This is a genomic window from Microcystis sp. M53602_WE12 (assembly GCF_030065455.1).
GTDB lineage: Bacteria > Cyanobacteriota > Cyanobacteriia > Cyanobacteriales > Microcystaceae > Microcystis > Microcystis aeruginosa.
Map to the genome: position 1 here is coordinate 1 of NZ_JASJFB010000052.1, position 45,397 is coordinate 45,397.

Annotated in this window: 21 protein-coding genes and 2 pseudogenes; 16 read left to right on the plus strand and 7 right to left on the minus strand. The window is 39.4% G+C overall.

Annotated features, from left to right (window positions below; all coding sequences use genetic code 11):
* Positions 1 to 75: 75 nt before the first annotated feature.
* From PX482_RS02275 to PX482_RS02290, 4 genes and pseudogenes are all read right to left on the minus strand, one after another.
* A pseudogene (locus PX482_RS02275) lies at positions 76 to 198 on the minus strand (helix-turn-helix domain-containing protein); the annotation flags it as partial.
* Positions 199 to 309: 111 nt separating this feature from the next.
* Positions 310 to 3,408, minus strand: coding sequence for an efflux RND transporter permease subunit (locus PX482_RS02280; protein ID WP_002761896.1), 3,099 nt, complete (start codon positions 3,406 to 3,408; stop codon positions 310 to 312).
* Between the two features lie 382 nt (positions 3,409 to 3,790).
* Positions 3,791 to 5,317: an efflux RND transporter periplasmic adaptor subunit gene (locus tag PX482_RS02285; RefSeq protein WP_223213057.1), complete on the minus strand. Its 1,527-nt coding sequence runs from the start codon at positions 5,315 to 5,317 to the stop codon at positions 3,791 to 3,793.
* Between the two features lie 85 nt (positions 5,318 to 5,402).
* Entirely contained in the window at positions 5,403 to 6,377 is a 975-nt protein-coding gene (locus tag PX482_RS02290; protein ID WP_002761899.1) for a hypothetical protein, read from the minus strand.
* Positions 6,378 to 6,791: 414 nt separating this feature from the next.
* Between PX482_RS02290 and PX482_RS02295 the strand changes: the two genes are divergently transcribed.
* A complete protein-coding gene (locus PX482_RS02295) occupies positions 6,792 to 7,040 on the plus strand; it encodes a hypothetical protein (protein ID WP_288024099.1) in 249 nt (82 codons plus the stop codon).
* A 723-nt stretch (positions 7,041 to 7,763) separates the two neighbouring features.
* On the plus strand, positions 7,764 to 8,666 hold the full coding sequence (locus PX482_RS02300; protein WP_288024096.1) for a helix-turn-helix domain-containing protein: 903 nt from the start codon (positions 7,764 to 7,766) through the stop codon (positions 8,664 to 8,666).
* Positions 8,667 to 8,766: 100 nt separating this feature from the next.
* Here PX482_RS02300 and PX482_RS02305 read toward each other — a convergent pair whose 3' ends face one another.
* Positions 8,767 to 9,285 (minus strand): hypothetical protein, encoded by a 519-nt coding sequence (locus PX482_RS02305; protein ID WP_002761905.1) that lies wholly within the window; start codon positions 9,283 to 9,285, stop codon positions 8,767 to 8,769.
* A gap of 285 nt (positions 9,286 to 9,570) precedes the next feature.
* On the opposite strand from PX482_RS02305, the gene PX482_RS02310 reads away from it, so the two are divergent.
* The 14 genes from PX482_RS02310 to PX482_RS02375 all read left to right on the plus strand — a co-directional run bounded on the left by PX482_RS02310 (position 9,571) and on the right by PX482_RS02375 (position 43,470).
* Positions 9,571 to 9,834 (plus strand): acyl carrier protein, encoded by a 264-nt coding sequence (locus PX482_RS02310; RefSeq protein ID WP_002761907.1) that lies wholly within the window; start codon positions 9,571 to 9,573, stop codon positions 9,832 to 9,834.
* A 62-nt stretch (positions 9,835 to 9,896) separates the two neighbouring features.
* The gene (locus PX482_RS02315) at positions 9,897 to 11,693 is read left to right on the plus strand and encodes an NAD(P)/FAD-dependent oxidoreductase (RefSeq protein ID WP_002761909.1); all 1,797 of its coding nucleotides are present in this window, start codon (positions 9,897 to 9,899) and stop codon (positions 11,691 to 11,693) included.
* A gap of 113 nt (positions 11,694 to 11,806) precedes the next feature.
* The gene (locus PX482_RS02320; RefSeq protein ID WP_288093928.1) at positions 11,807 to 16,540 is read left to right on the plus strand and encodes a type I polyketide synthase; all 4,734 of its coding nucleotides are present in this window, start codon (positions 11,807 to 11,809) and stop codon (positions 16,538 to 16,540) included.
* A 197-nt stretch (positions 16,541 to 16,737) separates the two neighbouring features.
* Complete coding sequence (locus PX482_RS02325) at positions 16,738 to 21,561, plus strand: type I polyketide synthase (RefSeq protein ID WP_002761913.1); 4,824 nt, start codon at positions 16,738 to 16,740, stop codon at positions 21,559 to 21,561.
* Positions 21,562 to 21,778: 217 nt separating this feature from the next.
* Positions 21,779 to 24,703: an amino acid adenylation domain-containing protein gene (locus tag PX482_RS02330; protein WP_288093927.1), complete on the plus strand. Its 2,925-nt coding sequence runs from the start codon at positions 21,779 to 21,781 to the stop codon at positions 24,701 to 24,703.
* 398 nt (positions 24,704 to 25,101) lie between these two features.
* The gene (locus PX482_RS02335; protein ID WP_288093926.1) at positions 25,102 to 28,923 is read left to right on the plus strand and encodes a beta-ketoacyl synthase N-terminal-like domain-containing protein; all 3,822 of its coding nucleotides are present in this window, start codon (positions 25,102 to 25,104) and stop codon (positions 28,921 to 28,923) included.
* A gap of 56 nt (positions 28,924 to 28,979) precedes the next feature.
* Positions 28,980 to 29,699 (plus strand): Rossmann-fold NAD(P)-binding domain-containing protein, encoded by a 720-nt coding sequence (locus tag PX482_RS02340; protein ID WP_287109102.1) that lies wholly within the window; start codon positions 28,980 to 28,982, stop codon positions 29,697 to 29,699.
* Positions 29,700 to 29,869: 170 nt separating this feature from the next.
* Positions 29,870 to 31,627, plus strand: coding sequence for an SDR family NAD(P)-dependent oxidoreductase (locus PX482_RS02345; RefSeq protein WP_288086608.1), 1,758 nt, complete (start codon positions 29,870 to 29,872; stop codon positions 31,625 to 31,627).
* Positions 31,628 to 31,672: 45 nt separating this feature from the next.
* Positions 31,673 to 36,676 (plus strand): short-chain dehydrogenase, encoded by a 5,004-nt coding sequence (locus PX482_RS02350; RefSeq protein ID WP_288122023.1) that lies wholly within the window; start codon positions 31,673 to 31,675, stop codon positions 36,674 to 36,676.
* A gap of 145 nt (positions 36,677 to 36,821) precedes the next feature.
* On the plus strand, positions 36,822 to 38,396 hold the full coding sequence (locus PX482_RS02355) for a PfaD family polyunsaturated fatty acid/polyketide biosynthesis protein (RefSeq protein WP_052277695.1): 1,575 nt from the start codon (positions 36,822 to 36,824) through the stop codon (positions 38,394 to 38,396).
* Positions 38,397 to 38,431: 35 nt separating this feature from the next.
* The gene (locus PX482_RS02360; protein ID WP_288093924.1) at positions 38,432 to 39,604 is read left to right on the plus strand and encodes an MFS transporter; all 1,173 of its coding nucleotides are present in this window, start codon (positions 38,432 to 38,434) and stop codon (positions 39,602 to 39,604) included.
* A gap of 64 nt (positions 39,605 to 39,668) precedes the next feature.
* Positions 39,669 to 40,946: an NAD(P)/FAD-dependent oxidoreductase gene (locus PX482_RS02365; protein WP_288093922.1), complete on the plus strand. Its 1,278-nt coding sequence runs from the start codon at positions 39,669 to 39,671 to the stop codon at positions 40,944 to 40,946.
* Positions 40,947 to 41,145: 199 nt separating this feature from the next.
* On the plus strand, positions 41,146 to 41,910 hold the full coding sequence (locus PX482_RS02370; protein WP_052277696.1) for a hypothetical protein: 765 nt from the start codon (positions 41,146 to 41,148) through the stop codon (positions 41,908 to 41,910).
* 684 nt (positions 41,911 to 42,594) lie between these two features.
* A complete protein-coding gene (locus tag PX482_RS02375; protein ID WP_288093921.1) occupies positions 42,595 to 43,470 on the plus strand; it encodes a PEP-CTERM sorting domain-containing protein in 876 nt (291 codons plus the stop codon).
* A gap of 490 nt (positions 43,471 to 43,960) precedes the next feature.
* Here the strand turns inward: PX482_RS02375 and PX482_RS02380 are convergent.
* Positions 43,961 to 44,141, minus strand: a pseudogene (locus PX482_RS02380) (DUF4277 domain-containing protein); the annotation flags it as partial.
* 140 nt (positions 44,142 to 44,281) lie between these two features.
* On the minus strand, positions 44,282 to 45,175 hold the full coding sequence (locus tag PX482_RS02385) for an ABC transporter ATP-binding protein (protein WP_002789959.1): 894 nt from the start codon (positions 45,173 to 45,175) through the stop codon (positions 44,282 to 44,284).
* Between the last annotated feature and the right edge of the window lie 222 nt (positions 45,176 to 45,397).

A 45,397-nucleotide genomic window follows, 5' to 3' on the forward strand; every position in this document is an offset into this window, starting at 1 on the left:
CTCTAGATAAAAAACAATTGACAAAAATCGCTAAATGCCTTTCTCTATAAGGGTTCCATCCCTTATAACCCCCGTCCATTGCATAACACAAACCGAAGAGCCTTTATTGTAAACCAATCTTACACAGCCCAAAGTGCGCCGCAATAGCGACTCTTGTTCGGGTGTGGGGTAAAATCGAAACGAATAGGCTTTTTCCATGTCTCACATTCTAGCATATATTTCGTAAATGTTCTAATATTTAACAGTAAAGCCGTCGTAGAACGACGGGGTTTCAGACCCAAATTTTCGATGACTGCGATAATCATACCGTTACTGCGGTTTAGCACTCTGTGTAAGGTTTTTACGACCTAAGAGTAGATATACGGAAGGAACAAAATATAACGCTATTAAAGTGGCGCCACCTAACCCACCAACAATACTAATCGCAAGAGGTGGCCAAAAACCACTGGGATCAAATAATAAAGGGATAAACCCGATAATCGTGGTTAAGGTGGTTGCTACCACATGACGAGTAGCTCGCATAACCACATTTCGAGTTGCTCGACGTGAACCAAGGCTGGCTTGAGCATCATGACGCAAAGCGTCAAGAATTACGATTGAATCATTAACACAGATTCCTAACAGTCCAATGATCCCTAAAATCGCTGTAAACCCAAAAGGATAATTAAACAAGGCCAATGATCCTAAGCCTAGTCCTAAGGATAAAATCGCAACAAGAATAATAATACTTGCCATACGGAAAGAATTAAAAGTGAGGACTAAACTGGCCACCATAACGATCGCTAAAACCCCAAGAGTTGCAATCAAATTACTTAAAGCATCCTGACGTTCTCCTTGTTCTCCGCCAAAATCCCATGAATAACCATAGGGTAACTGAAAATTACTCATTTCTAATCGTTTTTCAAACTCAGAGAGTACTTGTTCCGGTAATACACCAGCCGGAATAAAACCCTGTATGGTATTCATCCTTTGGCCATTACGACGTGAAATAGCAACAATATCGGGGACAATTTCCACATTTCCCACCGCTGATAAGGGAACAATTGTCGATGAAGTTGCAGAATTTCCTGAAGATAAGAGGTTTAATGAGCTAATTTCAGCTAGATTGCTCCGTTGACTATTAGAAGTCCGAACTCTCACAGGTAGTTCTTTTGTTCCTTCTAAAATCGAGCCTCCGACTGTTCCCTCTAAACTGGTGTCTAATTGACGAGCAACGGCTCTTTTATCTAACCCTGCTAAACGTAGCTTTTCTTCATTAAGATTGACAGCTAATTTGGGCAAACTTTCGCTTAAAGTGGCGCGAGTATGGATAATATCAGGGGTTTTAGCTAATTCGGCGCGAACTTGATCGCCTAAAGCCTGTAATTGGGCTAAATCTGACCCATATAAGCGTAATTCAATCGGTGCATCAAAAGGAGGACCCTGTTCTAATTGTCGGACAATAATTTGCGCTTGGGGAAAGGCTTGATCTAATTCTTGCTGTAAGGTGCGAATTAACGCACCCGACTTGACGTTTTTCTGAAGTTGAACAATTCCTTGAGCATAATTAGGAGATTGTTCTCGATTTTGTAAGACATTGTAGTAAAAAGAGGGCGCACTTTTCCCAATAAACCATTGAACGTCTTGAATTTCAGGATGCTGTAAGATTAACTTTCGGGCTTGCATCACTTGAGACTGGGTTTCGGGTAAAGACGCACTGATGGGTAATTCAAAGGTTAAATGAAATTGTTCGCGATCGGTGGGGGGAAAAAACTGTTGTTGTAGGGTAGGAAAGCTCATAAAACCCCATAAGGGAAGAATAAGAATAAGGGCGATCGCTAATAAGGGACGTTGAAAAGTGCGATCTAAACTCCACTTATAAAGATAGGTTAAACGAGAATGGGTAAATCCGCTTTGCCACCAATATCCATTTGTGGGGGTTGGTTGCCAATGATGTAATCTTCCCGCTAAGGCAGGAATCACGGTGACAGATAGAATAAACGAGCTAATTAGGGCTAAAATTACGGTTACTCCAATCGTTCCCGTAAATTCTCCAGTTGCTCCTGAAGCGGTAGCAATGGGCAAAAAAGCGATAACACTGGTAAAGGTAGAAGCGAGTAAGGGAATAAAAATATGATGTACGGTAGTAGCAACGGCTTTGAGCGGTGATATACCTTCTTCTTCTTTTAAAGCCATTTGCACCTCATCAACCACAATAATCGCATTATCAATTAATAATCCCAAAGCGATAATTAACCCTGTCACCGAAATTTGATGTAGGGGAATGCCTAACACCTTCATACTGCCAAAAACCATCAAAACTGATAAAGGAAGGGATGTTCCCACGATTAAAGATGATTTCCAGCCCATGATCACAAAGGTGATCCCAAAAACTAAGACAGCCCCCATGATCAGGTTTGATAAAACCGAGTCCAGTTGTTGCTGCACATAACGACTTTGATTAAAGATAATGTGTAGGCCAATTCCTTGAGGAAGGTTTTTTTCAAATCTTTCTAACTTAGCCTTGGCGACTGTCATCCAAGAATCTAAGCGTCTATCAGATTCCACAAAAGCAGTAATTGCGATCGCCCGTTTTCCCTTAATCATCGCGACTTCTCTGGGCGGATCTTCAATTCCTTTACTAATATTTGCAATATCACCTAATCGCACTACTTGACTAGACGAACCTGATTTAATTGATAAACGATTTAAACGGTCTAAAGAATCTAATTCTCCTTCAATTTCCAGCAATAAGTTACTTTGTTCGCTTCGTAATTGGCCGGCAGCAACTTTGGCATCACTTTCTAAGATTTGTTGAGATAGGGACTGTATGGTTAATCCTAAATGGGTTAATTGTTGGGGAGCAACTTCAACTCGAATTTCCTCCGTAGGATTGCCAAATAATTCAACTTTTTCTGTTCCTTCAATTAACCGTAAATCATCTTCTAATTCTTGCGCCCAACGGCTCAAAATGCCATAATTCGGAGGGCTTGATAATTGCCAAGTTAAAGCAACAATTAAGGCGTTGGCTTTGGGTTTTGATTCTTCAAATTCAGGGAGAGAAGTTCCCGATGGTAATTGAGAAACAGCATCATTGACTTTATCACGAATTTGTGACCAAACGGGATCAACATCGGTAATTTGGTCATTTAATTCAATGGTAATGCTGGAGAAGCCAAGCTGAGAGGTAGAATCAATATTTTGAATTTCTTCGACTTCTAGTAAAGCTTGTTCTAATTTATCAGTAACTAGCGTTTCTACTCGTTCAGGGGTTGCGCCTGGAAATTGGGTGTTAATGACCGCAAAACGAGGGGTTAATTCGGGATCTTCCATACGAGGTAAACTGAAAAAGGAAGATAAGCCCCAAACGGCGATCGCCAAAATAGTTAAAACTAATAATCGGACGTTTTTATAAAAGATGGAAGACATAGGAGAATGATGAATTAAGAATTGAGAATTATGAAGTTCGGGGGAGAAAGTAATAAGTAATAAGTAGGGTTTGCGGCAAAAAGTTTTTCCTGGGGGCAGGGTGTGGGGTGTAGGGTGTGGGGTGTAGGGTTTTACCCATTTTCAGGTGGTCAATTACCTAATTTTCAGGGAAAAAGTCCAGGAATTTTCTCCGCGATCACTCCCAGATCTGGTACTTTTTGATTTCCCAAAAGTCTAAAAGTCTTACCCAACAAGGTTTTTAGATTTATTCAGCAAACCCTAAGTAGGGAGGCACAATTATTTGTCGGATGGGTTAGCGGTAGCGTAACATAATCGGGCGTTGGGTTTCATGCTTCAACCCAACCTACGTTCTGCTCACTGTTTACTGTTTACTGATTTTTACCTTTTGCCCCGAAATAATGCGATTTGTGCCATTAGTAATCACTTTTTCGGTTCCGTCTAATGTTCCTCGCACGAGAACTCGCTCCCCATCGGTGTATAAAACCTCCACATCCCGACGTTCTACGACAAATCCTTGGGCTGCATTCCCATCTCCTAGGACATAAATCGACCATAATCCTCGAATTCCCTTAACAAGAGCGGTACTAGGTAGCCAATAACCCGAAGTATTAATGTTTTGTTGCCATTTCCAGGTGACAATTTGTCCAGTGGTTAGCAGCGGTGAGGTAGCCTCGCCGCTACTTCCTGCTCCTTTAACTTGAAAAACCACCGTCACGGTACGACTGGCAGCATCTAGTTCAGGTAAAATTGCCTTAACGGTCGCTGAATAAGATTTTTGGTCAATTTTTAGGGTTTGTGATTGTCCGATCTTAATCTCAGAAGTCAGGGACGTAGGAACACCAATATGGGCTTTAACGCCGTCTAATTGTACCAAACGCACCACCCCTTGACCCGCTTGTACCGCCGTTCCTTGATCGAGATAACGTTTTTGAATTTTGCCCGAAAAAGGGGCTTTAAGAACGGTCTTTTCTAAATCAAGTTCAATACTAGCTAAACGACTATCTAGCTGTTTAATAGCTGCTTTTTGGGCTTCAATCACTTCCCTGCGAGTCCCTGCTAACAACTCATCCAGTTGACTTTGAGCCTGTTTAACCCTTGCTCGCTGTTGAGTTAAGATTTCAGGGCGTGTTCCTGCTAATAGCTCATCTAATTGGCTCTGGGCTTCATTAACCCTTGCCTGTTGACTATCCATATCTGTGACCACTTCGTCAAACTGTTCAAGAGAAATAGCCCCTTGCGTATAAAGATTCTGTCGTCGCTCCCGTTTACTACGAGCCAAAGCTAATTGTGCTTGCAGGGTTTTCAAACGCGCTTGGGCTGCCGCAATGGTTTCAGTGCGAGGTCCCACTTCCATCTCTTGTAGTTGAGCTTTTTCTTGAGCCAAATTTGCTTGGGCTGCGGCAATCGTTTCAGCACGAGAACCCGCCTCCATTTCCTTTAATTGTGCTAAAGCCTGTTGTTTTTGGGCTAATAAGTCTTGTGTTTGGGCGATTAATTGACGGTCATCTAAACGAGCAAGGGGCGTTCCTTGATTCACCCATTGTCCTTCTGTCACCAGCAGTTGAGTCATTGTTCCTCCTCGTTCAAACCCTAAATCACTGGTATTTTGAGCGACAATTTCCCCAGTGTAAGTTCGAGACTGTTGATAAGCATTGACCTGTACTAGCCGGTCAATTTCAACGGGGAGAAGATGTTCATTTTCGGCAACCGAAGGGGCGATTGGTTGAGTTGGTTGACTCATTGACCCAATCCCATAACCAACTCCTAACAATAAAAGTCCCCCAAGATACCATCGCCGAACCCCTTGGAAACGGCGTTTTGATTGTTTTTGAGGTTCAGAAGAGGTGGCAGTGATTTTTAGGGGATATTCCGACATAGGAGGTGACATAGGATGGTTATCTGGCATAAGTCTATTCATTAAAGAATTTAACGTGAAGACGGGGATGGGTCTCAGCTTATCTACAACTGCTGTCCTATTCTTTCCGAATTTTATTTTTCAAACGACACCCTACGGCAATAATGCCTAAACTCATTAAGCCAAGGGTAACAGAAGGTTCAGGAGTCGAAACAATTCTCAGTTGCAGGGGAAATTGAATAGAAACCACGGGATTTAATGGGCCAATTGAGGGATCGATAAAAACGTCATCTGGGACAACGGCGGCATCTTCACTGACTAATTGTACTTTATTAGAACCCACATCGACTAAGAAAGCATTGGCTAATCCGTCAAATTCTCCGAGCAGGCCAGCTACCTTAGAAACACTAAAGGGATCACTAATAATCGCTTCAGAGTCATCATCAGGAGCGGTGGTTGCGCCATATTCTAAGAATGAATAAATATCGCTATAACCAAAGCTAAGAATTTTAGTGTTGTCCAACAATAAAAAGCTTTCCACTTCCTTAGGATTAGCGGCATAAATGCGTTCTTCTAGAGAAGACGTAGGAGAGGAAAAATAGTTCTCTCCATTAATATCATTTCCTAAATTCCAACTCTTGGTAAAATCCCCGTTTTTAGGACCAAAACTAAACCCAATACGATCGACATTAATACTGTTATTGGTGAGGAAAGTCGCAAAGTTAGAAAATCCTGTAATATTATTTAACAATGTGGCGGCTCGGGTTGCTCCTAAAGGATTAACCAAATTTTCGGGACTAAAATCAATCCCCGCAGCATAATAGGGGGCTGGATTTCTGGGTGAATTTAAAGCGGTTTCAGTGTGACCGGCGCCATAGCCCACAAATCCTTGAGGAGTCGGGTCTGTTCGTTTTCCAAATAACCGCAAACAGTTATTAGAAGCAATAGGCCGAGTTGCAATAAATTGGATGGAACTAAAATCAAATAAATCACCTGTTTCACAACTAGCAGCACGAGTGGGAAGGGGAGCTAATAAAGTGGCTGTTCCAGCGGTAGTTAGCCCAAGCAATAAAGCAAAATGACGCATAGACATGAGTTTTTTCCTAATTCAAAATAGAGAGATTATGAAAAACCTTTTGTGGTTTTTGCTGATCAGCATACTTCTAAATTGCTGAAGATTAGAGATTTAGATAGATTAATTTTAGATTTGATGATTAAGTTTTTTTAAGTTCAATCTATCTAGACATCATCTAAGTAGGGAGGCACAATTATTTGTAGGATGGGTTAGCGGTAGCGTAACATAATCGGGCGTTGGGTTTCATGCTTCAACCCAACCTACGTTCATCTTATATTTAATTCCACCCACCCACTTATATCTAGTTTAAAATAGGAAAGTCCTCAGCAAAATGGAGAATCTTTGGCAGAAGACGACTTTGACTGCGATTAACAGCCCGAAGGTATCGACTAATGTGAATCTCTTTCTTCCTTTGGCTCTTCGGTTTGTGTTATGCAATGGACTGGGGTTATAAAAGATGGAACCCTTATATACAAGGGCATTTGGCGATTTTTCTCAATTGTTTTTGATCTAGAGCGAACTAATCAATTAAATCTCTTGCCAGATAAGGATTTAGTCGATTTATGCCCCCATATCGAACCATACCAAGTCCCGAAGAGCCCTTCCTTTAATCCGTTTCCCCGCATCATAACCCACCTCTTGATTAATCATCGTGGCGGTTTTGACCGATTGGCTGTCTAAAACTCCCGCGCTCGCCGCCGTTAGATGACCTTCCATCGTCCTGACGTAATCCCGGAGACAGTTATGGATTTTCAGCCATGTTCCGTCTTGAGTCCACTTTCTCAAGTAGTAGTAAGCTAAGACGCATCTTAACCGCCTATCCTTAGATTAGCTAAATCTCCCCTAATCCCTTTACTTTTGCCTCTTGCAAGAGTGCAAGAGTGCAAGAGTGCCTCATCTCAACAAGCAATTTAAATGCGCGGGCAGCTTATACTGTCCCGTCAGGCGGGTAGTCCTGGGGCAGCCACCGCCACGCGCATTACCTACAGAGGACGTAAAATAGGGCGTTGATGACACCGATGCAAAAGTTAGTTCGGGTCTAGGTTTTAAGAAATTCCGCCCAAGAAGATTCATATCTCAAATCAGCAACGCCTTGCATGACTACTTACTATAATTTGAAGTGCGGAATGTGGGTTTTAAAAATTTGCGGAAAGACGCATCTCCGCTTGTAGATCAAAGACAAGCTCAATACAACACTTTCCGAGACGGAACATCCCATGCAATCACCGAAAGGCTTACTGTATAAGCACTTCAACCCTAGTAGTTGTACTTGAGCGATCAGCCAAGTGCTGTAATTTCCTTATCAAGAATTAAGAAGATCAGGAAATCAGTTTTGTCTGTGATGGAGTGAAAACCATCTTTTGTCAAAAAATTATCTATTTTGAAAATTATAGGAACAGTCTCATGCTTTTAACTCCAAACTGTAACCCTCTTAACTCCCTTAACTTCTCTCATTCTACGACTAACTTTCTTAATTCCGTCCCTCAGCAAGAAATAGCTGAATCCATATCTGTTATTCAATATTTAATCAATCAAATCCCTGAATCTGTATTGTGGATCGATTCCCAAGGACGGATTAAGCATTACAATGATGCGGCTTGTGCTTTATTGGGATATTCCAGAGAACAGTTATCTAATTTGACTATAGAAGAAGCTGCTCAAGATTTTTTAAACTCAGATTGGTCTAGATACTGGAAATTAATTCAACGTCGAGGTTTTGGACGTTTGATCACACACCATCCTTATTATGGGGATCATCAATCCCTCGATATTACGGTTAACCTTCTCAAATATGGAGATCAAGATTATATAAGCATAGTAGCTCGTTCCTTAAATTTTCTAGAATCTGAAAAAGATGGCTACGCTTGCAGAATTCATCCTTCTGTTAACTCAAAACAAGCTCCTCAATCGTTGATACAGCCTTCTTCTACCCCGCAACCGAATTTCTTTGATTCTTTGGCTTCTTTCTACCCTAATAGTTCTCAATTAAAACCCGTTTTTGAGTTTATTGAGGCAAATTATAGTCAACCGATTACCCTCAATGATGTGGCTGGAGCGGCTGGTTATTCTCCTGCTTATTTAACCAATTTAGTTAAGCGTCGCACCGACAAAACGATTATTCATTGGATTGTGGAACGAAGAATGCTAGAAGCCCGATCCTTGTTACTGAAAACCCATGAGTCAATTACCAAAATTGCCGCCACCGTTGGGTTTACTGACCCCTATTATTTTTCCCGTCGCTTTAGTCAGTTACATAAAGTATCTCCTAAACGTTGGCGAGAAAAATATCAAACTCAAGTAGCTTAAATGATGGCTGAGTTTTAGGTTTTAGGTTCTAAGTATTTAAACTTTACACCTTACATAATCATGATTGAGGTGGGCAATGCCCACCTTAGTAGTGCTTAAATTATCCCTGTTTGATGGCAGAAAGATAAGGAGATTGACGAGAGAGTGAAAGGGTAATACCTAGTTGGGATAAATCAACCATTTTATCTTTTAGGATAAACCCTAAGCCATATTTTTCTACCACAGGAAGCGGTAATTTGGCGGCATGACTATAAACCACTCTAACGGTATCTTTGCTTCCTTTATTGGGTAAATTATTAGGTTTTTTTTGAACAGATTCACCTAAAAACTGGAGAGAGCTACAGGTTTTATTTGCTTGTTGGGCAATGTGGAGAAATTCAGAAATTGCTTGCTCTAATTCCTGTGTCAAGGCATTAATCTTCTCACCAACTTCCAACAGTTGATACTCCTGTTTAGATAACAGTTTTTCTAGCTTATCTTGCAGTTCTGTTTCAAGCTGTACAACGGCTGAAGTTAATAATTCTTGGAGCATTTGCGGAGATTTATGAGCGGTTTCAATCGGTTGAGTAGTGGAATAAATCTCTGTAACAGATGGGTTAAGAACATGAGTCTCTATCATAATTTTTACCTAGTAACTAGCAACTTAACTTTGTTACCTTTTATTGTAAGAAAAAAGGAGTTGAAATTTAATGGATAATATTTTGTATTGTCTGCTAGGTTTTTCGATTATATTTATATGGTAAAAATGTACTAAACTTGACCATAAAAAATAGGAATAAAAAAAATCCAGTTTTGGCGAAAAATAAAACATGGCTGATCAATGGATAGAGGAATAAACTAGGAATATAAGTTAAGCAATCTTAGTTTGCTAAAACACTTTTTTCACGTTAAAGGAACTTAACCCATGATGACAACTGTTCAATCTCCTTCTACCGTTGAAGACATTCAAAACTGGCTCGTTGATCAGTTTGCTCAACAACTCGATGTTGACCTTGATGACATTGATATTGAAGAACCTTTTGATAATTATGAACTCGACTCACGAAAAGCGTTAGTTTTATTAGGACGCTTAGAAAAATGGCTCGGAAAGGAATTAAATCCTGTGGTCATTTTTAACTATCCCACCATTGCTGAATTAGCAACCCGATTAGGGGAATTATATCTTTAACTTTTTCTTGTATTCTTTCTTATTCACTCTCTTCCTCATCACATTTTAGGAGAATTTCACCAATGGTTGCTACTAACACTAATGAGTATGATGTTGTGATTATGGGAGCAGGTTTCGCCGGGGTCTGTCAAGCAAGACACTTACTTCTAAATGTTCCCAACATTAAAATTGCACTCATCGATCCTCGTCCAGAAGAAAGAACTAATAAAGACCTCAAAATTGGCGAATCAATGGTGGAAATTGCCACCCTATTTGTTTGCAAAGAATTGGGGTTATATGAGTATATGATCGAAAATCATCCCCCTAAATATGCTCTTAATTTTCATTGGGCAAAAGATGCATATAAAACTGACACCATTGATGATTATTATCATATTTGGGCGAATCGACAATTTCCCCTTGGCACGTTTCAAATGAACCGGGCAAAATTTGAACGGGATCTCCTAAAAATGAATAAAGCGATGGGAGCAACTTTTTATCAAGGTCGAGTTGTAGATGTTGATTTAACCTCAAAAGATGAACTCAAAACCGTTATCGCTAAAGTCGAAAATGAACAGATAACTCTCAAAGCAAAGCCCGTTATTGATGCCGCAGGACGGAAGTTTATTATTGGTCAAAAAACCGATAATCTCCTATTTGGAGCAGATAATCTTTTTGGACTTGATACCGGTTCTGTTTGGGTTAGAGTTAACAATATTGATCGCACCATTTTTCACGATGGTTATGATCCTTATGGTACAACTTGTAGCCATTACTATGCAACCAATCATTGGTTCGGTCATGGTCATTGGTTATGGATGATTCCTACCGAGAAGGATAGTCAAGAAATTTCCATTGGCATTGCTTATCATCGTTCAGCGATCGCTGATTATCAAATTAACACAAAAGAGAAATTTTATGATTTCTTAAAAGCCAATCATGAAATTCTCTATCGTTTAGTGACCAGTGGTGAAAATATTGATTTCCACTATTTGCCGCGGCCAGCCCATACCAGCAAAACCATGTTTTCAGCCGATAATTGGTATGTAATTGGAGATGCCGCTTGTATTTTTGATCCTTTTTATTCTTTGGGATCTAGCATGATTTCCTATCAAATTGAATGTACGACAGAAATTATTCGCAGTAAATTAGCAGGAGAAGCTATTGGCGAGAAAAAACAAGCGGCGTACAATGATTTTATCCTAACTTACACGCGGTTTAATAACCATCTAATCAAACATCATGATCAACAGTTAGGAGATGCCAGTATTATGAGTTGGCGCATCTATCATGATTATATCTGGTGGTTTGGTGTCCAAGTTCCTATGTACACAGGAAAATGGTTTCTAGACTTGGATTTTCTAGCACGATATACCCTTGGCTTAAAAGAACATCAAACAGGATATTGTGAACATCTTTATCAACAATTTAATGAAGTCATTAAACAAGGAAAAAATTTAGGTTTTATGGATTGTTATCGAGGCGATCAACTTTGGGGAGATTATCATACTCTTCAACATTTTGATAACTTTGTCGAAAATAGCAAACTTGAACCCAAACGGTCTAATGTCTTTGCATCTATGAAATGGACAAATTTCTACACAGCAATTTGGTATGCTAAATTTCTCTGGAAAGGTTTTGGGTGGCGTGGCTTTTTAAATGGGAAAAATCTTTACTATTTGGCCGAACATTTTGTTCATATGCTGCAAGCAATGATCGGTGAAATGTTTTATAAACATTTTACTAAAGGGATTCCTGATAATAGCCAAATTGAACAAATGCGTCAAGAATTTACCAACTATCGTTATCGTCCTCAACTGAATTCTTGGCTAAAAGAAGAAGTGAAAAGATCGCCCGAAAAAATGCCTATTGGTGTCTAAATTTGGGTTAATCACTTAGGCATAGCTAAAAGATAACATCAAAAATCACAAGATAGCATCTTTTACCTTTAACCCTACGCAATTACTGTCTATTAATTACGGATATCTCAACTATGAAACCTATTGCAATTATTGGGATTGGCTGTCGTTTTCCTAAAGCCAATAATCCTCATGAGTTCTGGCAATTATTATCAAATGGAATTGACGGAATCACCGAAATTCCTAAGGAGCGCTGGAATATTAATGAATATTATGATGAGAATCCTGAAACACAGGGAAAAATGAATTCTCGTCATGGGGGATTTTTATCGCAAGTTGATGGGTTTGATCCTAATTTTTTCGGGATTTCTCCTAGAGAAGCCTTATTAATGGACCCTCAGCAACGCTTACTCTTAGAAGTAGCTTGGGAAACCATTGAAGATGCAGGAATAACACGGGAACAATTAGCAGGATCGAAAACAGGTGTATTTGTGGGAATTGCCACAAACGATTATAGTCGCATTCATGCAGGATATAGCCACCAACCTCAAGGCTATGATTTAACAGGAAACTGCACAAATATCGCAGCCGGTCGTCTTTCCTATCTTTTTAACTTAAAAGGTCCTAGTTTAGCGGTAGATACGGCTTGTTCTTCCTCTTTGGTCGCAGTGCATCTCGCTTGTCAAAGTTTATGGAATGATGAGTCTTCAATGGCGATCGCAGCAGGGGTTAACCTGATTTTATCCCCTATTGGTAATATTGCGTTAAGCAAATTGAAAGCCTTGTCTCCTGATGGACGTTGCAAAACCTTTGATGAAAGCGCCAATGGATATGTGCGAAGTGAGGGAGTCGGTTGTATTATTCTCAAACCGTTGGCTCAAGCGATCGCAGATAAGGATTCCATTTATGCGTTAATTAGAGGAACTGCTATTAATCATGATGGACGCAGCAAGGGGTTAACGGTTCCCTATGGACCGGCACAAGAAAGCTTGATTCGATCAGCCTTGAAAAATGCCGAAATTGAGCCAAAAGAGCTTAATTATGTGGAATTACACGGGACGGGAACATCTTTAGGCGATCCCATCGAAGCGATGGCCTTGGGAGCTGTGTTAGAAGAAGGACGAGACAAGGATAATCCTTGTTTGGTGGGATCGGTAAAAAGTAATATAGGACATCTCGAAGCAGCGGCAGGAATTGCCAGTGTGATTAAGATGGCACTTTCCCTGAAAAACAAGCAAATTCCGCCCAGTCTGCATTTTAACAAGCCGAATCCTTATATTCCCTTTGATAAGTTACCCCTTAAGCTTCAATCATCTTTAATTACCTGGCCACAACAGGAAACAACCGCCAAGGTGGGAATTAGTTCTTTTGGATTTTCGGGAACAAACGCTCATCTTATCTTGGAAGAAGCTAATTTATCTCACCAAGAACCAATTTCCTTAACTTTCCCTCATTTACTTCCTTTATCTGCCCATAGTCAAGAAGCGGTTAGAGATTTAGCTCAAAATTATGAAGATTTCCTGAAAGATCAAGCTTTAACCGCTGAATTTGTCCAGAATCTTTGTTATAGTGCTAGTTTAAGACGGACTCATCATGCTCATCGTCAGGCAGTTCTGGTTCATTCTCCTGAAGAATTATTGAAGGGTTTAAAAGAGTTAGAAACGATTGATTTATCGACTCAATCTAAGCCTTCAAAACGTAAAACCAACATTGCTTTTGTCTTTTCTGGCCAAGGACCTCAATGGTGGGCAATGGGACGGGAATTATTAGCAACAGAACCGGTTTTTCGCTCTGTTATTAAACAATGTGATACTTTGATTCAAAAGTATGCTAACTGGTCATTATTAGCGGAATTTAATGCGTCTGAAGCTCAATCTCGTTTACAAGAAACAGAAGTTTCTCAACCTGCTTTATTCGCTTTACAAGTTGGATTAGCTAAATTATGGCAATCTTGGGGGATTAATCCTAAATCTGTGGTTGGTCACAGCTTGGGAGAAGTTGCAGCCGCCCATTTTGCGGGAATTCTAACTCTTGAGGAAGCCATTCATTTGATTTGTCAGCGCGGACAGTTGATGCAGCAAGCAACAGGAAATGGAAAAATGCTTGCGATTGAATTACCTGTTAATGAGGTAGAAAATTTAATGGCTGCTTGGGAAAATAAATTAGAAATTGCTGCCATTAATAGTCCTTATTCAACGGTTGTATCTGGGGAGTCTCAATCGCTCGATCAATTAATTGCTGAATTGTCCCAAAACCATCCTCATATTTTCTACAAAGAACTCCCTGTTAATTATGCTTTTCATAGTCAACAAATGACTACTTTTGCGGATAAGTTAGTGAAAAAATTAGGAGAGCTTAAGCCTCAAAAAAGCACCATACCAATTTTCTCAACCGTAACAGGTGATCAACAAGAGGGGACATTATTTAATGCCGCTTATTGGGGACAAAATATGCGTCAGACGGTACGTTTTAACCCTGCGATTGAAGCAATGATTAAATCTCGTCATACTATCTTTGTTGAAATCAGCCCCCATCCTGTTTTATTGGGATATATTAAAAGTACCTTGCGAGAACAAGATACTGAGGGATTTGTTTTACCCTCTCTAAGACGAGAACATTCTGAACGGGGAACGCTATTAAATTCTTTAGGAAAGCTCTACACTTGGGGACAGTCGATTAATTGGGAAAAATTATATCCCGAAAATTGTCAGTTTGTTAAGTTACCGCTTTATCCTTGGCAACATGAATCTTATTGGGTAAGTGATGCTAAACCTCAATTTAAGTCTGTTTCTTCTGCTTCTAGTTTACTTAATTTATTAGTTGAAGGCAAAACTGAACAACTAACAGAACAGTTAAATCAAAGTGATCAATTATCACCTGAAGTCAAGCAGTTTTTACCACAATTATTACAGTTATTTGTTGGGGAAGATGCAACAATAACAGGCAAAATGCCTATCCTACAGGATGTGAGTAAAAACTGTTATCAAGTGGAATGGCAACTCAGTCCTTTAAACTTAAAAAATAAGCCTTCTCAAGGAGAACGGTGGTTAATTTTTAATGATAATCAAGGAGTTGGTAAAGCCTTAGCAACAACGCTAAATGATGCTTATATTTTGGTGTCTTCTGGTCAAACTTATCAGAAGTTGGTGTCAGGTCATTATCAAATTAATCCTAATAATGTTAAGGATTTTCAACGGTTGTTACAAGAGCTAACTGAACCGATCACCAAAGTGGTCTATTTATGGGGGTTAGACAGCGATATTAACTCCCAACCCTCTCAAACTCGTTCTTATGCCAGTTTATTGTATCTAACACAAGCTTTAGCTGAATGTAAAACTAAAGAACCCCCTAAACTTTGGGTCATAACACAACAAGCACAACCGGTGAATGATGCTGTTAAACCGCTTAAAATAGCACAAACGTCCTTATGGGGAATGGGTCAAGTCATTGCCCTTGAATATCCTAATTTATGGGGAGGATTGATTGATTTAGAAGAAAAACAACCATCGTCTCAAGCAATTATTGCTGAAATAACAGAAAATCTAGGAGAAGATCGCATCGCTTTTCGGGATCATCAACGATATGTTGCCCGTTTAGTACCTAATAAAGCAATAAAAAGCTCAAACATCAATTTTAAGAAGACAGAAGCCAGTTATCTCATTACTGGTGGCTTAGGCTCTTTAGGATTAAGTTTAGCAGATTGGTTAATTGAAAAAGGTGCAAATCATTTAATCTTAACCAGTCGGCGAGCCTTAGCTGACCATTCAACGGATAAACAGGTAAAAATCAAAGCTTTAGAGGATAAAGGGGCTACTATTCAAGTAATTGCCGCTGATGTCAGTGATTATCAACAAACCCGTCAACTTTTTCACCAAATTCAAGAAAATTGTCCTCCCTTACAGGGTATTATTCATGCGGCAGGGGTTTTAAGCGATCGCACCATTGACAAGATGGATTTCCATTGTTTTGAGAGCGTATTTAATCCTAAAGCAGCAGGGGCGTGGAATTTACACCAACTTTCTCAAGATTTATCCTTAGATTTCTTTGTTTGTTTCTCTTCCATATCTGCTTTAATCGGATCACGAGGTCAAATTCACTATGCCGCTGCCAACCATTTCTTAGATGGTTTAATGCACTACCGTCGAGAGTCTGGACTCACAGGGTTAAGCATTAACTGGGGACCTTGGGCTAAAGGGGGAATGGCCACGCAAGGCTATGAAGAAGGCTTAAAACGCCTGGGAATCAATCCATTACAACCTAATTTAGCCTTGGATACTTTAGATGCTCTAATCCATGGTAATGTTACTCAAACAATGGTAGCAGAGATTGATTGGTCTAAGTTTAAAACGATTGTTGCAGCAAAAGGACGGGTGGCTTTCTTAGAAGCGTTATTCAAGCAAGATCAGGATAATTTTGGGCAAACGGTCGAGAATTTCCCCCAAACCATCCAAAAAAACCCTCCTCACCGACGAGTCACCCTATTAACCACTCGTTTACAGCAAGAAGTAGCGCAAGTCTTAGGAATTCACGGAGATACTTTACCAGATACTGATCAAGGGTTCTTTGAGATGGGAATGGATTCTTTAATGTCCGTAGAACTGAAACATCGTCTAGAAGGCTTATTTTCTGTCTCTTTACCTTCCACCTTTGCTTTTGAGTATCCCACTATTGGTGATGTGGTGCAGTATTTTGTCCAAGAAGTATTTGCTTGGCAAGATAATTCAGAAAATTCTCAGATTTCTTCGGAAACCGAGTCAACGGACGTTGTAGTACTCCACCAAGCCCTTGCTGAATTGGAGTCGCTGTCAGAAGTAGAAACAGAAGCCCTAATGGAGCGAGAATTGGCGGAATTAGAAGCATTACTTTAACAGTTATCAGTTATCAGTTAAGTAGGTGGGTGGAATTAAATATAAAATGAACGTAGGTTGGGTTGAAGCATGAAACCCAACGCCCGCATGGGTTACGCTACCGCTAACCCATCCTACAAATAATTGTGCCTACCTACTTATCAGTTATCTGAATACCTAACACCTCACACCTAATATCTAAGGAGCATTTTAACATCATGGGTTCTCATCACCAGAAAACAGAATTAACGCCGTTACAAAAAGCAGTTATTGCGCTTAAAGAAGCTCGTAACAAGATTGAAGCCTTAGAACGGCAAAAAAATGAACCGATCGCTATTATTGGCATGGGGTGTCGTTTTCCGGGGGGTGCAAATAGTCCAGAGGCGTTTTGGGAGCTATTATCAAGGGGAAAAGAAGCAATTGTCCCTGTTCCTAGCCAAAGATGGGATGCTGAGGCTTATTATGACGAAAATCCCGATCTTCCTAACAAAACTTATGCTCGTTATGGTGGGTTTATTGACGCGGTAGATCAATTTGATCCGCAATTTTTCGGGATGACTCCCCGGGAGGCGATCGCACTAGACCCTCAACAACGATTATTATTAGAGGTAAGTTGGGAAGCGTTAGAAAATGCCGGAATTGCACCTCAGAAGCTGACAGGGACGCAAACAGGCGTATTTGTGGGCATTGGCTTGGATGATTACGCAAAACGGCAAATTAAGCAACAAATTCCCATTGATGCTTATACGGGATCAGGAAATGCGTTTTGTTTCGCTTCAGGTCGCTTATCCTATTTTTTAGGGCTACAAGGACCCAGTTTAGCCATTGATACCGCCTGTTCTACCTCTTTAGTCACGGTACATCTGGCTTGTCAAAGCTTACGCAATAGAGAGTCAAATTTAGCTTTAGCAGGGGGAGTTAGTTTAATGCTATCCCCGGAGGTGACGTTATATCTTTCTAAAACCCGCGCTTTGTCCCCTGATGGTCGTTGTAAAACCTTTGATAAAGATGCAAATGGCTATGTGAGAGGGGAAGGCTGTGGAATGGTGGTCTTAAAACGCTTTTCTGATGCTATAAGCGATGGAGACAACATTTTAGGCGTAATTAGAGGCTCGGCGGTCAATCAAGATGGCCCCAGTAGTGGTTTAACGGTTCCCAATGGATCAGCGCAAATGGCAGTTATTCGTCAAGCATTGGAGAATGCAAAAGTAAAACCCGAACAAATTAGCTATTTAGAAGCACACGGGACAGGAACAGCGTTAGGCGACCCTATTGAAGTACGGGGGATTAACAATGTACTATGCAAAGATCGTTCCACTGATAACCCCTTAATGGTGGGTTCAGTAAAAACGAATATCGGCCACCTAGAAATTGCAGCCGGGATGGCCAGCCTATTAAAAGTCATTTTATCCCTAAAAAATCAAGAAATTCCCCCCCATCTTCATTTTAAAGAACTTAATCCTGATTTAGCGGCTGCTGCAACCGCTCTCAAAATTCCTACCGCTTCTCTGCCTTGGCAGCGAACAGAAGAACCTAGAAGGGCCGGAATTAGTGCATTTGGATTAAGTGGCACAAATGCCCACATTATCATCGAAGAACCGCCTCAATTAAGCTTTAATCCTTCTGAAGTGGATCGTCCTGCTCATTTACTCACTCTATCAGCGAAAAGCGACGATGCTTTAGATGATTTAGCGCAAAAATGGGTCAACTATTTAGAGAAAAATCCTCAATTAAACCTAGCAGACTTAGCTTTTAGTGCCAACACGGGACGAGGACAATTTAACCATCGTCTGGCAATTTTGGCAAAATCAACCCTTGAAGCCAAGGACTCTTTAACAGCATTTACGCAAAAACAACCTTGTTTGAATGTTTTCAGCCAAGCAGTTGCAAAAAGTCGTCAAAATAAGATTGCTTTCTTGTTTACAGGACAAGGTTCTCAGTATGCAGACATGGGACGACAACTGTATGAAACTCAACCCACCTTTCGTCATGCCTTAGAGGAATGCGATCGCTTATTGCAACCTTACCTAGAAAAGTCCTTATTAGAGGTTTTATACAGTGATTCTAGCTTATTAGACCAAACTGCTTATACTCAACCCGCCCTATTCGCCATTGAATACGCATTATATAAATTATGGCAGTCTTGGGGCATTAAACCTGATGGGGTTTTAGGTCATAGTGTGGGGGAATATGTGTCCGCTTGTGTTGCAGGGGTTTATTCTCTCGAAGAGGGAATCAAGTTAATTGCCGAAAGAGGACGCTTAATGCAGTCTTTACCCCAAAAAGGCGCAATGGCGGCCATATTTGCCCCTATTGAAACAGTAAAATCTGTTATTTCTCCTTATGGGGATCAAGTTGAGATTGCCACTATCAATAGTTCGGAAAATATCGTTATTTCGGGTGACAAGGAAGCGATTAATCGGATTAAAGCGGATTTAGAATCACAAAGCATTGAAGTGCGTCTGCTTCAGGTATCTCATGCTTTTCATTCCGGGATGATGCAACCGATATTAGCAGAATTTAAAGTGATCGCTGCTAAAATTAGCTATAAAACACCCCAATTAGATTGGATTTCCACCGTCACAGGTGAAGAAATCAGCCAAGCAGTAACAGAGGACTATTGGTGTCAACAAGTGCGTCAATGCGTCCAATTTGCCCCAGCAATAGAAACCTTAGCCAGCCAAGGTTATAATCTATTTATTGAAATCGGCTCTCATCCGATTTTAACGAGATTGGGTCAAAAAACCTTAGCAAACCCTGATTATCTGTGGTTATCTTCCCTACAACGAGGACAGGATGATTGGCAAATTTTATTACAAAGTGTGGCAAAATTAGCCGTTTCTGGGGTTAATATTGATTGGAATGGCTTTGATAAAGATTATGCTCGTCTTCGTCTTCCTTTACCTACTTATGCTTTCCAAAAACAACCCTACTGGTTAACCGTAGGGGAGCCTAGTTTGCGCCCAACCCAAGGGACAGAAACCTTAGAAGGGCAAGACTTACACCAAAGCCAAGAAAGAGAAACTGTAGGGGTGCCAGACTTGCGCCCAACCCAAAAACAAAACGAAACCAAGGCTGAAAGCTTAGAAAGTCAATTAATTGCTTTAATAAGTCAAATTACGGGTTTAAATCCTCAGCAATTGAGTTTGAATGTTTCCTTAGAAGCAGATTTAGGGTTAGATTCTATTATGATGACCCAATTAATGAACGGGTTACTATCATTAATTCCTGAAGAGCAACGTAGTCAATTTAGTGAAACCTTTTCCCTACGCCATTTAATGCAAGTCTCCAATCTTCAGGAATTATTAACCATTCTTCAATCTCATACTTCATCCCCCAAACCTCAAATCTCTAACCCTAAACCACAAACCAAAAACCTGAAAACACAACCCTCGAATCTGGTTCCTATTCTCCATAGTCAAATTCCCTTGTTAATGAGTTATTGGAGTCTCAATTCTAATAGTTTATTTACTAAGGTTAAAATTGCAGGAGAATTTGACTTAAATATTGCTCAACAAGCATGGAAACTGTTAATTAATCGACATCCCATGTTACGGGCGCAATTTCAGATTCCAGAGGATGCCACCTGCTTTGCAGACTATCAATTAGAAGTGCTAGAAAACCCCATTCCTCCTGAAATTATTGTTAAAGATTTCACCACTTTAACTCCCGATGAACAAGGGGAGAAAATTGAAGAAGAAATCTATCATTGGTTAAACTATAACTGGTCTTTAACGCAATGGCCACTGCATGGATTTTCTGTGCTTAAATTATCCGATCAAATTCATCAATTATTTTTAGGGAATGAACACTTAATTTCAGATGGGTTAAGTAACCATGTCATGATGCGGGAATTCTTGGAAATTTACCGGGCTATAGTTGCTAAAGAAACGCCAAATCTTCCCCCTACATTGACTGTAGAAGATTATCGAAAACAGGTTCAATTAATGAACGATTGGCAAGATATTGAGGAAGATCGAGCCTTAGCAGAATACAATAATGCTGTGTCTGGAATGTCCTATCGTTGGCAACCTAAACAGCAGAAAAATGCTCAAAAATCTCCTCTCTTTTACAATCAAAAGTATCTACTTTCAGCAGAAACTACCTCTCAATTAATCGACAAAACCCGTCAATGGCGAGTCCCGATGAATGCACTATTATTAGGTGCATTTCTAAAAACTATGTCACAAATAGATTCAAAAGCTGAAAATATCGGAATTTCGATTCCCACCAGTGGACGAATTTACCCCGAAGTAGATGCAACAGGTGTGGTTAGTAGTTTTGCTCAAAATCTGGCATTAAGTTTTGCTAAACCTCAATCTGAGCAAGATTGGCCGACCTTTTTAAGCCAAATTCAGCAAACTGTACAACAACATATTGGCACCGGTTTAGATCGGGCGCAAACTCGTCAAATGGGAACAATTTTTCGAGACAATATTACCCTAGAAAAGGGTAAAATTCCCCCTCATAGTCTTTCTTTAATACAGGAGGCTTTAAAGTCTAATTTATACCTTCCTTATACGGGACAAACTCACCTGCAACCTCAGTATGATGCTTTATCAATTACTGACTATCAAGCAGGAGGAATGAACGCAACTGGAACAATTGATATTCTGCAAGAAATCTTTAATAATCGTCTTCATCTATTTGCAAGTTACGATTACCATCACTTTGACTTATTGCTAATAGATCAATTAATGACAGCCTATGTCAGCCAAATTGAAGAACTAGCCAATTTACCCGTGCAAGATCAAGTTATTATTTCTCATTCTTTCTCTATTTCTCTTAATACAGAGATTGAAGAAATGCTACGACAAATAACTTCCGAAATTTGTCATTGGACAATTGAAGAAGACGAAATAAGTGATGATTTGGAGGCAGATTTAGGACTAGATTCTTTAGAACGCATTCGCCTTGTTACCAAGCTAGAAGGGATTTATGGCAAACAATATCGCCAAGACCTTTTAAATTGTCGTACCTTGCAAGAAATGGCTGCTATTTTAGCCCCATCTCAACCTTCAATCCTCAACAGCTATCGGTAAAATACAGTCTGACAAATTAATATTAGGAAAAACAAAAATATGTCATTTCTACTTAGATAGGAATCCACAAATATTTATGATATTCTGAACTTTTTTTGTCCAGCTATACCTCAATCAGCGAAGGTTCGTAATTAGTCCTTAATGGCTACCTGCTAAAAAACCAATGGGCGCAGGCTTTGCGCCCCTACCACCTAACATCTAATAGAGGATTATTCTTATGGCTTTTTCCCCCGAAATTCCCTACTATAAAATTATTAAACAAGCACAATTAACCCCTGATGCGATCGCTGTTTTAGATGAGACTTGTCCCCTAACTTATCAACAATTAGACCATCTTTCTAATCAAGTTGCTGCTTATTTACAGACTCAAGGTGTTAACCCCAATACCAGAGTAGGAATTATGACGGAACGAAATCCAGGCATGATTATTGGTATTTTGGGAATTCTTAAAGCCGGTGGCTGTTATGTACCCTTAGATCCCGATTATCCCGTCGAAAGATTGCGTTATATTCTTCATCATGCCACTATCGAGATTTTACTTACCGAACATCAGGTAAGTGAACAGTTAATTTCTTGTGTGACAGAACCTTTACCCTTGCAAACCGTCCTCTTTTTAGATGAAGGAGAAAGATTAAACAAAATTAATGATTTAACTCAGATTACCACTTCTATCTGGCAAAAACACAGTAAAGAATCCATAAATCTTTGTAATCGTCCTGAGGATTTAATGGTAATTCTTTATACGTCTGGATCAACAGGACGGCCAAAAGGGGTAATGTTAAACCATCGCGGTTATATGAATCGTCTAGAATGGATGCAAAAGACATTTTCCCTGAAAACAGGCGATCGCATCGCACAACGCACCTCTTTTTGTTTCGATATTTCCGTATGGGAAATTTTCTGGACGTTAATGGAAGGTGCAACAATATGTCCCGTCAAACGCGAAGTAGTCTTAAATCCTTGGGAATTTGCTGCCTGGATTAAAAAGACTAAAATTAATGTAATGCACTTTGTTCCCTCCCTCTTTGGGGAATTTATCAGTGCGATTGAAAACGAATCTTGGACATTTCCTGATTTACGCTGGTTAATCTTTAGTGGGGAAGCTTTACCCATGTCTTTTATCCAAAAATGGCTTGATTGTTATGGATTAAAGACAGGTTTAGCCAATCTTTATGGACCGACAGAAGCCTCAATTGATGTGACTTACCATATTATTACAGAACGTCCTGACGAACGCACCAGCAGCCAAATTCCCATCGGAAAAGCGATCGATAATGTCTATCTCAAAGTGTTGGATGATCAGATGCAACCTGTTAAACAAGGGGAAATGGGAGAACTTTGGCTTGGTGGCGTACAATTAGCGTTAGGATACCTCAAAGATCCTGAAAAAACCGCTAAAGCGTTCTGTTCTAATCCTTTTTCTGATGTCTCTGGTGACTATATTTATCGGACAGGTGATCTAGTCAAGGAATTACCCGATGGTACGCTGGAATATCATGGACGTATCGATAATATGGTCAAAATTCGGGGTTTTCGCATTGAATTAGGGGAAATTGAGAGCATCTTAACCACTCATCCCAATGTCCGCGAGGCCGCCGTTTTAGCTATTGATTACGGTGAAGGACAAAAACGATTAATTGCTTGTTTATCGGGGGATAAAATCAAAAACCGAGTTCTCAAAGCACATTTAGAACAAAAACTCCCCCATTACATGATTCCTCAACGATTCGCTTGGTTTCCACAACTTGCTAAGAATCATAACGGAAAGTTAGACCGTAAAGCATTAGCCGCCGAATTACTTGCTCCTCCCGCTGCTCCCCCTACTCCTTCTCTTGTCCCCCTTGGACCGGCACAACGTTGGTTAGTCAACTATTTTGAACCTCCCTATCAATGGTTCGGTTATACTCGTTTTCTCTATCATCAGTCTTTGAATCTTGATATTTTCAATCAAGCTGCTAATCTTTTGGTGCAACGTCATGAAGCTTTTCGGACGGTTTGCCTACAAAATCAAGGTAAATGGCAGCAATACTTGATCAATGATCCTCAACCTATCCTGGCAGAGTATTGGGATGGAAGCCACTTAACAGAAGCAGAACGTAATGCTAAAATTCAAGCTCAAATGTCAGATTTAGCTAAAAAAATCCAGATTGACCGTTGGCCACTCACTGCCACTCTTGTCGTTAAAGTTAGTCCCTATTGCTACGATATTACGATGGTCGCTCACCACATCATTGCTGATATGTTAAGTGCAACCCTCTTGTTTAAGGAACTTTGGAGTGCCTATCATCAATTATTGGTAGGAAGTGAGCCGACTTTTCCTAACCCTAATCCTCAGTCTTACTTAGATTTTGTGCAAGTCTTGAGGGATGAGGAGAAAAAAGGAACAATGAACGAACACTTGAATTATTGGAAGGAACAATTTCCCGATGCAGAGAGTCGCTTTGAAGTCCCCGTCGATCATGTCAAAGGCCCAAATATTGAAGCTTCTGCCGAAAGTGAGCGATTTGTCCTAAGTAAAGCGCAAACTAAACAGTTATTAAGCCAAGGCAAGGTTTATTATCAGTCTAACTTTTATCCTATTCTCCTTGCTCCTTTATACCGTTTATTAGGTGATTGGAGTCAACGCCAACAGGTGGTTATCAGTCATCGTAGTCATGGGCGAGATTTAGGCGAAGGTCAGTCTTTTATGGAAAGTATGGGCAATTATGCTGTAAATTTTCCCATAGGCATTAATTTATCCACTTCTACGACTTGGCAAAAAACTATCAGTACCATCAATGAGCAGTTTGAAAGCTTACCAATGAATGGCGTAACTTATGATTGGATAGGTGAGTCTTTACCTGAATATCTCTATCCTGATAGTAATTTAACCCCAGTAAGGGCTAATTATCTGGGAAATCGTTCGGTTCCTCTCTCTGACTTGTTTGAGTTTGTTTATGGCGAGCGCGATTGTCGTTTATCGCCACTGGATCAAAAACGTACCACATTGATTGAATTCTTTTTCCTAATCATAGATGGTCAGTTAGAGATAAGAATTGAATATTCTCGTAATTTCCATCTTCCTACGACCATTGAAAAAATCGGACAAGATTACCTCATTCTTCTTGAGGAATTAGTGCCTATTGGTGTTGCTGATTCCTAACCTTTCAGGGGGGAGTGTCAAGCAGTCCGTGGCATTGACTCATATTAAATCCGTTTGATTAAGTCAGGAGAATACTTTGGCAAAAGTGCTACCTCGAAAATGTCTTGACTATCGTACCCCGAATGAGGTATTCCCCAAAGGTAGATCAGATAGTGATGCAATTCAGACTTGAATTGGCGTCACCAAGAGCGTGATGGACTGCTCTAGTTACCAGATTTTTCCCCCCCCGAACGCTTACTAAAAATCATCCATTTGTGAGAGTAGATCATCCATTGTATAAACTTGGAACTCTGCCTAAACTGAAGCTAAAGGGAATCAAACAATTCTTTGTTCATTCTTTAAGAACTATTCGTTGTCTCTACAGACTGCTATATTATTGATTGGAGAACACACCTACAATGTCTGCTCAATCCTCAACCTCTAGCCTAACTGCTTTACAAAAAACACCGATCGCTATTATTGGAATGTCGGCCTTATTTGCTAAAGCCAAGAATTTACAGGAATATTGGCAAAATATTCTCGGTAAAGTGAATGGAATCACTGAAGTGCCAGAAAGTGCCTGGAATTTAGAAGATTACTATGATCCAGACCCGAAAGCACCAGATAAGACCTATGGTAAATGGGGGGGCTTTTTGCCTAAAATTGATTTTGACCCCTTAGAATTTGGTCTGCCACCTGATACGTTAGAAGCTTTAGATTCGGCTCATTTACTTGGTTTAGTGATGGCTAAACAAGCTTTAGAAGATGCGGGTTATAACCAAGGAAAAGAGTTTAATCGAGAAACAACAGGGGTTATTTTAGGAGGAAGCGGACTCTGGAAAAGCATTACTCCCTTAACCAGTCGTCTGCAATATCCTCTCTGGAAGAAAATTTGCCAAAAAAGTGGTTTATCTCAAGAACAAACCGACAAAATTATCGAAAATATGAAGGCTGCCTATGTGCCTTGGCAAGAAAATTCTTTCCCCGGTATGTTACCAAACGTCGTAGCAGGTCGTATTACTAATCGCTTTGATTTAGGAGGAACTAATTGTGTGGTGGATGCAGCCTGTGCGAGTTCCTTAAGTGCTTTAAAAATGGCGATCAGTGAATTAATTGAAGGCCGTTGTGACATGATGCTTACAGGGGGCTTTGACACGGATAATTCCATCCTTAACTATATGTGTTTTAGCAAAACTCCAGCTTTTTCTAAGAAAGATTGTCTCAATCCCTTTGATGCTACCTCCGATGGCATGATGGTAGGGGAAGGATTGGGAATGCTGGTGATTAAACGGCTTGAGGATGCAGAACGAGACGGAGATCGCATCTATGCAGTAATTAAAGGCATCGGGACTGCTAGTGATGGTCGTTTTAAAAGTATCTATGCACCGCGTCCTGAAGGTCAAATTAGAGCCTTACGGCGTGCCTATCAAGAGGCGGGATTTTCTCCCGCTACCTTGGGGTTAGTTGAGGCCCATGGTACTGGAACACCAGCAGGAGATTTTTGTGAATTTACAGCCCTGAATGAGGTTTTTAGCGAAAATAACGCAGAAAAGCAAACGATTGCTCTGGGTAGTGTCAAATCTCAAATTGGTCATACCAAGGCGGCGGCGGGTGCTGCAAGTTTAATTAAAACGACTTTGGCCTTACATCATAAAATTCTTCCTGCTACCATTAACATTACCGAACCCAACCCTAAATTTAAGATTGAAGACTCGCCTTTTTATCTCAACACCGAAACCCGTCCTTGGTTGTCCAAAGGAGAGACACCGAGACGGGCCGGGGTTAGTTCCTTTGGCTTTGGGGGAACAGATTATCATGTGGTGTTAGAAGAATATACGCCCAAATTACCCCAAGGAGAAAATCGAATTCATCACCGTCCCCAATCAATTTTACTCTGGGGTCAAAATCCTGAAGAATTAAGACAAACTTGTCAAAAAGCTCTAGAACAGTTGCAATCTCCCCAAGGGTCACAAGTTTATATTGAACTACAAAATCAAAGCAAATCGGCTCAACTTCCCTTAAAGGTTGCTAGAGTGGGCTTTGTTGCGACTTCCTTGGCGGAAGCTATTAAATTACTGCAAGCAGCCGTTAAACAGTTGCAAAAACAGCCTCAAGCAGAGGCATGGGAACATCCCCAAGGTATTTATTACCGTAAGACGGGGTTATTACTGGAGGGAAAAGTCGTAGCATTGTTCCCCGGCCAAGGTTCTCAATACCTGAATATGGGTCGAGAAATTGCCCTAAATTTGCCAGAAATCCAAACCGCTTATCAAAAATTGGACATATTGAGAGCTAAAGCGGGTTTAACGCCCCTTTCAGCAGGAGTATTTCCGATTCCTACCTTTAACGAGGTGGACGAAAAACGGCAAACCTCTTTACTGCAACGGACGGAAAATGCTCAACCTGCGATCGGGGCTTTCAGTGTAGGACTGTATAAAACGTTGCAAAAGACGGGATTTAAGCCAAATTTTGTGGCCGGTCACAGTTTTGGGGAATTAACCGCACTCTGGGCCGCAGGCGTTTTCACCGACGACGATTATTATTACTTGATCCAAGCTAGAGGCCAGGCTATGGCCGCACCGAAAGGAGCCACCCCTCAAGGGGCGATGTTAGCGGTGACTGGGAAAGTATCTCAGATAGCGCAATGGGTTGAAGGAATGGCCAATGTGCAGATTGCTAACTATAATGCACCTGAACAGGTGGTATTATCGGGATTAGCCTCAGAAATTGCCACTATTGAGAAGATTTTAAGCTCTCAAGGCTATCAGGTTACGCCTTTACCCGTGTCTGCTGCTTTTCATACTTCTCTAGTACGTCATGCTAGTCAACCCTTTGGGAAAGCGTTGGATCAAGTGACGTTTCATGCGCCCCAACTTCCGGTTTATGCTAATGTGACCGCGGCCCCTTATCCCAAAGATTTATCAGGGATGCGTCAGCTTTTAGAAGCTCAGTTGTTGAATTCGGTTCAGTTTGTCCAACAAATTGAAAATATTTATGCTCAAGGCGGATATTGCTTTGTGGAAATTGGACCGCGCCAAATTCTCACTAACTTAGTTAAACAGATCTTAGGCGATCGCCCTCATCTGGCCATTGCACTCAACCCCAGTCGGCAAAAGGACAGTGATGTTCAACTCTCACAAGGAGTAATGCAGCTTCGAGTTTTAGGTTTACCGTTAAACGATCCGGAAAATGCAGCTTTGACGGTGAAGACTCCTTCAAGCAAACGCAAAGGTATGATCCTGAAGCTGAATGCAACCAACTACATCAGCGATAAAACCAAAGCTTTGATCGGAGCTGCATTACAACCTGATTCACCTGCGGAAATAGAACCGTCAGTTGATTCCCAAACGGTTGAATCTAAGTGTGAGGAAGTGAAAGGGTCGGAAAACGAGGAAATTTTAGCCTCTATTCCTTCCGTCAACCCTTATCCTTCTGATTCTCAGCCTCTTTCAGAGGAAATTCCAACACTCAATTTATCTATCGTTTCTCGAGATCAAACTGTAACCATGACTATGAACAACGCTATTTCTAACAACATCAACCCTCTTTTACAGGCATTCTACCAATATCAACAGAGTCTTGCCAAGGTTCACGAAGAGTACATTAAACATCAATCCCAGAGTTTTCAATCAGTGTTGCAGTTATTCAAACAAAAAGAGATGACAGCAGTTGCTCAAATTGACGAACTCTCTACTCCTGCTGCTGCTTCGGAGAATTCAAAATTTGATCGGCAAAATTCAGAGGTTTCCTCTGTTAGCTTTCCTGATCCTACCCCTTTTAAGTCTGAACCTCAGCCCTTACGGACTCCAGAACCTCAACCTTTAAACACTGCACCTCAACCCTTACCGACTCCCGAACCTGAACCTGTTCACATTTCCCCCATTGTCAACTACTTAGAACCTCGTCAACCCATTGCAGCCATCTCTACACCTGAACCTGTGTCAGAAGTGAGCGAACCTTCTTTAGACTCCATTCAAGATGATGCACTAAGTCAAGCCTTATTAGAGGTTGTCAGTGAAAAAACAGGCTATCCTACGGAAATGTTGGAATTAGAAATGGATTTAGAGGCAGATTTAGGCATTGACTCGATCAAACGGGTAGAAATCATGGGAAGTCTGCAAGAAGCTTTCTCTGGGTTGCCCAAACTTAGCCCTGAAGCATTAGCAGAAAAACGTACCCTAGCCCACATTGTTCAGTATTTGAGGGAGAAAATGATGGTGACAGAAAAAAAAATAGCTTAGTTGTTACCTCTACCCAGTCTAACCATCGAAAACACGGTGATATTGGACGTTATCAAATGAAACTGAAGCCCCTTGCTGCACCTGATTATTGGGATTTTCCCTCAACCCCTGATCAAACCTGTTTGGTGACCGATGATGGTTCATCTACTACTGCCCAAGTTGCTCAAAGTTTGCTAAACCAAGGCTGGCAAGTTGTGGTTCTCAGTTTCCCTCAATTCCTTATTCCTGTGCGTTCTTCTCTTCCTGCGGGGGTTCGACATTTTGTTCTCAATCATTTAAGTGAAGAACATTTACAAGCACAATTGGGAGATATATTTAAAACTTGTGGACTGATCGGCACATTTATTCATTTACATCCTCTCTCTCAGGGGTTTAATCAAGATCAAGAGACTTCAATTAATTCTGATCAAGCGATTGTTAAACAAGTGTTTTTACTAGCCAAACATCTTAAATCTTCTCTGACGCAAGCGGCCAGTCAAGGACGCAGTTGTTTTCTCAGCTTAACCCGTTTAGATGGAGAATTTGGTCTCAGTGGAAAACGAGAATTTAGCCCTATTAGTGGCGGTTTATTTGGCTTAACGAAAACCTTAAATCTAGAGTGGGAATCGGTCTTCTGTCGCGCTCTAGATATTAGTCCCGACTTAGATGAAATGACAACGGCTCAAATTGTTTTAGCTGAATTGCATGATCCTAATAGCTTAATTCAAGAGGTGGGTTATACCCCAAAAGGTCGAATGACTTTGACTTGTGAATTAGCTTCTTTGAGCAGTAATTAGGGAAAAGTTAATAGTTAGAATAAAATTAGCTGGGCGCGAGCATTGCGCCCCTACAGAATTATATTTATTCAAATAAATTACGGTATAAATTCTGATTTTTAGCTAATATATACTAACTATTAAATATCAACTATCAACTATCAATTATCAACTAACACGGTATGTTCCCCATGATTAATGATACTCAACTTAATTCATCTTCGGTGGTTATTGTCAGTGGTGGTGGCCGAGGAATTACGGCTCAATGCGTTATCTATTTGGCGCAACAATATCATTGTAAATTTATTTTATTAGGTCGTTCGCAAATTTTAGATCCTGAACCTGAATGGAGTCTTTCTTGTCAAGATGAATCTGAGTTAAAGAGGCAAATTATGCAACATTTAGCAACTCAAAATGAAAAACCAACTCCGAAAAAAGTTCAAGCACTGTATCAACAACTCTGTCAAAGTCGGGAAATTAAGCAAACCTTATCAGAGATTGAAAAAGTAGGAGGAAAAGCCGAGTATTGCAGTGTTAATGTTACCGATTCACAGCAAGTAAAAGCAACTTTAAGACCGATTATTCAACGTTGGGGAGAGATTACGGGCATTATTCATGGTGCGGGAACGTTAGCAGATAAATTAATTGAAAACAAAACTGAACAGGATTTCGATAAGGTTTATAGTGTCAAAATTGATGGGTTAAATAGTTTATTAGGTTCCCTAGAAGTTAACCGATTAAAATTTATTGCCTTATTTTCTTCTTTTGTTTCATTTTATGGCAATATCGGTCAATCTGACTATTCTTTAGCTAACGAAATTTTGAACAAGTATGCTTATTTACTTCAACAAAAATATCCTAAATGTCATGTGGTTTCTATTGGGTGGGGTCCTTGGGATGGGGGAATGGTGACACCACAGCTTAAACAGTTGTTTGAGCAGCAAAATATTAAGGTTATTCCTCAACAAACAGGGGCGCAAATGTTAGCAGAAGAATTAACCCAAACTCAAGCTAAAACCCCTCAAATTATTGTGATGAGTAACCCTATTTCTCCTTCTCCTAAACTGGTTACACCGCAAAAGCATAGTTACCGTTTATATCGTCGGTTGACGTTACGAGGAAACCCTTTCGTTTATGATCATGTCATCGGGGGAAATGCAGTTTTACCCGCGATGTGTGCCTTAGCATGGATCACTAATAGTTGCGAACAACTTTATCAAGGATATCGTTTTTTAAGTTGTCATAACTATCAGGTGCTTAAAGGAGTTGTCTTTGATAAAAGTTTAGCTAATTTGTATTGTTTGGATCTGACTGAAGTTGATAAAACAGAAGATGAAATTAAATTTGAAGCCTTAATTTGGAGTGAAACCGCTAAAGGAATTCCCCTTTATCATTATCGGGGGATTATTAATATTACTAAACAAGTAATAGCTGAGAGAAAACTTGAGGAAAGTATTCAGACTGTTACGGAATCTTTCCTTAATTTACAACCCTATCAAGCAGGAGTTCTTTTTCATCAGCCCAGATTTCAAGGAATTAAGAAAATCTTAGAAATTAATAAAAACGAACTTGTTTTTAACTGTTACTTACCTCGAATTTCTGCACAAGATCAAGGACAGTTTAGTGTTCAATCCTTTAATTCTTATACGGCTGATCTCTTGTTTCAATGTCTTTTAGTTTGGGTCAGAAAACACTACAATTCTGGTAGTTTACCCCTAAAACTAAATGAGCTTGAGCAGTTTAGTTCCCTCCCTTTTAATCAAGAATTTTGGATCAAATTATCCATTAATGAACATAGTGATACTAAGGTAATTGCTAATGCACTTGCTTATAATTCTCAAGGGAAAATTTATTTAGAAGCAAATAATATGGAGGTTACTTTGAGTTCTTGTCTTAATGTTTTGTTTCTTAACAATACGGTGAATTCATCGAATACTGTTTGCTTGTAATTTTTTCTCAATTGATACCCTATTTACATTTTCACAGGAGATATTATGAAACCTTCCAAATTAGCGATCGCTGGACTAAGTGGCTTCTTTAATCAACTGTTAACCAGTCAACAACTATCAGCTTTAATTTATCAAGGAAACTCCCTTGATTATTCTAACAAACCGATTAGTGATCATTCTTGGTCTATCTTATCAAAGATGTCTGATCAAGGGTTAAAAGATTGTACTTGTAAGATAGGAAAAAAAGTCGCTTTAATTACTGCTAATAATATTAGCAACAATCAAGAAACTGAGCTTAAAAATATTAGTTATCAATTGGAAAGATTATGGAATTGTTCCATTGTTCCCTTTCAATTAACCCAAGGATCTGATTCTTTATTAAAGTCTCTCGAATTAGCCCAAATTCTCTTAACCGCCAAAGAAGTTGATACAGTTATTATTAGTGCGCTTAATAGGAATTGTGAGTCTATTATTGGCGGAGCTTTAATCCTCAAAGATTATGAAACAATCCCCAACAATAATAATACGCTTTTTTACGGGATTATTGATAGCTTTAGTAAAATAGTTAACCCCTTATCTTCTCCATCAGTTGCGATTAAACAAAGTTGTCAGCAAGCATTTAAAAATGCTAAGATTCACCCCTCAAATATTGGTTATTTAGCTGTTTCCTCAAGAGAGATAGATCAAGGGTTATTAGAAGCTTATTATGCTAATCATAATAACCTAACTTGTGCAGTTGGAACAGTCCAAGAGAATAATAATAACTTAGGGATAACTGAAGATTTAATTAGCTTAATTAAAACAGCACTTTGCTTAAAAAATCGTTATCTTCCTGCTGCCGATCAACTGTTAACTTCTAATCTTACTCAAGAATGGCAAAATAGTTCTTTTTATCTACCTGATGTATCACTTCCTTGGTTTCTTGAAAAAGGACAAGAAAAACGCTATGCTGCGCTTAATTTAGTCAATCAAAATAATACTTATAGTCATTTAATTTTATCGGAAGCAACTCCTCAAAGTACACCCAATAATGGCTATTTACCCTATGCACCATTTTATCTATTTCCCCTCGCTGGAAATGATAGTTCATCTTTACAAAGTCAGCTTGATAACTTAACCCATAGTATTGAAAACAGTTTCTCCTTACCCCATCTTGCCAAAGAGAATTTTATTCAGTTTCAACAGAATTCTCAGTCTCCTTATGTTGTAGCAATTGTTGGGAATAACAAAGAAGCTTTGCAAAAGGAAATTAAACAGGCTAAAAAAGGAATTGATAAAGCCTTTCATACAGGAAAGCCGTGGAAAAGTCCCCAAGGAAGTTATTTTACCCCTAAACGGTTAGGAAAAGTGGGTAAAGTCGCTTTTGTTTATCCTGGTGCGTTTAACTCCTATTTAGGAATGGGAAGAAATCTTTTTCAATTATTCCCTAAATTATGGGAGAGAGCAGAGAGTTTAATTAGTGATCCTGCTACCTTTTTTCAAGCAAACTCTCTTTATCCTCGCCGTCAATCTCCCCTTTCTAAACAAGACTTAGAAACCCTAGAAACTCAATTCATTGCTAACCCTTTATCTCTCTTAGAAACGGGAACGGGTTTTGCGGTTTTATTCACCGAAATTATGCAGAAATATTTCAAGATTAAACCTGATGCTGCCTTCGGTTATAGCATGGGAGAAAGTACCATGATGTATTCATTAGGAGTGTGGCCAAATGCGGATCAAGGAAGTCAATTTGTTCATTCTTCTCCCCTATTTAAAACCCGTTTAATGGGAGCTAAACAAGCCGTTGCAGAATCTTGGGGTCAACCGATAGATGAAAATTCATGGAGTAGTTATGTTTTAATGGCTACAGCTGAAGCAGTTCAGGAATGTCTAAAAACAGAAAGTAAGGTTTATTTAACCCATATTAATACCCCTCAAGAAGTTGCGATCGCAGGAGATTCTCAAGGTTGTTTACGGGTGATTGAAAAATTACAATGTGATCGGTTTCGTTCGCCTTCTGATATGGTTTTACATTGTGAAGTTATGCAATCAGAATACAATGAGTTTCTTAAGCTAAATACGGTGACAATAGGAACACCACCTGATACTATTTTTTATTCCTCTTCTCATTATGATTCTCTGGCCTTAGAACAAGAGAAAATTGGTGAGCATTTAAGTCAAGGAATGTGTCAAATGTTAGATTTTCCTCGCTTAATTGAACGCACTTATCAAGACGGGGTAAAAATTTTTCTAGAATTAGGATCAGGAGGAAGTTGTTCTCGTTGGATATCGGAAACTCTTGGTCAAAAAGAGCATCTTGCATTGTGTATTAATCGTCGAGGTGCTGATGATTTAGCGACCATTATTAAGATGTTAGCACAATTAGTCAGTCATGGGGTAGAACTAGACTTATCCCCTCTTTATTTAACAGATGAAGCAGAAACCTTAGAGGCGATTTTTAAGACAGTGTTAACCACAGCACCCAAAGCTAATATTGAACCCCAAACTGAGCAACAAAATTCAATTATTCGAGAAAATACTGCTTCTCAAAAAGTCGCTGCTTTAGTCGCTTCTTCTACTCAACTTCTTTCCCAAGTTCCAACCATTTCTACAGTTGATCATTTAAGAACAAGCGTTATTTCTTCTCATCCTAAAACCGTTAGACCTTGTTTATTTGATCAACCTGAGATTCTCGAATTTATTGAAGGTAAAGTCTCTAAGGTTTTTGGTCAAGAATATGAACCCATTGATCATTATACCCAACGAGTCAGAATGCCGTCTCCTCCCTTTTTGTTCGTCAGTCGGGTGACTCAATTAGAAGGAAAATTAGGTGATTATAAATCAGGTTTCATCGAAACAGAATATGATGTACCAGAAGATGCTTGGTATGCAGTAGATGGTCAATTAACGGTAGGAATTTGTAAAGAAGCCGGCCACGGACTCCTGATGCTATTAAGTTATATCGGGACAGATTTTGAAAATCAAGGAAAACGCTCTTTCCGTTTATTAGATTTATCTGCAACCTTCTTATTTGAACAACCTGAAAATGTTAAGTTGTTACGGTGTCGAGTTAAGATCACCTCTTCGGTTAAAACTGATGATAGCTTATTAATTTTCTTCCAAGGAGAGGTGTTAATTGGGGATCAAGTTTGGATGAAACTTCATGACGGTTGTGCTGGACTCTTTTCTGATGAAGAATTAGAAAAAGGACAGGGAATTGTGCTAAAAGAGGCTGAAGAAAAAGAAAGAAACTTGATTAAAAGACAACAGTTTACTCCTCTTTTAACTTGTTCTAAGTCATTCTTTAAAAAAGAAGAACTTCTTAATCTAAGTCAAGGCAATATTGAGGCTTGTTTAGGGAAAAACTATCAACAAAATGGCTTAAATTCTTCCCTCAGATTACCCCCAGAAAAACTCTTAATGTTAGAGAAAGTGATGATGGTAAATCCTCAAGGAGGAATAGCTGGACTAGGGTTAGCAGTGGGAGCAAAACAGATCACTCCTGAGGACTGGTATTATTCTTGTCATTTTAAAAATGACCCCACTTTACCGGGGAATTTAATGATTGAAGGAAGTATCCAACTGGTGCAATTTTATTGTTTATGGTTAGGGTTACAAACTCACAGGAAAGATGCTCGTTTTCAGGTGATTCCTAATCAAACCCAAGCAGCCCGTTTTCGGGGACAAGTGACTCCCCAACATGGAACTTTAATGTATCAAATGGAGGTGTTAGAAATTGGACTTTCTCCTCAACCTTATCTTCTGGCTAATGTGGATGTTATTTTTGGCGGAAAAACCATTGCTACTATTAAAAATATTGGTGTTCAACTGGTAGAAAAAACAGACACCATTCCCAGTATTTTCCCACCCATTGAGTCAGGAACATTCCCCCATATTTCCCAATTATCAAAACAGTCATCGGTTTTATTTAATGAAAACCAATTAAAAACCTTTGCTAAAGGATCAGTGGCTGCCTGTTTGGGATCAGAATTTGACATTTATGAAAATCGTCAATCGGTTCGTTTACCTAACGGGGAGTTTCAGTTAGTCAGTCGGGTATTAGACATCGAAGGTAAACGTCATGAATTGCAAAAACCATCGGAAATTATTACCGAATTTGATGTCAAAGAAAATGCTTGGTTTTATAACCATAATGCCTATCCCACTTTGCCCTACTGTACTTATATTGAAATTGCCGGTCAACCTTGTATTTTCTTAGGGGTTTATATGGGAGCAACTTTATTATTCCCAGAAGATGATCTTCATTTTCGTAATTTGGATGGACAGGGAACAATTCTCAAAGAAATTGACCTCCGTAATAAAACCATTACGGATAAAGTTCGTCTCCTTTCTACCACCGCTATTCAAGGGGCAATTATTCAAAAGTTTGAGTTTGAGTTATCTTGTGAAGGTGAGCCTTTTTATCGGGGAAATATGGTCTTTGGAGACTTTAGCACAGCCGTGTTAGCGAATCAAGTGGGACTTGATGGTGGAAAACGTCTTAAACCTTGGTATCAACTGAATAATTTATCCGATTTAACCCTACAGGAAATTAATTTACAAGATTCCTTAACTCACCAAAACTTCTATTCAGTAAATCCTGAAAAACCCCACTATCGTCTTTCTCAAAATTATCTTGATTTTATCGAAAAAGTTTTCCTAATTGAAGATGGGGGTAAGTATCAAAAAGGATATATTTATGCCAGCCAATCAATTACTCCCGAAGATTGGTATTTTCCCTTCCATTTCTATCAAGATTCCGTGATGCCTGGTGCCTTAGGCGTTGAGTCTATTCTTCAAGCTATGCAAACTTATGCGCTGCAATTAGACTTAGGCAAATCTTTCAAAAATCCTCGCTTTGGTCAAGCCATTAATCATCAAATCACCTGGAAATATCGAGGACAAATTACACCCGAAAATCGTTTAATGTCTTTAGAAGTGCATATTTCCGATATTCGAGTCGAAGATGATGTAATCACAATTATCGGAGATGCCAGTCTTTGGAAAGAAGACTTAAGAATTTACGAAATTAAAGACATCGCCCTGTGTCTATTAGACAGTGAAGAGTGAACAGTTAACAGAGACCAGTGTATCTCGACTACTCGGTTAGTGCATTAACCATCGAATTGGGATAACCCCAGTTACCAGTGAATAGTAAACACCCATCTTTCTTTTCCGTCAGTTTAAAGTCAACAACAATGGAGAAATAAACCCCATGTTAACTAGCCATAACCCTCTTACTAGCTCCCCTAAACCATCTATCTCCTTTGATAGTGAAGGAATTCGAGAAAAATTAGCCAATTTAGAGCAGCCTTGTTATGTATATGTCAAAAATAACCAGATAGGACTTTCTCACGAACCTAATGCTGATATACTGCCCCGTAGCATGATTAATGCCCTATCACCCCAACAATTAGGCGATCGCGCTTTTTGTGACTTTCATGGTTTAGACTATGCTTATGGGGCGGGTGCAATGGCCGGGGGTATCGCTTCCGAAGATTTGGTGATTTCTCTGGGAAAAGCGGGATTTTTAGCCAGTTTTGGGGCAGCCGGGTTAGTTCCCCAACGGGTTGAAAAAGCCATTCACACCATTCAAGAAGCTTTACCCAATGGACGATATGCCTTCAATTTAATCCATAGCCCCTCAGAGGAAGCCCTAGAACGGGGTTCAGTGGAACTTTACCTCAAATATGGGGTAAGAACTGTTGAAGCCTCTGCTTACCTGGATTTAACCCCCCATATTGTCCGTTACCGAGCATCAGGATTACATCTAAATTCTCAAGGCGATATTGAAACCCAAAATAAGATCATTGCCAAAATTTCTCGGACCGAAGTTGCTCAGAAATTCTTAAAACCTGCTCCCCCTAAACTGCTGAAAGCTTTAGTTGAACAGGGACAAATTACAGCCTTACAAGCAACTTTAGCTGAAAAAGTTCCTTTAGCCGATGATATAACCGTTGAAGCTGACTCTGGTGGTCACACAGATAATCGTTCTTTGGTTTGCCTTCTCCCTTCTATTATTGCCTTACGCAATGAGATTCAACAGCAATATCAGTATGAGCGTTCTATTAGAGTGGGGGCTGCTGGTGGGATTAGTACTCCAGAATCAGCCTTAGCGGCCTTTATGATGGGAGCGAGTTACATTATCACAGGTTCGGTGAATCATGCTTGTATTGAAGCGGGAACATCTGAACATACCAAACAATTACTTGCCCAAGCAGCAATGGCCGATGTGGTAATGGCCCCTTGTGCTGATATGTTTGAAATGGGGGTGAAAGTTCAACTCTTAAAACGGGGAAGTTTATTCCCCATGCGCGCGCAAAAATTATATGATTTGTATCAAACTTATGAGGGAATTGATGCCATTCCGACCGAGGTTCGTCAAACCATAGAAAAGCAAATTTTCCAAAAACCATTAGAGGCCGTTTGGCAAGAAACCCTTGCTTATTTTCAAGAGCGAGATCCCGAACAAATTGAACGAGCAAATAATAATCCTAAACGGAAAATGGCTTTAATTTTTCGCTGGTATTTAGGGCTTTCTTCTCGTTGGGCAACCAGTGGACAGCCACAACGAACAATGGATTATCAAATTTGGTGTGGTCCGGCGATGGGTTCATTTAACGATTGGGTTCGAGGAACTTATTTAGAATTTTCCGAAAATCGTCAAGTGGTGGATGTAGCAACTCATATCATGCGCGGTGCAGCTTATCTCTATCGTCTGCAAAGTCTGAAGTTACAGGGGGTTAATCTTCCGTCTCCCTATCATTTTTATCGACCCACGCCTCTTTAAAAACCCCCTTATGAACCTTGTGCTGGAATTTTCCCATGATGACTAAAAATGCCAATTCTCCCTTTTCTGTTGGACTTCCCGCCCTTTATTTAGTGGCCTTTTTATCGGGAATTTCCCTAGGGTTATTTAACCCCTTTGTTTCTACCCTTATGAAAGAAAAGGGTTACGACAATATTGTTATTGGGGCAAATTCTACTCTTTACTTTTTTGTCATTGCCGCAGGAACACCAATTGTGGCTAGTATTCTTCGCCAAATTGGATTAAGAAAAACCATGATGTTAGGATTCCTTTTAATGGGAATAACTGCACCTCTATTTGCCTTTACTACTCAATTATCTCTTTGGTTTATCATTCGTGGCGTTATGGGTTTGGCCTGTTGTTTATATCTGATTTCTGGACAAACCGCTATTAACTATTTTTGTAATGATCAAAATCGAGCCATGGTTAATGGTTTAGATGCTTTAGCTTTTAGCTTAGGTTTTGGTATCGGTCCGATTATGGGAGCAGTCGCCTATAATCTTTCTCCTAAGATCACTTTTTTATTAGGAAGTGGCTTGATTTTAAGTGGAATTGTTGTTGTCTTTTTTGGATTACCAGAGAAAACGGTTAAGTTTCAAAAGCCCAATTTTAGCATTATTCAAAAGCTCAAACTTCCCCTACAAGGAGCTTTTGCTTATGGCTTCAGTGTTGCCACCTTAGTTTCTCTTTATCCACTTTTTTTACTCGAACAAAACTATGGTATTGAGCGCATGGGTTTAATCTTTGGCTTGTTTATTTTAGGCGGATTAATTTCAACCGTTCCTATTACTCATTTAGCCGATAAGATGGGTAAAGTTAAGGTTTTAGTCGGTAGTGTAATTATTGTAATTGTTTCAGTTTTTGGCTTATCTTTAATCGAAAATCCCATGATTACCCCCTTTTTAGCTTTTGTCTCTGGGGTAGGAATGAGTCCCATTTTTCCCTTATCATTAGCCCTGATTGGTTCTACCGTTACCCTTAATGAATTATCCTCCGGGAGTGCTGTCTTTACCTCAATTTATAGTGCAGGTTGTACCGCCGGTCCCATTCTATCAGCTATTGTCATGACCATGATGGGAACTCGGTATATCTTCTCATTAATGTTAGTCATTTTTGTCTTATTTTTGCTGAGTTTAAGTCAGTCCCAAAAGTCCCATCCTGACTATCAACATTCTTCGGAGAATAGTTAGGAAAGTTTCTTGAATTTTAACCACACTAATTAACCCCATTCACAATTTATTCAAGGACAAAATCATGGAAAAATTAGCAATCATTGGTTCGGGTATTTCTGGCTCTCCCATCGCCTATTATCTTCAAGATCAATATGAGGTTGATGTCTATGAAAAAAGTAGTCGTGTCGGCGGTCATGCTCACACCTTAGATTTGGATGAAGATGGTCAACGGATTTCTTTTGATACGGCTTTTGTGGTTTGTAATAAACCTAATTATCCCAACTTGATGAAATTTTTTGCTGATTTAGGAGCAGAGACTCAAGATCATTTAGGCGGATTTAATTTTTATAATTTGGATACTGGAATGCAGTTTAATTCCCTAGATCTAGAACTGCCGATGGAAGAATTCGCTCGTCAGCAACCTTCAGAATTAGTCGCTTGTTATCAAGAAGCTAAACGTTTTTTTTTAGAAGCACGGGCTGATTTTTGGGAAGGAAAAACGAGAATTTCTATGCAAGAATATCTAGATAAAAATAACTATAGCCAAGCCTTTCGAGATAACTTTGTCATGCTAATGGGGTCAGCCGTTTGGTCAATTCCTACTGATTTATTAATGGAGTTTCCCGCTTCAACTTTTATCAGCTTTTTTATGACTCATGACCAAGGCGGTTTAGGGGGAAAAACGGTCGAATGGCAAACCGTTAAAGGGGGAAGCAGTCGTTATGTTGAAAGGGTCAAAGATGCTTTAAAGAAACCCATTCGCACTGAACAAGAAGTGATTTCCGTTAAAAAAAGAGAAGACGGAAAAGTAACGATAAAAACGACCACAGATGAAGAAGTTTATGATAAGGTGGTTATGGCTACTCACGCTGATCAAGCATTAGGAATACTTGCTGAACCAACTGAATTAGAACAAAACATCTTAGGCTGTTTTAAGTATAATGAAACCGCCGTAACTGTTCACACTGATCCAGTTATTATGAACCCCGATCGCAGTAAATGGCAATCCTGGAATTATGGGCAAGTAACTAAAGAAGGAAAGCTTTATACTTATGTCACTTATTATGCCAATAAAGTACATAATTTTACCGCCAAGAAAGATTATTTTGTTTCCTTAGATACCCCCCCCATCGCCATTGATGAAGATAAAATTATCCGCATTCTTAAGTATCGACATCCAGCTTATGACATGAATACTCTAGAGGCGCAAAAACAAATTTATCAACTCAATGAAACTGGCCCTATTTACTTCTCAGGGACATATTTCCACATCAAAAAACGAGGCATTGATTCCTATGGCTTTCATGAAAGTGGCATCGGTTGTGCGGTTGAATTAGTTGAACATTTGAAAAAAGGATAATGTTTGGCAAAATACAGAATCAATAATCAGCAACTATACTCAAGTATTTTTCTTGACTCTTTTGAGTAAATTTAACTACAGCTAACTGTTAGTTTCTTAAAAGAAGTTGAAAAATTCTGCTCTTTGCTGAAACCTCCTTTAGGATAGAGAAAACATTCTTGACTACAAACTCTAAAAAATTGACACAGGAGATTTAACAATGAACTCAAAACATCTAGCAACTCTATTAGGATTAACCTCTGTAATCGCTCTTAATCCTGTTCTTCCCGTTAAAGCTGAACCCGTTATTTATATTGAAACAGGGGGGAAAGACAGTCTTCACTTTGATCCTAATGTACTAGCCGTGTTGGAAAGTATTGGTTTATCTTTGGCATCGGTTGAGAATACTGATACTCCCGCACAGGGATATGATTATGCTTTTGATATTCTTCCTCCAAGTTATGACCCTAATATAAGAGGAACGGATTGGGTATTTAGTTACGATGGAGAAACAGATAATTATGAGGCGATTAGTGGAACAACTGAATTGACTGGAAGTGTCTTTTTCAACGTTGATCAAACTAAACTTAATCTTCCTCCTGTGTTCGAGATCGGGGATTTTTCTGCCTTCTTTGAAGTTAATACCGATCCCAATATTCCTGAGCCTTACTTTGTTTTTGTGAGAGATACAGCCAACACAGGTCTTCCAGTTTTTAGCACCGTAGCACCCGGCTTACCTAATGTTGATTTGGTCAATAATACTTGGATTCTAGAACCTTTAGGAATTCTTTTAACGAAAGAGTTTAGTGATTATTTAATAGCAGCAGGAGCAACACAATCGGTTGAAGGATTACAAGTTGCTGTAGCCAGAGGAGATCGTACTTTTATTCCTTTTGCTACTTCTGTTCCCGAACCTACGAATCTTGTAGGAATTTTTTCGATTGCTGGCTTAGGGTTAATTATGAAGCTCAAAAAGTCGGTTTAGTTAACCTCTGCATAACTAGAGGGCTCTCTTGGGTTTGGTGGGTAAAATGTGTTCTAAGATACAGTCCTGCTGGCGAGCGAGTGGAAGGAACCACAGAGACACAAAGGACACAGAGATCGATCACTCCTATATAAGTTAAACTTATCACACAAAGAATAAGAGAGCCACTAGAGTTGTTGTGTAATAATTAGAAAAGCTTGAATCTCTGCCACAATCGAGTGTTTAGTAATTTTAAACTATAATTTCTGTCACTCCACTCAATTAAAGTAAGAGATTCAGCCGTTTTGATTGTTACTTTGCAACAACTCTAATGATTACTTGTCATTTTGCTATATAGGGAAATTGTTCATGAATTCTTTGTTTTCATCTATTGGATTAGCATTAATTGCAACCACTTCTGCAATGTTCGTTCCTGTAACTACTATAGCAGCGACGTTTGACTATAGCCCATCTTCCGCACTTCTTAACATTCAATTGATAATTTTTACTAATACATTGCTTACAACCCATTGCCAGTAAGGATTATAGCTACAATGATGGATTTTTATCAAGGTGAAGAATTGTAATTGGTTTTCTCAGAAAAAATCAATTATTGAAAATAGTTCTTAATAGTATTCTCTACAATGACAGTTTTTCGTAAAAACATCTTGGGGAATGTAAAAACATATAAAAATATATGAAGATGTGCGGAATGTCGGCTATAGTAAACTACAGTTAATTTCAACACGACCTATTGAATCTAATCATGTTCTCAGCTTTTTTGGTGATCAAGCACAAAATGAGGGGTTTTTAGCTTTTGCGAATGCAGATTATTCTGCACCAGATGCTGGTCATACAGGAGGACGAGAATTAAATGCAGGAACAACCTCTTATTATACGGCTGGTCGAGAAACTAATTTAATTGCTAGTGGAGCAACTCGTTCAGCAAGCTTGAATGGAATAACTGGTTTTTCTAATTTCTTGAATTATCTAGACACTAATAATATTGCCATAGATAATTTAGGAATTAGCTATGGTCCTAAAGTGGGAAAAGATATTACAACAACTTGGAATTTAGGAGATGATGAATTCGGTAAAGATTGGTTTTTTACCAAAGATGGGGAAGTTGAAATCGAAGAGCTAATTTATCGAGCCAATCCAGATGATGTGGAGATATTTTTGTCATTAGGAAATACCAAAATTGTTAGTTTTGGTTATTCTCCTAATTATTTTATTTCTACTAACGAAATAGATGGAAATATTGTATTTGGACGTAATCTTCTACTGCTCGATCCAGTACGAGCTTTTAAGGAATCTGGTCTAGATTCTTTAGAATCAGGGTTAGCAGATGCTTTTTTAGAAGATGTTAATGCTGCTGGCGGTTGGGTACAACTTTTCTCTGATGGAGTCGTCAATCCAGCCACTGATGTTACCTTTACTATCGAGAATGGTTATCGAGTTTTAACCGTCTCTTTTCCTTTGGAATTAAGGGCTGTGGGTGTACCTGAACCCAGTTCACTATTGGGATTATCTCTATTAGGATTAGGTGCTATTATCTATCGTTGCTGGCGAGTTTTCTAATTGATTTCAATGAAGCTTAATTAACTTAACTCGCTTTTTCTCAGCAGGAAACAAAGAATCTACAAATTGTGCCAAAGATTCTCCATTTTGCTGAGGAATTTACCATTTTAAACTAGATATAGATGATGTCTAGATAGGGTTGGCTGAATAAATCTAAAAACCTTGTTGGATAATATTTTTAGGCTTTTTTGAAATCAAAAAGTGCCAGCCATTGGAGGGATCGGGGGGGAAATTTAGGCTCTTCTCGACTTTCTGTGATAATTTTTGCTTATGGAATCGTGAAATGTTTACTGAGAAAGACTTTTGGGACTATTTTTCTGAAGAAACTATCATTATAGACCTCATTTCCACACAGAAACCAGAAGAGCCAAATTTAGGCACTTTTTCCCTGAAAATTAGGTAATTGACCCCCTGAAAATCGGTAAAACCCTACACCCTATCCCCCACACCCCACACCCTACCCCCACCGAAAAACTTTTTCAGCAGACCCTAAATGCAAGGCTGGGGAGACAAATCCCAATCCGTTCAGGATAATCGCTTTCACGACTTGCCCAGCTGTGACAATTTCTCCTGGAACCCATTGATACTTGTTCGTTAATAATTTCAACGATTCCTATTTCATCTATAATTCCAGCTACTAATCCTAGATGGTCTAGATTTTTAACTTGAATTTCTGTTGATTAAGTCATGGTCGAACAGCCCACTCGCCTCAGTTTTCCAAGAATATGACGGTTAAAAACGGCGATTTAACTCAATTGAGGTAAATTACCGAAAAAATGCCGATCATCAACCTTAATTCTCAAAAACTGGTTTAAAATTGATTCATAATTTCCATATAAATATGTTCTAACTGTACGGTCTGACGGGCGATAGAATCAATATTAATGCCGTCGAATGCCCGAATAATCTCGCTTAATTCTAGGTGTTCATCTAACCAAAAAGCTAAATCTTTGCCGTAAAATTTGGGAGTAAATCCTAATTGTTTACCTCGATTTATGGCCGCTTCTTGATCCTGGGTATCCATGATAATAATTTCTTTCGCAGGAATGTGCTGACGCAGCTGATTTAAATTACCTTCGGCAATAATACGACCTTGTTTTAAAATGCCGATACGTTGACAGAGACGCTGTGCTTCATCGAGGAGATGGGTAGTTAATAAAATTGTCATTCCCTGGCGCCGTAATTCTCCGATTAAATCCCAAATTTCATAACGAGATTCGATGTCTAAACCAGTAGTTGGTTCATCGAGAATTAATAATTTTGGCTGATGAACAATAGCCACGGCAATATTCATCCGGCGCTGCATTCCACCGCTTAAAGTTTCCACCGGACTACGGGCGCGATCAAGCAAATTTACTGCGGATAAACTGGCTTTAATCCGATGACGACGCTGGGGGCGATCGAGTCCATAAATCTGAGCAAAAAAGTTGAGATTTTCCTCACAAGTAAGGGATTTGTACAATAAATTTTCTTGCGGTGCAACCCCAATTAATTCTTTAGTAACTCTAGAAATTGGCAAATAATTAAAGGTAATTTCTCCCGATGATGGTTTCAATAAATTACAAATTAAATTAATAGTGGTGGTTTTTCCCGCACCATTGGGACCGAGTAAACCGTAAATTTCCCCCGCTTCAATATGAAAGTTTAATTGATCTAATACTAAGCGTCTTCCGTAATTTTTTTTGACATTATTAATAGTCAGCATTTTTAATAAAGTAACAAGGATAGTCAGGATTTTTTAAGCCATCAGCCGTCAGCTAGGTAATAGAACAAATGACATGGAAATTGGCTAATTAGGGTTTGCTGAATAAATATAAAAACCTTGTTGGATAAGGCTTTTAGACTTTTTTTCCCTGAAAAAGTGCCTACCATTGGAGTGATTGGGGGGAAAATTTAGGGATTTTTTCCCCGAAAATTAGGTAATTGA

Coding starts and splice junctions, on each gene's coding strand:
- PX482_RS02315 (WP_002761909.1), top strand. CDS start 9,897: ATGGTTGCTACTAACACTAATGAGTATGATGTTGTGATTATGGGAGCA.
- PX482_RS02295 (WP_288024099.1), top strand. CDS start 6,792: ATGCAATGGACTGGGGTTATAAAAGATGGAACCCTTATATACAAGGGC.
- PX482_RS02335 (WP_288093926.1), top strand. CDS start 25,102: ATGTCTGCTCAATCCTCAACCTCTAGCCTAACTGCTTTACAAAAAACA.
- PX482_RS02290 (WP_002761899.1), bottom strand. CDS start 6,377: ATGTCTATGCGTCATTTTGCTTTATTGCTTGGGCTAACTACCGCTGGA.
- PX482_RS02355 (WP_052277695.1), top strand. CDS start 36,822: ATGTTAACTAGCCATAACCCTCTTACTAGCTCCCCTAAACCATCTATC.
- PX482_RS02280 (WP_002761896.1), bottom strand. CDS start 3,408: ATGTCTTCCATCTTTTATAAAAACGTCCGATTATTAGTTTTAACTATT.
- PX482_RS02300 (WP_288024096.1), top strand. CDS start 7,764: ATGCTTTTAACTCCAAACTGTAACCCTCTTAACTCCCTTAACTTCTCT.
- PX482_RS02370 (WP_052277696.1), top strand. CDS start 41,146: ATGAACTCAAAACATCTAGCAACTCTATTAGGATTAACCTCTGTAATC.
- PX482_RS02385 (WP_002789959.1), bottom strand. CDS start 45,175: ATGCTGACTATTAATAATGTCAAAAAAAATTACGGAAGACGCTTAGTA.
- PX482_RS02285 (WP_223213057.1), bottom strand. CDS start 5,317: ATGTCACCTCCTATGTCGGAATATCCCCTAAAAATCACTGCCACCTCT.
- PX482_RS02345 (WP_288086608.1), top strand. CDS start 29,870: ATGATTAATGATACTCAACTTAATTCATCTTCGGTGGTTATTGTCAGT.
- PX482_RS02350 (WP_288122023.1), top strand. CDS start 31,673: ATGAAACCTTCCAAATTAGCGATCGCTGGACTAAGTGGCTTCTTTAAT.
- PX482_RS02310 (WP_002761907.1), top strand. CDS start 9,571: ATGATGACAACTGTTCAATCTCCTTCTACCGTTGAAGACATTCAAAAC.
- PX482_RS02360 (WP_288093924.1), top strand. CDS start 38,432: ATGATGACTAAAAATGCCAATTCTCCCTTTTCTGTTGGACTTCCCGCC.
- PX482_RS02305 (WP_002761905.1), bottom strand. CDS start 9,285: ATGATAGAGACTCATGTTCTTAACCCATCTGTTACAGAGATTTATTCC.
- PX482_RS02340 (WP_287109102.1), top strand. CDS start 28,980: ATGAAACTGAAGCCCCTTGCTGCACCTGATTATTGGGATTTTCCCTCA.
- PX482_RS02320 (WP_288093928.1), top strand. CDS start 11,807: ATGAAACCTATTGCAATTATTGGGATTGGCTGTCGTTTTCCTAAAGCC.
- PX482_RS02330 (WP_288093927.1), top strand. CDS start 21,779: ATGGCTTTTTCCCCCGAAATTCCCTACTATAAAATTATTAAACAAGCA.
- PX482_RS02365 (WP_288093922.1), top strand. CDS start 39,669: ATGGAAAAATTAGCAATCATTGGTTCGGGTATTTCTGGCTCTCCCATC.
- PX482_RS02325 (WP_002761913.1), top strand. CDS start 16,738: ATGGGTTCTCATCACCAGAAAACAGAATTAACGCCGTTACAAAAAGCA.